Raw genomic sequence first — 57,671 nt, forward strand, 5'->3', positions numbered from 1 at the left:
ACATCCCGACCGTTGTTGTGACCGGGGGAGCAATGCTCTCCGGAAACATGGGGGGAAAGGATCTCTCGCTTATCGATGTGTTTGAAGGTGTCGGGAAGGTTGCGGCAGGAAACATGAGCAGCGAGGCATTAAAGGATCTCGAGTGCTGTGCCATGCCCGGCTGCGGGAGCTGCCAGGGGCTCTATACAGCAAACACGATGGCCTGCATGACCGAGACGATGGGAATGTCCCTCCCCGGCTGTGCTGCAATTCCGGCCGTTGACGCAGCAAAACTGCGGATTGCCAGGGAGAGCGGCGAGGCTGTGGTCTCGGTTGTAAACAAGAATGTCACCCCGCGCGATATCGTCACCAAAAAGAGCCTTGAAAATGCGATCCGTATGGACATGGCACTTGGCGGTTCGACGAACACGGTCCTTCACCTCATGGCGATTGCAACCGAGGCCGGTGTCCTGCTCACGCTCGCGGATTTTAACCGCATTGCCGAAGAGATCCCACATATCTGTTACATGCAGCCCTCCGGCCCCCATTCGATGCAGACCCTGTACCGGGCCGGGGGAATCCCGGCCGTAATGAAGCGCCTGGAAAAATACCTGGATAATGTCCCTACAGTTTCCGGTAAGACCATTCACCAGATCGCACATGAAGCCATGATAAAGAGCGAAGAGGTCATCAAAAGTCCTGATGCACCGGTGAGCCCGGCCGGAGGTCTTAAGATCCTCTTTGGGTCGCTAGCACCGGACGGCGCAGTTGTCAAATGTGCGGCCGTTCCAAAAGAGATGTGGAAGCACACCGGGCCGGCACGGGTTTTCGATGGCGAGGAGACGGCAATGGCTGCGATCCTCTCCCGCCAGATTAAAGAAGGCGATGTCGTGATCGTCAGGAACGAGGGACCCCGGGGGGCACCGGGCATGCCGGAGATGCTCTCTGCAACATCAGCCCTGATGGGCGTGGGCTACAAAAAAGTTGTCCTTATCACGGACGGGCGTTTCTCGGGAGGCACAAGGGGCCCCTGTATCGGGCACGTTGCCCCCGAGGCCGTGGTTGGCGGTCCGATCGCATTTGTGCGCGATGGTGACAGTATTGCCGTCGATCTTTTTGCAAAGAAGATCGATCTCATTGTCGACGCTAAAACACTTGCTGACCGGAAAGCCTCATGGAAACCGGTGACAAAACAGCTGACCGGTGTCCTTGCCCGGTATGCAAGGACCGTGGAGCAGGCAAACCTCGGTGCCGTGCAGAGATAATACGGGGAATTCTCCGGATACCCCCAGCATATGAGGGTCCCAATTCCCTTTTTAAAATTGCATTACCTCCTGATTTTCCGATGTCAGCGAAATATTTTTCTGAAATATTTCGCAATTAAATTTCCTTTTTATCAGAAAGTTCAGACATGAAACTAAACCGGATCCATGGGAAACTGAAATCGTGAGATGTTCCGGAAAACAAAATTATGCCAAAACCTCTTGTCGTTACGGCTGATAAAAAAATGGTGCAATGGAAAATGTCCGCTATTTTCAGGGCTGTGTCGCCGGAGCCTGAGCGGGTGCAGGTTCACCACGCTCGTAAACCAGCGCTGCATACCGGCTGACAAACAGGACAAACGGCGGGTACAGCACGATCGCAACAACCAGGAATATAATCCCGCCAATCACCGGGATGAGAGAGAATATCTGGAGAAGCAGCCAGAAAACAACACCGATAATCCCGATAATGATGAGGGCGGCAATATAGGTGAGCCATCCAATCCTGCTGATTTGGGCAAGGATCTCCTGGAAGTTGAAACCTTCACCAATCCGTCCGGTCCGGGCAAACCGGATCGATCCGATAAACGAGAATATCGTAACGATGATCGCAACAATCAGCGTCACGAGCAAAAGAACAATCATGAGGCCGGCTGCTGACAGGATCTCCGGATGGGTGGTCAGCCACTGATCTGCCTGCGCATCCGTCATGGTGGCAAAGTCAAGGGAGAGAGCTCCAGATGCGATAAATGCCGAGATCAAGGGAAGAAACGCCGCGATAGCGAGCAGGATAACCGGCAACGCGTAAATGATGTTGACAACCAGCAATTTGAGCCCGTCAATGAACATTGCCCACCATTCTTTGAGTTCAGGAGCCGGTTTTTCACCACGGTATATCCGGACAATATACCCTAAGATCAAAGGGAAGATAATCAGGCTCACTATCAGGAGCAGCCAGTGTTTCCATTTTCCCCATACTCCATCTTTTGCGTAAGAGAATGAGTCATCAAGCATTGTACCAAAACTCATAACCATCACCATGTATTCCTCTACCGTTGGAGGATCAATAATAAAAGAATATCTGCGAAAGGACAATTTTTAAAAAGCAGATCCTGCAAATCCCGGCAAAAAAGTAAAGATGAGATTATGCTGTACCGGCACTTTCATAGAGCTGGGTGAGGTACCGTGCATGAAACAGGCAGAGAACCGGGAGCAGAATGAAAAGCAGTACCCAGCCAATGTAGGGGATCATTATACAGATTGTTTCAATAACACCGATGATGATAGCGAGGATAATAAGAGCAATAACGTAGGATATAAAGCCGATTTTCCCGATATGGGCAAAGATCGCACTGAAATTGAACGCCTCACCAAAGCTGTTCGTGCGTGCAAAACGTACTATCGCTGTTGCAACAATAAGTCCGATAATGATCGCGACAATCGCCAGAATAATAACACCGAAAATGACTCCGCCAATAAGGGCCAGCATTCCGGCAGGATTCTCCTGTCCGGCAACGGTAGAGGCAGTCAGGGCTGTGATAAATGCACTTCCAAGGACTACAAATTCTATAATAATGATCGGGATTGCATAGATGATGCCAACAATAAACATCTTGATCCCATCAATGAACATACTTCCCCATTCTTTCAGTTCAGGAGCTTTGTCGGCACCCCGGAAAATGCGCATCATGTATCCCATGATGAGCGGGAAAATAATGCAACTGATAATCAGCAGTATCCAGTTTACCCACTTTCCTACGAGACCGTCTTTTGCATATCCAAAAGAGTCTCCGACCATTTTACCGAATTCCATTCCAGTCACTCCAAAGATGCAGTTTCTTATCATCCATGACTGTTAATAGCCACAAACGATTTATATCCGGTATGGATACTTCGCAGAATATATATTTATCTCAAAATCTGGCTTAAAACAGGAAAATACTAGGAAAAATCAGTGCCTGAAGTATCTCACACCCGTAAAGATCATGGCCATGTTTAACCGGTTTGCTGCTTCAATTACTTCTTTGTCCCGGATAGATCCGCCGGGCTGGACAAGTGCGGTGGCACCGGCCTTTGCCGCAACTTCAAGAGTATCCGGGAAGGGGAGGAAGGCATCGGAAGCAACGGCAGATCCTGCGAGAGGGGCACAGGCTTTCTCGATCGCGATCTTTGCCGAGTCGACGCGGCTCATCTGCCCGGCACCGATGCCAAGGGTGTGCTTCTGATCGGCAAAGATGATCGTGTTGCTTTTCGTGTGCTTGCAGACTTTCCAGGCAATCTTAAGCGCGGCCATCTCATCAGTTGTCGGATCGCGGTCGGTAATTACCTTCCAGTTTTCTTTATAGGCCGGAGTTCTCTGGACCAGGATACCTCCATCGATGGTACGCACTTCATCCGCATTCACGCGCTTGGAGAGGATGAGCACCCGCATGTTCTCTTTCTTTTTCATCGTTTCAAGGGCTTCTCTGGTAAACGACGGTGCAACAATAACTTCGACAAAGGTAGAGTCGATCGCTTCTGCAAGTTTTTTGTCCACTTCACGGTTGAACGACACGACCGAGCCATAGGCAGAGACCGGGTCTACCTCGCGGGCGGTCAGGTAGGCATCGAGGATATTTGTTCCGATCGAAACACCGCAGGGATTGTTGTGCTTGACGATTACAGCCGCAGGCTCCTCAAATTCCGCCAAAAGGGCTGTACCGGCATTGACATCGAGGTAATTGTTGTACGACATCTGCTTTCCCTGGAGGGGTTCGGCGCCGGCAATTCCGCTTGTCCCGTATACGGCTGCCTGCTGGTGCGGGTTCTCACCGTACCGGAGCATTCTCCCGTGGGTAAACTGGAGCGAGAGGGTGTGCGGGAATGCCATATCCATGTTGGACAGGTAATTGCTGATCGCGGCATCGTACGCGGCCGTCCGGGCAAACGCTTTTTTCGCAAACATCAACCGCTGATCAGGAGTAAAACCGTCACCGCTGATAGTTTCAATTACTGCAGGATAGTCGGTCGGATCAACAACAACTGCGACATCTTTGAAATTCTTTGCCGCAGCCCGGATCATTGCCGGTCCGCCCACATCGATATATTCGATCAGTTTATCAAGCGCCATCGACTGCCCGGACATCTTCTCGAACGGGTACAGGTTCACGACAAGCAGATCGATCCGGTTGATCCCGTACTTTGCCATTACCGCATCGTCAATCTGGCGCCGGCCGAGGAGACCCCCGTGAACCTTGGGGTGAAGCGTCTTGACCCGCCCATCCATCATCTCGGGAAATCCCGTGTAACTCGATACTTCGGTAAACGGGACACTGGCCTCTGCAAGTGCTTTGCCGGTCCCGCCCGAACTCAGGAGACTGTACTTGTTTTTGACCAGCACCTTCGCCAGTTCCACGATCCCGGATTTATCCCATACCGAAAGAAGCGCCCATTTCATAATATAGTATATGGAGATAAAGGCCAAAAAAGGTATGCAGAGCCCGAAGATTTCGCCTGAACGGGAAGGGGATATGACCGGCACGGGGATACCAATCTGGTTTGCAAAAAAAGTATCACGCTATTAAAAAACCAGTACTGGCATTTTCTTCCACAACAAAGACCAATTCATGAGCCGATTAAAAAAAATTCCCCGGTCTATGCCCCACTATTCTAAAAACCTTTGATTTCGGCAGATACCGTCCTTGGCATTTAACTAAATTTTATATAGAACCACAATGCAATAGATATTGGAACATCGAATGGGATGAACTATGGAAGATTACGATACCACTCCCGTACCTGAAAACAATGCAGCAGAGCCGGAAACACCGGTATCCCCACCGCTTCAGCCACGCGATGAACTTGCGGAGCAGAAGAAGCAGTATGAGGATTTAAATGACCGGTATCTCCGGCTTGCAGCGGATTTTGACAATTACCGGAAGCGGACCGCCCGTGACCACGAGGACATGGTACACCATGCAAATGAGCGTTTAGCTGTTGATATCCTGGAGGTTGCGGACAATTTAGAGCGGGCACTCAAAAGCGATGACATTCATCTCCGCACGGGGGTTGAACAGATCCATCAGTTGCTTTGCGGAATTCTCGCACGGCATGGTATCACACCCATAGATGCATTAAAAAAATCATTTGATCCTGGAGAGCATGATGCGGTCGCGCACATTCCGTCGAATGAAGCAGAAGGAACGGTGGTCGATGTCGTGTCTCCCGGATACCGGATGTACAAGAAAGTGATCCGTTACGCAAAAGTTGCAGTATCCAAAGGAAAAAACTCACACGATGAAGCGCCCGTTGAAAAATCTTGAAATCAAAAATAAAGGAGGACTGACATTATGGCAAACGAGAAGATATTAGGTATCGACCTTGGGACCACCTTCTCCTGCATGTCAATCATGGAGGCGGGTAAACCCATTGTCATCCCCAACAGTGAAGGAACACGAACAACCCCGTCCGTTGTCGCATTTACAAAAGAGGGCGAACGCCTGGTTGGGAGCCTTGCAAAACGGCAGGCTGTGGCCAACCCCCGGCATACGATCCAGTCCATCAAGCGTACGATGGGAACCTCGGAGAAAGTAAAGATCGACGATAAGGAATATACTCCACAGGAAATCTCCGCGATGATCCTCCAGAAGATGAAGGTTGACGCGGAGGCATATCTTGGGGAGAAGATTACAAAAGCGGTCATTACCGTTCCGGCATATTTTAACGATGCCCAGAGGCAGGCCACAAAGGATGCCGGAAAGATCGCCGGCCTTGAAGTCCTGCGTATTATCAACGAGCCGACCGCAAGCGCCCTCGCGTACGGTATTGATAAAGAAGCGGATGCCACGGTCCTTGTCTATGACCTTGGCGGCGGTACGTTTGATGTATCGATCCTCACGCTCGGGGATGGAGTTTTTGAGGTAAAATCCACCGCAGGTAACAACCATCTCGGCGGCGACGATTTCGATAAACTGATCACGGATTACCTTGTCGAGGAGTTCAAAAAGAAAGAGGGCATCGATCTCAAAAACGATATCTTCGCCATGCAGCGCCTGCGCGACGCTTCGGAGAACGCGAAGATCGAACTCTCCCAGCGCCAGACGACAACTATCAACCTGCCCTATATTACGACAGATGCTGCCGGCCCTAAGTTCCTCAACATCGATCTCTCCCGTTCAAAACTTGAACAGTTGATTGGCAATCTCGTGGAATCCACGGTCGGGCCGGTTAACCAGGCATTAAGCGATGCAAAACTGACCGCAAAAGACATCGATCATGTGCTCCTTGTCGGCGGTTCGACCCGTATCCCCCTCGTACAGGAGACGGTTAAAAAACTGCTGGGAAAAGAACCCGACAAAGGTCTCAATCCCGATGAATGCGTAGCGCTTGGCGCCGGCATCCAGGGTGCCGTGCTGACCGGTGAGACCAAAGACATCGTGCTCCTTGATGTGACGCCACTCACGCTCGGGATCGAGACGCTTGGAGGTATTGCAACCAAACTCATCGAGCGCAACACCACGATCCCCACGAGAAAAAGCCAGATCTTCTCGACTGCCGCAGACGGTCAGACCAGCGTCGAGATCCATGTCGTACAGGGCGAACGCGCTCTTGCAAAGGATAACTTCACGCTGGGCAAGTTCCAGCTGACCGGCATCCCGCCAGCCCCCCGGGGCATTCCGCAGATCGAGGTCACGTTCGATATCGATTCAAACGGTATCATCCACGTATCGGCAAAGGATCTCGGTTCCGGCAACGAGCAGGCAATCTCCATTAAAGGAGACAAAAAACTCTCGGACGAAGATATCAAGAAGATGATGACCGCGGCCAAGCAGTTCGAGGCCGACGACAAGAAAAAGCGGGAAGAGATTGAGGTAAGGAACCAGGCAGACACGGCGGTCTTTACTGCAGAAAAGATGCTCAAGGAGAGCGGCGACAAGGTTGATGCTGCCGACAAGCAGAAGGTAGAAGAAGGCGTTGCAGCCGTAAAGACCGCACTCTCTACAGACAACCCGGAAGAGATCAAGAAGGCCATGGAGACGCTCACCGAAGCCGTCTACGCCGCGACCACCAAGATCTACCAGAAGATGCAGGCTGAAAATGCTGCAAAGCAACAGGAGTCACAGCCTGATGGCAGTGCAGGCGCCGCCGGCGCAGATCCCACATCAGCCGAACCTGAAAAGAAACAGGACGATAACGTCGTCAACGCAGATTACAAAGTTAAAGACGAGTGAGCATCCATGGGCTCGGGCGATTATTATGACATCCTCGGCGTACCAAGGTCTGCCGATGAGAAAGAGATCCAGAAAGCGTACCGCAACCTCGCCCGGAAGTACCACCCGGATGTCTGCAAGGATCCAGGTGCCGAAGAGAAGTTTAAATCGATAAATGAGGCATACAGCGTACTTTCCGACGCCCAGAAACGGGCGCAGTACGACAATATGGGTCACGAGACCTACACAAATGCCTCGAAAGGATCCTATACCGGAGGGGGAGGCTACGGGAGCGGCGGTTTCTCTTCCGATTTCTCCGGTTTTGGGGATATCTTTGACTTCTTTGGCGGGAACCAGCGCAGGTCCGGCCCGCAACCCGGTCCCGACCTCTTAATGCGCATGCAGCTCACGCTTGAAGAAGCAGTGGCTGGCGCAGACAAGGAGATCGAAGTTCTGCACAGCGAGGCCTGTCCTGCATGTGCGGGATCAGGCAGCGAGACAAAAAAGACCAACGTATGCCCGCGATGCGGTGGCAGCGGACAGATGCGGCAGACCGCACAGTCAGTATTCGGCCAGTTTGTCCGGATGACTCCATGCACCATGTGCGGGGGCCGGGGCAAGATCCCGGAGAAGCAGTGCCACAGCTGCCACGGTACCGGGCATACCCGGGTAAAGCGGAAGGTCTCAGTCCATATCCCTGCCGGTGTGGACAGTGGGATGCGCCTTCGCATGGAAGGCTATGGTGAAGCAGGGGATTACGGTGCCCAAAACGGGGATCTCTTTATCGAGATGTATGTCCTGCCTCACAAACGCTTTGAGCGTACGGGTGACAACCTTGAGACCACCGTTGAGATAACACCTGCACTCGCGGTACTCGGGACGACAATTGAGATCGAAACCATCGACAAACGTCACCTTGACCTGAAGATACCGGCCGGTATCCAGTACAGTACCGCGCTCCGGATCGGCGGGGAGGGAGTAAAGCGGCGTGGAAAACCCGGTGATCTCCTCGTACGGGTGAAGATTGTCACCCCCAGGGGAATATCCGGTGAACAAAAAGAACTCTACCAGAAAATTGCCGATCTTGAAGGCCATGCCAGTAAAACCGGCGGTATCTTTTCAGGAATCATGGGAAAGAAAAAAGGAAAGAGATAATCTTTTTTGACGGTCAGACCCCTTGCAGGGTATAATTTTTCCCGGTAATTCACGCAGGTATTTGTGGGCAGGCGCCCCATTGCTAAAAAGATGAAGCTCCTTTTTGAGCTCTCGGGTGAGAACCCGACCCTGCCATGTGCGGAAATTGAATGCGTTGCATCGCTGCTTGATACACGGCCGCAGGTTGCCGTCGCGGAATGCCCGGTACCGGCCGCAGCCCGGCGCCTCGCAATGACCCATATCGTGCTTGAGTACCTGGGTGAATGTGCACCGGATATCACTTCGTTTAAGCACCTGCTTTCTGATCTCTCTTTAACTACCAATCAGCCGTTTGCCGGCCGGGTTAAACTTATCCATGACAGTTGCCAGGAAAAAAATCCCTGCTCCCAGCGGGAATTTGAACGGTTGATTGGTACAATGATTACCGGTCCGGTACAGCTGATTAATCCGGTTGTGGAGTACCGGGCAATTCTTTCAAAAGACCGGTGTTATTTCGGCAAAGTCCTGTACCATATTGATCGTGGGGCATACAACGAGCGCAACCCGGGTAAACGCGAATTTTTTCATCCCGGTGTTATGATGCCACGGATGGCACGGACTCTTGTTAATCTATCTCTTGCCAGGGCCGGGACGACCCTGCTTGACCCGTTCTGCGGAACCGGGGGGATCCTGATCGAAGCGGAGATGCTCGGGCTCCATGCGGTGGGAAGCGACTTTGATCCCATGATGATCCGGGGAAGTAAAGAGAATGTGAAGCAAAGTGCACTTCTCCTTGCCGACACCACCCGGCTTCCGATAAAGAACCAGGCAGTGGATGAAGTTGTGACCGATTTTCCCTACGGCCAGTCGGTCTGCATAAAAAAAGCTGACACTATGGAGCACCTGTATCATGATACTCTTGACGAGATCAACCGGGTCCTGATACCCGGCCACCGTGCGATCGTCGTCACTCACCGGGATATATCAGGGATTGCGGCACAGCACATGACCGTGCTCCAGCACCATACTCAGAGAGTGCACAAGAGCCTCACGCGCCATATCCTTGTACTCCGGAAATAGTGGTGCTGTTTTCGCAAGGTATGGGGTAATTGTTATGAGGAAACCATGCTCCATATAATTCGTACTATGAGATCCAGTGTCATTGTCCTCGCGATGCTCATGCTTGTGCTGAGTATCTTTGTTTTTACGCCAACTGCAGCTGTTTCTGGAGATGCAGCCGGATGGTATACAACCGCATCCACCTTAACCGGGCAGAAAAATTATACTGCAGCCTTGCAGGCGTATGACCTGGCAATATCACTTGATCCTGCCTATGCTGATGCATGGAACGGCAGGGCCGATATCCTCAACCGTGTACACCGGAATACCGCAGATCCTCTCGCCACCCTGAACCTGGCCCTCAATGCCTCCGACCGTGCGCTGGCGCTCAATGCCTCGTCTGCAAATGCCTGGATAAACCACGGCTTGATCCTCTATAATATCGGCTACTACTACCAGGACCAGCTCAACGATCAGACCACCGCAAACACATACTATTCTAAGCAACTGCAATCCTTTGAAAAAGCCATCAGCCTTGAACCGGATAATGCAGATGCATGGTTCAATGACGCATATGCGCTCTGCGGCATGGGCCGGTGCAACGAAGGTCTGACAGCATTTAAGAAAGTCCAGCAACTGGATCCGGATTATCCGTACCTTGAGGGCAACCTCGAAAATGCAGAAAAACTGGCTGAAACCCAGACGCCGTTTTACATAAAATATGCCGTTGAGATCGCAATGGGAGTTATCGTAATTATCTGTGCTGTGCTCTGGTTTGCTGCAGTCAGGAAGAAATACTAATAGGATTTTTAAAAACCCTCTTTTTTTTACGATCTGCGATTCATTTTTCCGGTGTAAAATATTACAGGGAATCCTGCATTTTTGCTTGTTAATCAAAATCCTCCCAAAGGTAGAAGTGCCGCCGATTGCCCGATATTGTTCCGTAGAATTCGGGCGTTTGAATTGCCATTGTCTGATACGATTAAACAACCCGTTGGGAATGTAAGTAAATGCTATTGACTGCACCGGGATCGGTAACCAACCGGGAAGAATGGATGCAGGAGAAGTGGCGGATTCATCGCGGTTGGATCAAAGTTCATGAGGGTATTGACAGGAAATCACAGAATATTCTTGCAATGGAAGTCACTGACGAGACTATGCAAGATAAAGCCGGTTGTATCCCCCTCATCGATTCCATGCAGGATTCGCTTCAGTCCGGAAATATCAGGAAAATCCCGGACGACGGTGCTTACGATCATCTGGCAATTTTTTAATGATCTCAGTACTTCTCTATTTTCAAGTTAAAAGAACAACCACTAAAAATTTGTATGAAACATATCTGGACGCGGAAATATCCTTTTTGACAGCCGCCACCCTCCATTTAGTGCAGGAAGGGGTACCCCCCCTTTTGTACAAAAGTGGCACCCCCCACTCCCAAGCCACAAGAGGGGGGTGGGGGGATCATGTGTTTAAAAAATTGGTCGGGGGTCTGGGTACCTCTCCTTTTTGGGAGCGGGGGGTACCCCCTTGCAGGAAAAGAGGCCCCTACCCCTCCGAGCCATCGGCCAGCAAAAATATCTTCAGGCGATAGCTCCACGCGAAGCACAGGTTTTGGAAATGCTGGAAAGTGGGGGTAGGCCCCCTCTTATGCCCGGACAGGGGGGTGGGGGGTAAAACTTTTAAAAAATCGGTCGGGGGGTCAGGGTACCTTCCGGTTTTGGGAGCGGGGGGTGCCACCCCGGGCTGGCAAGGAAGGGGGTACCCCCAATGGACCGGGAATCGCTTCGGCAAGTCCTGTTAAAAATTCTGATGTTTGCAAAGGAAAATTTAGAGAAGTACAGGATCTGGAAGAACGGCACATTTCATCATCTATCAAAAACTGATCCGCTTCACGCAGCGAGGGGTTGCCCTGCAGGGCAGAAATGTGTTCGCGAATACCTTGATGTCGGATAATCGTGTCTGGGCACATTCGCATGATTATGGGACACGATGGTCGGTCGAAGGTATTTTCTCTTCGATAAAACGGATCTTCAGAGAATCCGTTAAAGCCACTTCTATTCACGGGATGTTCCGTGAGCTGAGATTAAAATCTGGTCTCAATAATCTCATAATTAACTGTAATAATGCGGGATTTCCTAAATCAGACGAATTTTTTGGGATTTTTATAATACAACAACGGAGATAGAAAAACAAGAAAAATTTATAGTACCGGTTTTACCTTAAGTGCAGCAACAAGCAGGTTTACTCCGCCTTCGATATCCCGGATATCCATAACCTCAACCGGTGAATGGATGTACCGGGCCGGCGGGCTGATCGTGGTGCTCGGGATGCCGCCCCTGGTCAGGTGAATGGACGTTGCATCGGTCGTTCCCCCGGTACCGACTTCAACCTGGACCGGGATATCGTGGGACTCGGCAGCATCTTTCAACCACTGGACAACCTTGCGGTTTGCAATCAGGCCCCTTCCGCTGCTGTCGACAATCGTAATGACCGGCCCCTTTCCCATCTCGACTGCCGCATCTCTCATCTCAATGCCCGGGTGATCTCCGGGGATCGTGACATCGGTTGCAACAGCCCAGTCTGGATTAATGGTAAATGCACTGGTCTTTGCCCCCTTGAGGCCGACTTCTTCCTGAACCGTAAAGACCGCGTAGACCGTGAACGGCGACTTCATCTTCTGCATGGTCTTGATGAGCATCGCGACACCGGCCCGGTTATCGAATGCCTTCCCGGTCACCCGGTTGTTGGAAAGCTCGGCGAACTCCCGGTCGATGGTGATGGGCGTTCCGATCTCAATACCGATATCCGCGACCTCGTCCCTGTTCTGCGCCCCGACATCGATGAACATCTCATCGGGCTTGACACCCTTTTTACGTTCCTCGTCGTCCATCATATGCGGGGGCTTGCCTCCAATGACGCCGATCCGGTCGCCTTTTGTCCCGTGAATGATGACGCGCTGGTTATAGAGAGTCGGCGCATACCAGCCGCCGAGCGTGATAAACCGGAGAAAACCCTTGTCATCGACATACTTTACCATGAGCCCGATCTCATCCATGTGGGCGGCAAGCATCACTTTTGACTTATTCCCGTGCTTTACGGCAATGAGATTACCCATGGAATCCTCAGTGATCTCATCGACATATCCTTTGAGTTCTTTTTTTATTACGGCAAAAACACTGCCTTCGCTGCCCGATACCCCGTGGGCATTGGACAATTTTCGTAAAAGTTCTTTTACCATATTACTCACCTGTTGCTTTTTTGATCCTATCAAGAGATCTCTTGAGGTTGTCCCGGGACGAGGCATAACTCAAACGGGCGTAGTCCGGCGCATTTGCCCCGAATGCAGAACCGGGTGTAAGTATTACTCCCCGGTCGATAATTTTCTGGACAAGCGCAGGCTTCATCGGGACAAATGCATAGAACGCACCCTCGGGAACCGGAAGCGAAAAACCCAGCTCGGAAAGTCCCTTAACCAGCAGGTCCCGTCGTGCCTGGTATTCGGTGCGCATCTTTGCTACCGGAGACTGGTCCCCGGTATATGCAGCAAGCGCCGCGTACTGCGAGATCGATGTCGCGCAGGCCTGGCAGTACTGGTGGACCTTGAGGCACTGGCCGACAATTTCGGAAGATGCCGCGAGATACCCCAGGCGCCAGCCGGTCATCGCGTAAGTCTTGCTCGCCGCGTTTATCGTGATCACGTTGTCGCCAAACCGGGCTGCACTCCAGTGTTTCTTACCGTAGATGAAATGCTCGTACACTTCATCGCTGACAATGGTGACGCCGGCATCGTTCGCATATTCAACGAGAGCCTTGATCGATTCCCGGCTCTCCACGGCCCCGGTCGGGTTTGCCGGGGAGTTGAGGACAAAAAGGCGGGCCCCTTTCATGAGTTCCTGCGCCCTGTCAAGATTGATATGAAGAGTCTCATCCAGTGGGACGCCGACCGGCCGACCCCCGGCAAGTGTTGCGAGTGCAGCATACGAGACAAAACCCGGGTCGGCACAGAGAACCCGATCGCCTTCGCTCACGAGAGCCTGCATCACAATATGGAGCGCCTCGCTTGCACCGGCAGTGACTATGATCTGATCGGGAGCGTAGGAGATCTCGTTCTCTTTTTTGAATTTGGCACTGATCGCATCCCGGAGTTCGGGAATTCCCGTGTTGGCGGTGTAGCCGGTTTTCCCCGCACGGATGGCGGCAATGGCCGCATCCTTGATGTGCTGCGGCGTGTCAAAATCCGGCTGACCCAGACCGAGATTGATCGAATCCGGACCCGCCGCTTCAAAGATTTTTCGTATCCCCGAGATCTCGATTCCTTTTACCCGGGGCGAGAATCGTTCTGTCAATTTTTTCCTCCACACAGATACTACTCAATATTTGCATGCCGGTTCTTGAGCGCGGATTCGTCGGTTTTAGTTATCTCCATGAGTCGTGAGATCACGGCATCGCCGAAGATCATCGAGGTCGTTTCAAAGAGTGTCCCGAGCGGTGCAAACGACTTGTGATCCCCAAGCACCTGCCGGATCTCAAACTCTGCCGCATCGTCATCGACATCGTCGCGCTGGTGCTCGATAATCACTTTGCAGTCTGCAATCTTTCCAATCCGGGAGTCAGCATTTGAGGTGATCAGGCAGATATGCGCCCCGATCTCCTTACCGGTCTCGGCAATATCGGCAACAGTCTTCGTCCTGCCGGATCCCGAAAAGATCACGATAAGATCCCCTTTCTGGAGCGCCGGCGTGATCGTCTCACCGACAACGTACGACTGGAGACCGAGGTGCATCAGGCGCATGGCAAACCCCTTTGCGACAAGCCCGGACCGTCCTGCGCCCATCACATAAATGCGCCGGGCATGCAGGATCTCGGCAATGAACGCGTCTACATCCTTATCAGAGATCAACGTCGCGATCGCCCGGATCTTTGATGCCATCAACTGCATCATTTCCTGAACCCTGTGATTTTCCATCCTTCTCGTAAGAATGATGCCACCCCATAGTAGAAGAGAATTTCGTACCTGCCGGGTTACTATGAGCGGATATGGGTAAAAACGTGTGAATATTGTAGAAATTTTTCAGGACAACCGTATTTCAGGATAACCGTATTTTTTAAGGTTACGTGTCAGGAGTCTGACGCGCTGTAATGCATAATCTCTCCATAGGATACCAGTTTTCCGTTCTCCAGCACCGAGACTGCACCATGTCCGCAGCAGCACCGGCAGCGTTTCTGTTGCGGGGCAAGTTTCCGATCTGTTTCTGCCGCAAGTTCAAGAAGTGCCTTGCGCTCTTTGCGCGCGAGATCGCTGTCAACATTTACTGAAGTAACGAGAAAATCAGCAAGCGAACTATAGGATGCCCGTTCCTGGGTGAGGCTGGAAAAATTAATAACTGCATCAGCGGTAAAAAGCAGTCCTTCCGACTCTGAATACAGGTAGATTTGCCCATACGTGTGTCCGCCAAGTCCTTCGAGTACTTCAAGTTCCAGATCGCCGATTCTGATATTCCCAAGAACCGGAAAGATACTGCGTTTTACTGCGCCGGCCGGTGGAAGACAGGTAATCTCTTTTGAAGGCCTGAACTGCGAAAAAAGGTTGATCATCTTGGTATAGAACGCTTCCAGGACGGAATGCTCGTTTCGCGAACCGTATGCCCGGTTGTTTGTTTTTATGATATCCCTGGTTCCCGTATGCATGAGCGCTTCTGACGGGAAAAATCCCCCGGCGCCGCAGTGATCCGCATCCGCATGGGAGATTACCACCCGGCCAAACCGGCGTTCGTCGCCAAGCCCATAATGCGAAAACATTGCCATGACATCGTTGTGATAGATGCCATAACCGGTATCTACCATCAGTGCCTCATCCGGGGTGGTCAGGGTATAGATGCTCCCCCCACAGGGCATCTGGAAACAGAAAAGATCTACCTCGCGGGTTACGTGGATCTTCTGGACATCGGCATAAAAATTACTGCCTGTCGTGGCACGCATCGTCCGGCCGGTTAAAAGCACGCTGTCAAAAACCTGCTGTGGATTGTTCCCCCGGTTCATCAGTTCCTGTGCAATATGGTTGGTGTCGGCCAGAAACGAGAGTAAAAACGTATTCTCGGATTCTCCGATTAACTCCCGGATCTCCTGGGCAAACCGTACATAGAAGATCGTATCGTCGAGATGTTTTCCTGTGGTGTCATATTCGAGAATCTCAATCTGGTAGCGCGATTTCAGCTGATCGAGGAGTCGTTCAACTGCTGCCGGGTCTTCAAGATTCAGGCTGACCGTCACTCGATCCGGGTGTCGTCCGGTATCATCGAAATCGATAAACCCGATATTTGCACCGGAATCTGTGGTATATTTCAGGAACTGGCAGAGGGAACCGGCGGTATGGGGAAGGTGTACGGAAAACTTAAGAAAGCTCAGTGGTTTTAAGGATGTCTGGAGGTATCCGATGGCCGCAAGATCACTGGTGATTCGCGCATAGGATTCTTCGGATGCAGTAACCTCATAAAATACCGTGCAGGGATCGATCCTGCGATCATACTGGATACGATTGATATTGCCCTCATATTTCTTGATGATTCCGGCAGCCCGTTCGAGAGAACCGGGTTCATCCGGCATATGTGCGATAAAACCAAATTTCGTCACAATTGCTGACCCCGTTTGCAGGAATAAAATAGGTACTTGTTTTCATTATAGGTTACGGTAAAAAAATAAAAAATGATGCAGGTGCGGACACCTGCGAGATAACCCGGGAGGTTACCGGTTATTTTTTCCTCTACGCTCTGTTGCCCAGAAAATGGCCATTGCCCCGATAAAGCCGACAATTACCGTCAGCGGTGAAAGCGGGAGTCCGAAGGGAGTCTTCACCATTTCAGGAGAAATCACCGTTGGTTTACCTTCAGAAACGACCACATCGATCGAGCAGGACAGATATCCGGGTGATTTGATCTCTACCGTGTGTGACCCGGGCGAGACTGAATTAAGAGTCAGGGGTGTTTTTCCTACCATCACGGAATCAAGATATACTGTTGCGCCCGTCGGTTTCGATGAGATAGCAAGAGTGCCGGCATCTGGCGAAACTGCGGTTTGTGTTATTGTAGGGGATAATGGTGGGACGGTTGAAACTGCAGTCACATTGGTACTGGCCTCCGCAATCGGAGTCGTACGGGCAGTTACCGAAGTGGTCCCCGTTACTTTCGTTGCAGAAACAGTCAGTGTCTTGGTGAGACTGTTCAGCATGGACGGGCTGCTAATCGTGACGGTGTACTGGCCGGGAGGCATATCCACGTGGAAGCCGTAATTAAAGAACCCGTTGTCGCTTAATGGAGAGGTGAACGTGTGGACTTTGTTTCCAGAAGCATCCACCACATTAATCACGATAGAACTGGCCCCGTTTTCTGCTTCCCCTACTATCTGAACATACTCGTCAAGGCTTGCAGGGTTAGGAGTCATCGACACATAAAATTCCGGTTTCTTAAGCATGACTGATGTTGAAGTGGTAATTTCCGGGTGACTCTGATCAAATGCCGTAAAGGTGTACCGCGTGGTATACAGGTTGTTTATCCCTATTGCACGAGAGGAGTCCCAGTAAAACGCCCATGATCCCGATGGACCAGTTTCTGCCGTGTTACCTGTTCCCGGTACATCGGTCAGGTTATATGGCGGGACACCTTCAGCCGGGAGCCCGGGGCCGGTAATCTTTATCACCGTCATATTGCCAAGTGTGTTCTTCCCGTCAAATGCAATACTGTCGCCGACATAGTAACCACCGGCTCCCCGGTACGTGATGGATATAATTCCATCCCCTGCATATACCGGGATCATACACAATGACAGGACAATCAGAAGAAGAACCGCGGGAAAAATCCCCCTAATTTTACTGGAATGCATTTTTTACCCTCACCTTAAAGAGAATATCTCCGTGAGGGAATAAATATTGTTATTGCTATTAAAAATTTTTCAGGGGATATCCCGCGTACCCGGATTGGATCTGTTACAGGGAGGGGATTGCACCAATAACGAAACTATATGTATGGCTGCGCAGTAACCCATACTTGGAGGGGATCTTCCTGACCGACGTGACGCTGGCCAAAAAAACCGGAAACGAGCAACTGAAAAACAAAATAGCTACGATATCCCGTGAATTTTCCTACGAGGATACCGCATACCATCTTCCAATATCGTATGCCCTGACGGGGATCGCGGTGCATGACCGCAGCACGGCATCAGATGTTTTTACCAAAACGAGCAGCAATCCGCTCGTTGCAGCCGAGTGCCTGCTTGCGGAGGCGACTGCGCTTAATGGAAATGAACCTGCACCGTATACGGGATTTATCAGCGACACGGTGATCCGTAAACTCGGCTATTCACTTGTTGACGGGAGCATCCTTGGGCTTGCACTTCTTGTCGGCACCCCGAAAAGCGCAGAAAGCGCTGCTGCGATCTGCCGTGAACTCCAGGAAAAATACATGCTTACGTTCCTTTCCGGCGGTGTCATCCCATCCCTCTCTTCCGCCGGCGTAAAACTGGGCCTCGATTATCGTCTTATCCCCCTTGGTTCAAAACCCCTGCACAGCGTTCATTTTATTGATATCGTTGCACGGGTCGCGATGATGTTTGGCGGTGTCTCCCCGGGCGATATTAACCGGCTGCTCACCTATGCAGCAGAACGGGCCAAAGCCATCGTGATAGTATTTCCCGGACTCTCTGACGAGGATATTGCATTTGTTGACGGGATGCGCGTGCTGGGATTCCCGATCCTCTCGCTCGGCGGGTACGAAGGAGGGGACTGGACACCTGCTACACCGGATGATGTCGTACGCACCGGCATGGACCTGAAAGGGATCCGGGTTACCGTGACCGCTATCCCCATCCCCATGGCCTGCTCCCCTGCGTTTGAGGGAAAAAGCATCCGGAAAGAGGAGATGCAGGTCGAGTTTGGTGGAGGCCGCTCACCGGCATTTGAACTTTTGCGGATGCGAAATCCCGGTGAGATCGAGGACGGGAAGGTAACCGTGATCGGACCGGAGATCGATGCCATGAAGGAAGGCGCAGCCTACCCACTGGGTATCGTAATCGAGGTGGCCGGGAAAACGATGAAGAAAGATTACGAGCCGGTCCTCGAACGCCGGATCCACAATTTTGTTAATTACGGCGAGGGGTCGTGGCATGTCGCGCAACGGGATCTCATCTGGGTGCGGATATCAAAGGAAGCATTCACGAAAGGAGTAAAGATCGAACACCTGGGAAAACTCCTTGCCAGTAAATTCCGGATGGATTTCCCCCAGCTTCTCGATGCGGTTGCCGTGACCCTCATTACCGATCAGGACAAAGTGCTCGCGGGAAAAAAGGAGGCAGAGAAAATATACGAGGAACGCGATGCCCGTATCAAGGGGATGCGCGACAACGATGTCGATACCTATTATTCCTGCACGCTCTGCCAGACGTTTGCTCCCAACCATGTCTGCGTGATCACACCGGAGCGACCGGCTCTCTGCGGGGCGATCAGCTGGCTTGACGGGAAGATTGCCTACGAGATCTCGCCATCGGGTGCAAACCAGCCGGTTGAGAAAGGGGCACTGGTGAATGCCCAGAACGGCGAGTTCGAAGGTGTGAACCGGTTCGTGAAAAAAGCGAGCCACGGTGAGATCGAGCGCTGCTCGCTCTACAGCGTCATGGAGTTTCCCATGACCTGCTGCGGGTGTTTCGAGGCCATCGCCCTGATGCTCCCGGAGGCGAACGGGATCATGGTCGTGAACCGGGAATACAAGGGGATGACCCCCTCGGGCATGACCTTTTCAACCCTTGCCGGCACCATCGGAGGGGGTGCCCAGACCCCGGGGTTTGCCGGGATCTCGAAAAATTATATCCTCTCGGACCGGTTCCTTCAGGGAGAAGGAGGAATCGAGCGCCTTGTCTGGATGCCGGCACAGTTAAAAGAGGAACTCAAACCCCGGCTTGTACCGCTGTTTGCGGCAAAAGGACACCCTGATCTCTTCGAAAAAATTGCCGATGAGAATAGTGCAGCAACTATCGAGGATCTTACCACGTTCCTCTCAAAAGTCGGCCACCCGGCACTTACCATGAAACCCCTGATGTGAGGCGAGAGATGATACCTGACCTGAACTTTGGCTGGACAAGCACTGTTGGAGAAGTCGTTCTTGGCGCAACCCGCGCAGAGGGTGGCACCCGGTCACGCACGTACCGGATCGGCGGGGGAACAACCCTGCCTTTTATGGAAAAAGATACCGTATCCCCCTCGCCGCTCATCGCCTTTGAGATCTGCGACGACTCCAGGTCCTGGTCGCCGATTGTTAACGAGTTCTGCGGGGATCTCGTTCACGATCCCGGCGCGTGGGCAAAGGAAGCGGAAACAACCTATGGCGCAGATCTTGTCCGGCTCTGCCTCACGAGCACCCGGCAGCGGGATTTTTCCGATGTCCCGGGGCTCGGAAAAACAGTCGAAACCGTTCTTGCATCGACTACCCTGCCACTCATTATCGAAGGGAGCAACGAGCCAAAGATCGACAGCGAGGTATTCCAGAAGTGCGGGGAGACCGGGCAGGGCGAGCGCCTGCTGCTCGGAACCGCCGAGGCCGGCCGGTACCGGAGCATTGCTGCTGCTGCCCTCGCGTATAATCACTCGATCATCGCCCAGTCCCCCATCGACATCAACCTCGCAAAGCAGCTCAATATCCTCTTAAAAGAGATCGGCGTCCAGAAAGATCACATTGTCATCGATCCCTACACCGGTGCGCTCGGCTACGGGTTCGAGTACTCGTATTCAGCAATGGAACGGATCCGGTTCTCTGCGCTTAAAGGGGATACGGATCTCGCGATGCCGATGATCTGCGCCCCGTCGGATTCACTCACCATTAAAGAGGTGCGCGAAGCTGACCCCGAAGTCAGGAATGCTACGGCGGTTGAATGGGAATTTGCAACCAGCCTTGCCGCTGCCGTTGCCGGGGCGGAGATCGTCTGCGTCCGTCACCCGGACACGGTACAACGGCTGAAGGCGGCATTTACCGGGCTTGTCACCCGGTCGGGGGCTTGAACATGGCACTCAAAGCCCTTGATATCTACAAGCTCCTGCCAAAGAAGAACTGCAAGGAGTGCGGCGACCCGACCTGCCTGACCTTTGCGATGAAACTTGCCGCCGGAAAAGCCGATATCGAGCTCTGCCCGTACCTTGATGAGAACGCAAAATCGGTTCTCGGGGCAACAACCCGGCCACCGATAAAACAGGTAAAACTCGGGGTCGGCGAACGTTCGTTTGCCGTTGGCGAAGAATTTGTCCTGTACAGGCACGACAAGACTTTCTACCATCCCCCGGGTATCATGTTCAGGGTTCTGGATACAGAGAGCGAAGAAGAGATTATGGCAGTCACGGCCCGGGTGCGCGACGAGACTTTGACCCGGGTCGGGGCCGATTTAAAATTCAACGGGACTGCCATTGTCAACACGAGCGGCACGGTTGAAGCCTATGCAAAGGCCGTTGCTGCCGTAGAAAAAACCGCCGGTCTCCCCGAAGTCCTTGTATCGGATAACCCGGCGGCCCTTGCTGCGGCCCTTGTCCTGTGCGGGAGTTACCACCCGGTCATCTGTGCCGCAACCCCGGAAAACTACAAACAGATGTGCGCCCTTGCAAAACAGCACGGGTGCCGGCTCGTTATCCGGGCCCCTGCCCTTGATGCTCTTGCCCAACTGACAAAAGACTGCGTCGCGGAAGGCGTCACAACCCTCCTCATCGATCCTGCCCCAAAGACGCTGGGCGATTTCATTACCCGGTCGACCGCGATCCGGCAGCTTGCCATTACCCGGGCGGTCCCGGATCTCGGGTACCCGGTGTACCTGGATGCAACCGCTTTTGCCGATGAAGATGCTGCCATTGCCCTCGGGATTGTCAAGTATGCATCCGTTATCGTCACCTCCCCGCTCGCCCCGGCTTCTGCAAAGGCCGCGCTCACTCTCCGCCAGAATATCTACACCGACCCGCAGAAACCCATCCAGATGAACCCCGGGCTGTACCGGGTCGGCACGCCGGGCAAGAATGCACCGGTGCTCATGACGGTCAATTTCTCCCTTACGTATTTCACGCTCCAGGGATACCTTGAATCCAGCCGGGTCCCCTGCTTCATGCTGATCGTGGATACCGAAGGACTCTCGGTGCTCACCGCCGTTGCTGCCGGGAAGCTCAACGAGACGCTGGTGCGGGACGCGATCAAGAAATTCGGGGTCGAGAGCGAGGTCACGCACCGGAAACTGATCATCCCCGGGTACTCCGCTCCCCTCTCGGGACGGATAGAAGAGGCAACCGGCTGGAAAGTGCTTGTCGGGCCCCGGGACGCGGCGGAGATCGGCGAATTCCTCCACCAGGAATGGAAACCCTAAATGCGCACAGTTACCTTCCTCCCCGGGTATAACAAGATCGTCGCCCCCCGCGGGACGACCATCCTTGACGCGGCCCAGCGTGCCGGCATCAACATGAATGTCGTCTGCGGCGGCCAAGGTAAGTGCGGCAAATGCGTGGTCTATGTGCAGTCCGGCAAGGCCGAGTTCGACCGGCAGAAATACGGCCGGTTCTTTACTGAAGAGGAACTCAAAAAAGGCGCCTGTCTTGCCTGTGTGACTACCATCCAGGGCGATCTCGCGGTGGTAATTCCCGAAAGTACGCTCATCCAGGAACAGAAGATTCTCGTGAACGGTATTGATACCGAGATCGAGTTCCACCCGTCCGTGAAAAAATATTATGTCGAACTCCAGCCACCGACCCTTGCCGACCCGTCGCCGGATCTCTCACGGCTGCTCTGGGGGATCCAGAAACGGGGCGGCCCGGTCGCTGAGAAGATGTACGCACCGCTCGAAGTGATGCGCGAGATCCCTGCCCTGCTCCGGCACAGCGACTGGAAGGTGACCGGCACCATTGCTCTTGTGCCCGGGGGCTACCGGCTCATCGATCTCCAGGAAAACGACACCTCCCACCGGCTCTACGGGGCGGCAGTCGATCTTGGCTCCACCACGGTTGTCGCGTACCTCTGGGATCTTATCACGGGAAAAGTGGCCGCGGTCGCTTCCAACTATAACCGGCAGATCAGCTGCGGGGAGGACATCCTTGCCCGCGTCAATTATGCGCAGAAGAACGGGATCGACAAACTCCAGTCGCTTGCCGTTGAGAGTATCAACACCGCGCTGACCTCAGCGTCCAATACCGCCGGGATCGACCGGGAGGATATCTACGAGGTCGTTGTCGCGGGAAACACCGTCATGACCCACATGCTGCTCGGGATCGATCCGGCATACATCATCAAGGAACCCTATGTTCCGGTAGTCCAGCGGGCGCTCTCGGTTGCTGCCGCACGGATTGGATTAACCTGCAACAAGAACTGCGGGCTCTTTGCCTTCCCGGCCGTCAGCGACTTTATCGGGGGCGATATTATTGCCGACATCCTTGCCTGCGGCATGGGCGAGAACGAGGAGATCTCGCTTCTTGTCGATATCGGGACAAACTTCGAAGTCGTACTCGGCAACAAGGAATGGATGTTCTCCTGCGCAGGCGCCGCCGGGCCGGCGCTTGAAGGCGGCGAGGTGCTCTTTGGGATGCGGGCTAACCCCGGCGCCATCGAGAAGATCACGATCGATCCGGTCACCCTTGACCCCACCTTCTCCACGATCAACGGGACAAAACCCAAAGGTATCACCGGTTCCGGCCTCATCGATATCCTTGCCGAACTGCTCGTAGCAGGGGTCATCGACCGGACCGGGCGGATCAACATGGAGATCAAAAATCCCCGGATCCGCGCCGGCGCACACTTCCCGGAGTATGTGATCGCGTGGTCGCGCGAGACCGATATTGCAAAAGATATCGTGATCACGGAAAACGACATCAAGAACCTTATCATGAGCAAGGCATCCATCCATGCCGCCTGCGTGACCCTTATGAAAGAGGCCGGCGTGACCCGGCTCGATATCGCCACCATCTACTTTGCCGGTGCCTTCGGGAACTACATCAACAAGAAGAACGCGACAATCGCCGGCCTGATCCCGGAGATCGATCTCGAACGGATCAAAAACATCGGTAATGGCGCCGTGGCAGGAGCCAACCTCGCGCTCATCAACCGCAGGAAGCGGAAACTTCTCGACGGGATCGCGGGCCAGATCGCCTATATCGAGCTCAACGCAGAGCCGTCTTTCATGGACGAGTACACATCGAGCGCATTCCTCCCGCACACCGATCTCTCTCTCTTCCCCCGGGTCCAGGCACTCCTTGAATCCATCCGGGAGAAAAAAGAGGTGACCTGAATGTCACGGATGATACCGCCCCCGAATTCACGCGCAACCGGTGTCGGCGCCCTCCCGCATACCGACCCGGTGCTCGCGTGCAGTGACGTCCTTGACATCTTCCCTGAATTCCCCTATGCCCCCACGCTCCCGGACCGTGGCCTGCTTGAAAGTATTGTCTTTAACGACTCCGCCCAGCTCCCGGGCCAGCTCATCCGCGAGGACCGACTGCTGTACGACAGCACCCGGGACAACACGGCCGCGATGGAGCAGGTGTACCTGGACTTTGTCGAAGAAAATTTTTCACCATACGGCCTTGATCGTTCGCATGCATCTGCATTTACCGAGATGATGACCCGGCAGTTCCCGCAGGCGCAGGTACTCAAATGCCAGGTTACCGGGCCGGTCACCTTCGGGATGCAGGTGGTCGATGCAGACAAACGCCCGATCTATTACGATTCCCAGCTTGCCGATGTCCTCTCGAAAATGATCGCGCTCAAGGCACGCTGGTGCGAGAACGAGATGCAGGCCCGGACCGGTGTCAAGGAGACGCTCGTTGTCTTAAACGAACCGTACTTTGCCTCGCTTGGCTCATCGGTCGTGCCGCTCGACAAGGAATCCGTGCGCTCAGGCTGGCACGATATCGCGTCGCTTGTTAAAGGCGGTCTCGGCGTCCACTGCTGCTCGAACACGGACTGGGGTTTTATCATGGGCCTTGACCCCTCGGTGATCTCCCTTGACGCGTACGCGACCGCAAAAGAATTCCTCCTCTATTCCGATGCAATCCGGGAATACATGGAACGGGGCGGTGTTGTTGCATGGGGGATCGTCCCAGCCGAGTACAAACTCTTTGCCGGCGAGACGGTCGATTCATTGTACGAAAAATACTGCGCGATACGCACCCAGCTGACAAAGCAGGTGCCGGTAGAACTCTTTGACGCGCAATCGCTGATCACCCCGAGCTGCGGGATCCGGTTTGCGGACCGGAACGGTGCTCTTGCGATCCAGCGGGCCGCAGCCGAAATATCCCGGAGGATCCGGGCTGAAGCAAAGATTCCCTGATTTTTCTTATGAGGTCCTTACCATGACTACACGCCCGTTTACCATTGCACTCTCCGGAAAAGGCGGCACCGGCAAGACTACCCTCAGCTCACTCCTTGTCAGGGCATTCATCGCTGCCGGCGAGAGCCCGGTGCTTGCCGTGGATGCCGACCCGAACGCGAACTTCCACGAGGCCCTCGGGGTCGAGGTCAGAGAGACGCTGGGGAGCATGCGCGAAGAAGCCTTCACGAGGAATATTCCCCCGGGCATGAACCGGCACGATTACGTGCGGTTCCGGTTCCGGCAGGCGCTCGTGGAATCGAAGGGATTCGATCTCGTCGCAATGGGCCGGCCCGAGGGCACCGGCTGTTACTGTTTCGCAAACGATCTTCTCTCGGAGTGCATGCAGCAGCTCGAACGCGATTACCGGTTCCTCGTGATCGACACCGAGGCCGGCATGGAGCACATCAGCCGGGGCACGATCGGGAAGCCGGACGTGTTGTTAATCGTGAGCGATCCCGGGGCCCGGGGCCTGCGGACCATCGCACGGATACGGGAGATTGCCACCCAGCTCGGGCTTGAACAGTCACGGATCCACGTGGTCTTCAACCGGTACAAATCCGGTGCGGCACCCGTGGATATCGGTGAGGAAAAACCGATAGCCACAATCCCGGAAGACCCGTCGGTCGAAGCCGCCGATCTTGCAGCGACCCCGGTCTCCGGCATACCGGACAACAGCCCGGCATGGCAGGCGGTGCGCGGGCTCGCGGGAAAACTTATTGAAATGGCACATGCACGGCCGGAAGAATAAACGCGATTATTCCATGGAAGATGAACAAACACTAAAACAAAGAAAAATTAGTTGCATTTTCACACCGATTTTGGAAGCGATTTCATTTATTGATTCTCAAAATCGAGAATATTCATGCAATCGTAGTGAAATAGCATACCATGTATGCCAAAAAAATTAGCAAGAGAATGTTAATTTTGGGAGATATTTATGAGTTCTGACAAAATTTTCGATACTCTGGATAATTATTTTAAAAAACTTGATAGTGCTCCCGTTTCCTCAATTGCGATGTTTAAATCGGAACATGACAAAGAAAGTTATGAAACAATTTTTATGCACTCATTCCGGAAATATCGAGCGGCTTTTTATCATTATAATAATGTTAGAAGATTTCTCAATGAACATGAAGAATTTGCACAAACCCCTAATACGCAAGATATTGGGGATAATGGACCGTATAATGTCAAATTATCTTATTCTGCGGATCATTATATTTTTGAATTATCCGCTTTTCTTGAGGCTCTCAAAAGTTCGGTTGACTTTCTTGCTCTCGGTTGCTCGCTTCACTTTCCAGGGATAAACTGTAGTAGTATACGCACTTTAATGAGACTTGTAAATAATGGAAATAATCGAGGCCTGATATTTGATGAAGTCCGAGGAAATCTTGACTGGCTTGACAGGCTTCGTAAGTATAGACATCATTTTGTCCATTGTAGAATTATTTCCACATCATGTGGATACGAAAGGCGAGTTATCAATGGCGTTCAACAAATCATTATTTATCCTGTGATAATCCCGGAAATCCCTCCACCGTATATTCCAGATACTAGACAACGAAGAGCAATGGAAAAATCCCCATTTTTTAACGATTCTGGGAGTTATATCAGCATTACGAATACTATCGATGGTGAAAAAACTATTGATTGTACTTTGAAGTATCCCTCTCCACAGGGTTATATTGGGATAGAGGATTTTATGCTACAATATCTCAATTCGTATGAAAAATTCTTCACTGAAATAATTCGGGCTCTTTCAGATTTAGATTTTAAATATTCAAATCCAAGAAAATCCTAATAAAAACCAAACCCCCAACCCCAAATACCATCCCCTCCAAAATTATCCCGGATGTTCCTCTTCCTCGACACCGAGACCACCGGCCTCCCCAAACACTCCGCAACAAACGACCCCGTCGAAAAATGGCCCCGGGTCGTCCAGCTCGCATGGTCGTTATACTCCAGCAACGGAACGCGTGAAAGCCGGAACAGTTTTGTCATTTACTCGGACGGACTTTTCCATCCCGGCAGACTCTGGCCGGTTCCTAAAAAAACCCGCATGAAGACAAAGACTTCGCACCAAAGCAATGAAAATTTTGCACTCCAAACTCGAATTTCCTTTTGCCGGCTCCATCGTCTGAAGTTTTCAAAATTTTCATGACAAAATAATCCCGGAAAAAATAACCCCTGCATCGGAGTAATGGAGCACGGACGAAAAAAATTACGTCCGGGATCTCTTTTTCCGGTGTTCCATGATCCCGTTGACAACCGTATCAAAATCCTTTTCGAGCGAGTTCTTGCGCTCTTTTGTGTAATCCCCGCTCCCGTGGGTATAACTTTGGATAAACCGGATCGCATCCGCAGGCCCAAGGTTTTTCACCAGCACATCAAAACCCTGGATCCTGATCTCATTGAGCGTTTTTATATCACGGGACATTTGACAATACCGTTACGATTCCGGCGAGATCCGCTGGAGTGCATTCTTTAGATCGAGATACAGCGGGACGGTCTCCCCCGGAGATCTGATGGCTTGTTTAAAGGAAAATTTCTTGTAGAAATCGACCGCACTGTGCTTTGAATCGACCGTGATGATACGGCAGCCGATATAATGGGAGAGCGTAATCGAGACAGCGAAAATCTTCCGCAGCATACTCCGCCCGATGCCGAACCGTTCATAATCGCTGTGCGTTGCCAGCCGTGCAATCTTGATTGCCGGATATTTCCGGAAATGATAACTCTCCTCGCGGTCGCACTCTTCAACAGCCCTCACTTCAATGCTGTCATTAACGAGCGTAAAATATCCTACAACGACTCCCTTAAGAAGTACCAGCCGCGTCACGGAAATCAGGTTGTTCTGGTTAACGAGTGCGTCCTCTTTTAAAAAATCATCGAGTTCAGGCTCGGACGAGTGAAATCCGGATAGATCATGGCCGGCATTTAAAAGAACAAATTCAAGATCCTCAAAAGGGATGGGGGCGATCATTATGAGGCCGGCGTTTAGTCAAGCCCTGCGTGCTCGGCATCGCGTTTTGCCTCACGCATAAGATCGAGGCCGTCGCGGGTAAATGTCGGGTGCTCCAGGTACTTCTGGAACGCTCGTGCATCCTCACCTTCGAGCACAAGCCCGATCTCAATTGGTTTTGCCATAGATTCACCTTGGATATTTTGTTGTTTTAGTATATACACATAAAATTATATCTACTCTCTTGTTGAGGATGGTGCGGGGTCGGTCGGATTGAGATCGGTTGTGGTTTGACACGAACATCCCCCGCGAAACTCCTCCTGTCCCGGCGACTCATTACGTTTCCTAATCGTGATTAATACTACACATGATGAGGAATTCACCGGCCGTGAAGGGGATCCTTATTTTTTAAGCGCAACCTCCGGAGACATTTTTCGCAAACTTACAACTCATACATTCCCTCTTGCGCCGGCCGGGCCGGGAAATTCCCGTACTCGTACGACGCGTTTTCTCGCGTCAGGCATCGCTCTGGTTCAGCGGCTCACTAAAAAATTCCTGTGGGGAAATTTCTCTTTCCTTTCGAAGTTGTTTGTCTCTCCGGCTCTAGAGTGTAGCGGATCTTTTCCTGACTCCCGGCAAAAGCATTCTCGCGTCGAAGGAGTATGGTTGATTACCCTTATCCACCTGATCCGGGCTACACCAATCCGGGCCAGATTTGAGCCCGGATTCACCATTTCGGGATCCGATCGGAGCCCAATTTGGCCTCCGTTCCTAAATAACCCCAAATCAACCTTATTTTGGCAATCGGGTGAATTAAAACGTTTACATAGACGCGTTTTTCAGGCAGATCTCATACCCGGATGGGTTTTCTGTTGATGGTGAAAATGACCGCTGCCAGAACGCGAATATGAGGCGGCAAAGGGTATTATATAGGGCTCAATTTGGGCTTATTTTTGCAAATAACGCGATATTATCGCCCCGATCCACTTCCTGTGGAATCGGACGGTTTTACGGGCGTATTTTTTTGGAGAAAACTGTGAATATCATTCGCGATTCCTCCCCCCATCGCTGATGCCCGAAGTCGCCAGGGCACTTCATCGGGCCTCTCGCTCGGGCGCCGGTCGTCCGGATGATCCGCCGCGGGGGCGCCCCTTTTTGGTGCGGCGGCAATCCTCGTTCGTGGGGGTGTGGGGGCCGTCAGCCCCCACGACATCCCCTCCACACAACCCGGATCTTCCGGCCGGACCCGGAGATTTCCGGAAAAATCCGCATCACGAACCGGAGATTCCGGAAAATATCCGGATCAGCTGCACAAGATTCTCAGGAAAAGACCGGCTCGCGACCCGGCAATTTCCAAAAAAGATCGCCCCCACCCCCCGCCTCCAAAAAAATTGGTCACCCCCCCTCCCCCACTTCCCGCTCCGAAAAAAAATTGATCGGTCCGATCGATTTTAAAATCGGTCGGGGCGGCCTCTTTTATTCCAGTGCCACAACATTCGCTTCCACTGGAGTCTCTGACGAGACGGAATGGTCGGTCAGATCATTCTCAAAACCGATCGGTCCGGCCAATTTCAGAAATGGTCGGGCCGACATCCAGCACACGCGGATCAGGGGTAGCCCCCCTCCCCCTGCGTTGTGCTCCGCAAAAAAAATGATCGGACCGATCATCTCAGAATCGATCGCCCCGATCACCATTGTCCGCAAAAGGTGGGGGTACTTCCATGATCGTTTCCGGAAAAAACCTCAACTTATCCGCTTGAGGTTTTACAAAAAAACGATCGGGTCACGAACTTCCGAGGATTCCGGGAAATAACCGGCTCATCTGTAAGGATAAAAAAAGATGCGGGATAGGTTCCCAAAAGGGTAAAGATTACAGGAAAACCGCGACGGCAATCACGGTTGTCCACAACCCGTTCTTGTCACCCTGCGCAGACTGGCAGACGTGTTTTGTCCGGATAATCTTGCCGCTTGCCTTATAGGTCTGTTCCCGTTCCTGCCACGCGGCATTCGCATCAAACTCGATACCGAGTGTTGTCGCAAGCATCGTTGCCGCAAGATCCTCGGCATATTCCCCGGTCTTGTCCTGTATCTCACCATATGCGTGATGCTCGGAGAGGTACCCGTATTCCTCAACGTCTTTTGGGAGTGCAAGCCCGACTGCGGCAGAGACCAGCCGGTTTGGCTCGTTTGTCTCATTTCTTGCCATCACGCAATACGTGATGCCGCCGGACTGGAGTTCCCGAAGACCGGTGCGGGAGGGAATGTGTTTGCATTTCGGCGGAAAAATGCTCGACACATACACGAGGTTGCATTTTTCGATACCGGCTTTTCTGAGCGCCAGTTCGAACGACGCAAGACGATCTTTATGGATTCCTGCCCCCTTGGTAAAAAAGATCCTCGTTGGAACAAACATGTTTTTTTAATGGTACCTGTGGCTTTTTTAATTTTTTGTCGTAATTCCCTGCGAAAACCGTCACAATGCAGGATTTCCGGCGCACTCGTATAAATGGAGAGCGTGTGTTTACCCGGATTGCGATAACCATAAGCAGGATCCGGGTCAGGATACCGGCAAACCTTTTACAATTTCAAGGAGTTCATCCATGTGGTCGATGACAAAATCAGCACCCGAATAGTCCCGGGTCTTCGAGAACCGGTCCCCGTACCGGGCATACACTGTCCGGATCCCAAGTTTTTTGCAGGGTTCAATATCCCGTCGGGGGCTGTCACCGATGAAAATTGCTTCTTCCGGTAGTGCGCGGATCGTACCAAGCGCCGCTAGAAACGGGTCCGGGGCCGGCTTTTTTACCCTGACCATATCGAAAGTCACTATGCAGCCAAAGAATGGTGACAACCCGCATTTACCGAGCCTTGGGATAGCATCTGCTCTTTCCGCGTCAGTTACAATGCCCATAGCAAACCCCATCTCCCGGATTGCCCGCAAGGTCTTTGTTACACCGGGATACGGGGTAATGGACCGGAGTTTTTCTGTTGCATAGATATGGCAGACCTCGTCATATATCCCGTCTGTCGGGATATGGCGTTCCTGCATATACTGCCGGATATTTTCCGTGGACTCAAAACCGTGGGAGGTGTTGAGGAAATAGGAGAAAAGTTCGTCACCGTCACTGTGACCAAGGTGGCGCACCACGCAGTCGCATGCAGCAATCTGCGCCCCGACAAGGTCAAAGAGCGTATTGTCCATATCAAATAAAAGAGCACAGACAGGTTTCTGACAACTTTTTTCCGGCATTCTTGCTAGTATATTCTGGTCCTCAATCTCAATGAGCTTAGCCCTTAAGGCAACATTAAACCGGTATTTTTTTACGCTCCACTTGAATCAGCCCATCCGACAACGAATTGAGCACTTTAAAAGCGCCAGTGCACACATTTTCCGGCGCGAGATTATTGCCATAAAAAAAGGGAAGGGATCTAATCCTGAATTTTTATATTTTTAACCGACACGCGAATCTCTTATCCCAGTGGCGCGACTATCTTGCCATAGAGATCGTTAAGAACCGGTGCGAGGGCTGTGTAAATTGCAGCAAGGCCGCTGATTACTTCAAGATACCCGGCGATCACGGTGAACATACCGATGCCCGTAGCAGTGCCAGCGGCTTCGAGGAAGAACACGAGTGCAAGCGTCCCAAGGACAAACTGGAGTGCACGTGATATTTTCAGAGATCCTATAAACATAATCAGCGTGAAGAGACCCCAGAGAGCGAGATATGAAGCCATTGCACCCGCACCACCGGTATCTTTTGCGAGCCCGAGCACCGGCAGGAGGAGAAGTACTGCATATGAGAACCAGAACAGACCAAACGAGCAATAGGCCGCCATGCTATAGGTATCACCTTTCTTCCATGCCATCAGGCCTGCTGTGAACATGGCAAATCCGCCCATGAAGATGGCCATGGACAGGACCATCGATCCGGTCTGGATTATTCCGGCGTTCGCAAGTCCAGTGAGGACTCCTGGCATACCATATCCCAGAAGCCCGAGTGCCGCCACTCCTGCAGTGATGTCCTTAATCTCAACAATTGAATTCTTGTTACTGTTTGCTTCAGTCATCAGTAATCAAACCTGAATGGATGTTAGACTTTTTTTTATTGGTATATATGGAAACTGATTTCCACCTGCTCTCCGGAGCACCCTTTTAATCCCCTGCCGCAAACAAACCTGTACAAGCGGGCGATTATTTCATGGACGACACCTATCTTGTCGAGATCCGTCTTGCCCGGACCCGGTGGCGGATAAAGGAGATAACACGCGCCATCACGCAAAAGTCCGGGGCAGAACGCTACCGGGAACAGCACCCGCACGTGACCCTGTACGGCCCCTTCACGCTCGAAGATCCGGATACTGCACAGCACCTGATGGATACCGTCGGTTCGATTGCAGGAACGTTCGGTACGATCCCGTTTACGCTCGATGGATGGGAGCGGCGTGAGGGGATGCACGGAGGCGTTGTCGCATTTTCCGTCCGTCCCTCCCCCGCGCTTACCGGACTGACTGCGGCTCTTGCCCGGGCGCTTTCCCGTTTCACGGTCAGCCTGAATGTGTGGGACCTGCGGCCTGAAGAAAAATGGTTCCATGTCACCATCGCAAACCTTCTTCCCCCGGGTAAATCCGAAGAGATCGTATCCATGCTTGCCGCGCAGGAAACCGGTGCAGCCGGCTGTCCCGGGGATACCCCGGCTTCGTTTGGCCTGCGCACCCGTCTTCTCGCACTGGCACAAAGGATCGGATTCCGGCACCGGCACCACGCACTCCCGATCCGGCCTGTCCTGCTCGATGACGCCGGTCTCCGGATAACGGTCATGCACAACGATGAGATCCTCGGTGAGTACGATCTTCTCCGGCAGCGCTGGCTTTCACAGGAAGAGATCCACGATCCCCGATCATGGCAGGAAACCCTCGCGCTGTACCGAAGAAGCGCAGGGTTTGAACTCTCTGCCCCGGTCGTCCACGGGCCGGACGAGATTTTTCTTATCGCGGATCTCCATCTCGGTCATGCAAATATCATACGGTACTGCTCGCGCCCCTTTGACCCCTCGGATGTGGCAGAGATGGACCTGGTGCTCATCGACAACTGGAATTATCATATTGCACCATCAGACAGGGTTTTTTTCCTTGGCGACCTTCGGTACGGCAGGGAAGCACGCCCGGAAACGGAGTACCGGACACGCCTTAACGGGAATATCACGTTTGTTGCCGGGAACCACGACACCTCGTTCTCTGTTGGTACCGTGCCGATGGCGAACCTTACCTGTGACGGGATTTTGTTCCTTCTTGTCCATGACCCGGCCGACGCACCAAAAAATTTTGACGGCTGGATCATCCACGGCCATCACCACAACAATGACCTTCGCGCATTCCCGTTCATCGATGTTGCCAAAAAACGGGTCAACGTGAGCGCAGAGGTCCTCGGTTATTGTCCCGTGAGCCTGCAGGAGATCTGCCGGATCATCAGGGAACAGGCATCACGATCCGGGGAGCCCCTGCTCGTACGGTACCCGTACGTGCGGTAAGGCGGCGGGGTGTTTCCTATCCGCCTTCGCTGTGCCCTGATTTTTTTGACGGGCTTTTTGATTTGCGGATATACGACCCGGCACAAGACTTACTCTTAGCGGGAGTTCATGTAAGGGGATCTGAAATGCAATTGTTGCCGAAGGGTTGTGCCACGGCCACTTGTGCAATCTTCGCAGGCTGATTTACGAAGGTTTATTATCTTTCTGCCTGAATGCAGATTGGAGCGAATTAATGGACGTTGTAAAGATCCCCCGGATGGATAAACAGGAATATGACCGGTTGATCGAGAGAGGATATGTCTGCCGGATCGCATTTCAAGGAGAGAAATACCCCTACATCGCGCCGTTCCTGTACGTGTTTGATGGATCATTCATGTATTTCCTCTCCACCAAGTACGGCAAGAAACAGGAATATTTCAGGAAAAGTCCGCATGTGTCGGTGGAAATCGAGAAATATACCAAAGACCTCTCGTCCTATACGTTTGTCACGCTGCAGGGACTTCTTGACGAAGTAGAGGACTCGATAGAGAAGAAGATTATCCGGGAAAAATTTGTCAACCTGATCGTGGAACGCAAACTCTCCAGCAACATTCTTGCCGCGCTCGGGCATTCCCCGGCCGATCCCCCGGCAAGGATTGCTGAAGAGGAGCGGTCGCTTGTCTGGAAACTGGTGGGCGTCCGCGATCTTGTTGCCCTGAAAAACCTGTAATTTTTTATCTGTTTATTGCATTTTTTTTAAATTTTACACTACGTCATCCGCCGTTTTTTGTCCGCCAGGTATTCGTCCGCCATGACGTGACACCAGTGGCACGCCGGGTACCCAATCAAGAGAAAAACCGGTTTGCTGCCCCCAGTGGCGCGGGAGAACGCTTCATCGCCCCATGGGTACCAGTCAACCGGCTTTGTACGCATGCGGGATACGGCAGGGGCTCTTCTCGCGGATAAGCCGGTTTACCGGATGGTCTCCGGGATCAAAATGCGGTGCTGGCGGTTCCAGGGAGAGTCCGGGAGGCATTCCCGTGTCAAGGCTTTCCGGAGAGAGCCACCTTATCCACCGGGCATATCCCTGAACGGGACATGCACTTTTTTACCGATGCCATCGGACATACTGCATCATGGAGAGCTAAAGTGTCGCCGGCAATGGTTGCGTTTATAGTTATCATTTTTACCGGACTCGTCGTCATGGGACTCTCGCGCCTGCTCGATCACATCTGGGCGCGTGTACTCAGGCTCCCGTGGCTCTATTTTATCGTGAGCGCACCCGGTGTTGTCGTCCACGAGTGTGCTCATATCATCGGCTGCCTCGTGACCGGCGCGAAAATAAAAAAAGTTGTCCTGCTCTCAAAAGAGGGGGGAGTGGTCTCCTACACGCAGCCGGCGATTCCCGTTCTCGGGAACGTGATCATCAGTACGGCCCCACTCTTTTTCCTCCCGCTTGTACTTGCCGCACTTACGTGGGTGTTCGGGACATATGCCGGCTGCACATTTTTCTCTGCAATACCGGCGCTGGACTCATATGCCTCCGTGTACTCTCTGGTCGTTATGATCGGCCGGACCCTGTACCAGAATCTTTTTGTTGCGTTCAACGGCTGGTTCCTCCTCTATCTGTATCTCGTGACGAGCCTTGTTCTCTCATTTTCCCCGAGCACGCAGGACCTCAAAAACGCAGTCGTCGGGATCCTGATCCTCATCATCGCCGGTTTTTGTATCCTTGCCACGGGAATCCCGACGGTTAACGGCATCTTTTTTACGGTCATTAACCTGTTTGGCACCGGGCTTGCGATTGGTTTTGCCTTCGAAATCGTCGCACTTCTCGTGTCGCTGCCGGCCCTCGTGTTTTACCGGAACTCCCCGTAACAGGGACGCCCTCCATAATCACCGGTATACACAAAATAAGGGAGCGCCACTTTACCGGATCCACACGGTTTAATCTCCCGTATAGCAAAACAGTAATACAGATGAAAAATGAGCCTTGTTCTGACACCGGTGCGGCGGCCGATGATGACAGGAACCTCACCCCGGGGATGCGGCAGTACCGGGAGATCAAGGCACAGTACCCCGATGCGATCCTGTTCTTCCATATCGGGGATTTTTTTGAGACGCTTGAAGGAGACGCGGAGATCGTATCCCGCGAACTGGATCTCGTGCTCACCTCGCGGTCAAAGAACGGTGACCGGCGCATCCCGCTTGCCGGCGTTCCCCACCATGCGGGCGAGGGGTACATCGCGCGGCTCGTCGCAAAAGGCTACAAGGTTGCGATCTGTGAGCAGATCGAGGATCCGAAGACCGCAAAAGGGCTCGTGAAGCGCGAGGTGGTCCGGGTGATCACCCCCGGTACCGTGATCGACCCGGCGATGCTTCCCTCGTCTGCCGCTGCCTACCTTATGGCGGTAGCACCCGGAACAAAAGGCGGCGACTGGGGCGTGGCGCTCCTTGACATTTCGACCGGAGAATTTTTTGTATCGGCGCTCCCGTCCGAAGGCATTGTCGAGAATATCCGTTCCGAGATCGCCCGGTACCGGCCGGCCGAGTGCATTGTCCCGTCGACCGTTGGCGAAGACCTGCGAACCTCCCTTCAGCAGAACGGTGTCGTAGTGACGCCATACGCCGACGACCGGTTCCTCCCGGACCGGGCGGGACGCACCCTGCTCGACCATTTCGGGGCGACATCCCTTGCCGGCTACGGGTGCGACGCGATGCCGTCAGCAGTCGGGGCGGCGGGAGCCGCGCTCGCTTATGCAGAGGAGACCCAGAAGTCTGCACTCCCCCAGGTGAGCGGGCTTTCTGTGCGGACGTCTGCCCAGAGCATGATGCTTGACGCGGTCACGCTGCGCAATCTCGAAGTACACGAGAGTATCCGGGGCGGCACCCGGGGCGCGACGCTTTTCTCCGTGCTTGACCGGACAAAGACCCCGATGGGCAGCCGGCTTTTACGCAGGCAGCTCACCCGGCCGCTCACGGATGTCGCGCAGGTAAACGGCCGGCTCGACGCGGTTGAATATTTTGTGAAAAATACGGCCTTGCGCCTCTCGCTCTCCGGCCTGCTCTCGCACCACGCCGACATCGAACGGATCACGGCCCGGATCGCGTACGGGAATGCCGGCCCCCGCGATCTTGTGGCGCTTGCCGACTCGCTTGCGACAATCCCGGAGATGAAAAAATGCCTTGCAGCGCCACCATCACCCGGCCCTGCTGTCCCGGAGCGCGTGGCAGAATCCCGGGACATGCTCTCTCTCCTCCCGGATGTCATCGATCTTGTCAGGAAGGCCATCACCGATGACCCGCCGGCAATCGCAAAGAACGGTGGCGTGATCCGGCCCGGTTACTCGGCAGAACTTGACGAGATGACCGGCATCCTGCACTCCGGGAAGAACTGGATTGTCGAACTCCAGCAGCAGGAGCGGGAGAAGACCGGGATAAAATCGTTGAAGATCGGGTACAACCGGGTCTTTGGCTATTACATCGACGTGAGTAAGACCAACGTCTCTCTTGTCCCGGCCCGGTACGAGCGCCGCCAGACAACGGCAACCGGCGAGCGCTACACGATCCCCGAACTCCGGGAAAAAGAAGCACTGATCACGAACGCCGACGAGCGGGTGCTCGCGCTCGAACGCAAACTGTATGCCGGGCTCATCGATCAAATCCGGGCAAAGATTCCCGCCCTCCAGCAGATTGCAACCGGGATCGCAACGCTCGATGTCTTTGCCGCGCTCGCCGATGTCGCGCAGGCCGGCGATTACGTACGACCCCAACTGGATAACGGCGATGCAATCTCCTGCCGGGACGTGCGGCACCCGGTGGTCGAGCGGAGTCTTGCCGGCGGGTTCGTGCCAAACGATGCAGACCTTTCCGGGTCAAAAACCCAGATCATGATCATCACCGGCGCAAACATGGCCGGGAAATCCACCTACATGCGCTCGGTCGCGCTCTGCTGCATCATGGCGCAGGCCGGGAGTTTTGTTCCCGCCCGTTCGGCATGCATCGGGATCATCGACCGGATCTTTACCCGGGTCGGCGCGTTCGACGACCTTGCAAGCGGCCAGAGCACGTTCTTTGTCGAGATGCTTGAACTCGCAAATATCCTCAACAACATGACCCCGAAAAGTCTTGTCATCCTTGACGAGATCGGCCGGGGCACAAGCACGGTGGACGGGTGCTCTATTGCAAAGGCCGTGCTCGAATACCTGCACGGCAAATCTTCTGCCGGCCCAAAGACGCTCTTTGCCACGCACTTTCACGAGCTCATCGACATGGAAGGGGAGTTAAAACGGGTGAAAAATTATCATTTCGCAGTGCAGGAGACAAAGCAGGACGTTGTTTTCCTGAGGAAACTCATCCCCGGTGCGACCGACAAGAGTTACGGTATCCATGTGGCAAGGCTCGCCGGGATTCCAAAGAAAGTGACCGACCGTGCCGACATGATCCTCAACGAGTCCCTCAACCGGGCCGTTGCCCCGGGTGCAAAACCCCAGCGCTACACCCAGATCCTGCTCGTGGATGACAGTGCCCCGGTGCGTGCAGGGCCGGAAAAACCGGACCCGTTGGTCGCGGAACTGTCCCGGGTGAATCCAGACACGATGACACCGATGCAGGCCCTCGCCAAACTTGCCGAACTTAAAAGTCTTGTAAACAAGTCCGGTGAGACCGACCCGGAGGAGGCGGAACGGTGAAGGCGGACGAAAGCGGGCGGACGATCCGGGTTCTCGATCTGGCGACCATCAACCAGATCGCGGCTGGCGAGGTTGTGGAGCGCCCGGCCTCAGTCGTCAAGGAACTCGTGGAGAACGCGATCGATGCCGGGGCCCGCACCATCCGGATTGATATCACATCCGTGCAGGGCGGGATCTCATCCATCCGGGTGACCGATGACGGGTGCGGGATGTCGCCGGCCGATGCGGAACTGGCCTTTGCCCCGCACGCGACAAGCAAGATTACCGCAATTGATGACCTGTTTAAGATCCACACGCTTGGTTTCCGGGGCGAGGCGCTCGCGAGCATTGCCGCAGTCGCAAAAGTGACGCTCGTTACAAAACCCCGGGGCAGCACCACGGCTGGCGGGACAAAACTCGTGGTGCTCGGCGGCACTGTAAAGGAGCAGGGAACGACCGGGGCGCCTGAAGGGACAAGTATCCTTGTCGAGGAACTCTTCTTCAACACGCCGGCCCGGAAAAAATTCCAGAAGAACCTCAACACGGAACTTGCCCGCATCCACGGGATCCTCGAAGGGATCTTCCTTTCCTACCCGCAGGTCGCGTTTAAGTTCTCCCACAACAACCGCGAGCAGCTGGTCACGGACCGGACCACGCAGCCGCTCGATACGATCGCCCGGATCTTCGGGAACGACTGCGCCCGCGAACTGGTGCCGGTCTATTCCGACCTGCCGTTCATGCGCATCACGGGTTTTGTCTCCCGGCCGGGACTTTCGCGCAAGGACCACGACCGGATCCTCATCGCGATCAACGACCGGTACATCTCCTCGTCTCCGGTTACGGCTGCGGTCAAGGAGGGATACGGAACACTCCTTCCCCGGGACCGGTTCCCGGTCGCCTTCCTCTCGCTTGCCATCGACACCCGGCTCGTTGACGTGAACGTCCACCCGACAAAAAAGGAGGTCAGGCTCTCGAAGGAAAAAGAGATCGTGGATGCCGTGCGTGAAGCCGTGCATTCGGCGCTCATGAAGAACGACCTGATCCCAGATGTCGCCGTACCCCGTCCGGAGAACCGGGAACTTGAGGGGGCAGGGATCGCACCCGTCCGGACCGCTCCGGGAGTTGCAGAACCTTTGGAGCCGTACGGTGCCGGGGCCCGGGTACCACCGTTACCGGCCTCGCCCGACCCGGGCACCGCAATCCAGTCTGCGCTTACCGAAACGACCCACACCGGCACTGTCTCGACCGATCACCGGCTCCGGCAGACAGAACTTGCAAGCGGAGTGCCCCCGGTCACTGCTGCCGTGCCCGCGATGGAAGTGATCGGGCAGGTCGGCGGCATCTATATTCTTGCCGCCGCTCCCGATGGCGAACTTATGATCATCGACCAGCACGCTGCTCACGAGCGGATCTTCTACGAACAGGTAAGCCGGAGCATGGCGGCCCGGCACGCGCAGGAACTGCTCGTCCCTGCGATCATCCACCGACCGCCAAAGGACGCAGCGATCCTCCGCGAACTTACTCCCACGCTCGCACAGGAAGGTGTCGTGATCGAAGATTTCGGGGGCGGGTCGTTCCTTGTACGGTCAGTCCCGGCCATCATGGGAAAGATTGAGGGGACAGAACAGATTGACGATCTGGTAAGCGATCTGGTAAACAGCGATCCCACCCGGCCGGTCAGCGACCGGGAACGGATCACTAGGATCATTGCCTGCCGGAGCGCGATAAAAGCAGGCACGGTCTGCACGCTTGAGCAGTGCCAGCGGATCGTCAACCAGCTCCGGGCTACAGAGAGCCCGTTCACCTGCCCGCACGGCCGGCCGACCATGGTCCGGTTCTCCCGGGCAAAACTGGATGAGATGTTCAAGCGGACGTGAGAAAAATCCCGATACAGCTAACCATAACCATCACAGTAATTTAAATACGAACCTGTCGTTCTCCATGGGTAAGGGGAAGCATGTTCCAGAATTTCTGCACGAGGGTGGCACGGAAACTCCGCAGGCTCGGGTACGCAAAGAAAGCGGCAGCCCGGATCGCGAAGTTTTTCTATGTCTCCATGATCACCATGTGCGGACTGTTCGGGCTGTTTTTTGTTATCCCACAGGAATTGTTCGAGCCGATCGCCATTGCCGGGAAAATGCACGCGGACACCCGGTATGGTACTCTTCTGCCCGCTGTTTTTATCATACGTCGGTGACCGCCGGTCCGGGCGCTTGACGTGTATCGATCCTGCCTGATGCGGATGTTGGAGAGCCTGCCGTCCGCTTCATGACAGGATGGGAAATTTGCTGCATGAGATACATCTCTCCCCGGACTGGCGTTAAACGGGACAATCGCGGTACCGGGCAGCAGGTACCGGGTGCTAAAAAAAAGGGATGGAGGTTTCGAAGGAAAAGACCAGGGAAATGGTGATGGATAAATGGAAGTATCAGCAGCAAATCACGGGGCAGTGGCCCGGTCGGATGTAATCGCGTCCGGCGCGGCCGGGACAGGAGAGGAACTCGAACGGGCAGCGGCATCACTGCCGGTATGCAGCAGGGGGAAGAGCCCGAAGCGCCGCGATCGGATCGTGATCGGGCTTGGCGTGCTCAGCCCCGGGGCAGGAGCGGGGAGTGCGATGCCGGAAACCCCGGCGCAGGTTCCCGTGGCGCCGGCAGATGACGGGAGCCGGGTGGAAGAGGGGAGTATCGATCTGATCTTTGCGCTCTACGAGCGCGACGAGCGGATCGCAGAAAGGCTGGAGCGGAAAATTTCCCGGCTGGAAAAGAGAATGGATGCAATCGGGAAGCGGGGGCGGTCCTGATGCCCCGGAGACCGGCTGAAGTCATGGAAGATATCCCGCTCTTTCTGATCCCGCACGTGATCATGCAGAAGATCAGGACCTGTGGGGAAGACCTGGAAGGAGTCGCGGTAAAAAGAACACAGCGGCATTTCTACACGGTGAGTATCCGGACCCGGCCGGTAAACCGCGAGTACCAGTCAGAGCGGGCGGGCAGGAAACGCGGCGGTGAGAGCAGATGACCCGGGGCCGGCATCCCGAACTGGGGCGTAAGATTGCAGAGACGGTCGCGTGCCAGCGGGGCACGGTTCACCTGATCGATCAGGGAAAAGACCGGGCGCTTGACATCCTGATCACGACAAGCGGCCACGTGATCCTGGTGACCGTTCAGAGATCAGAACGGCTCGGGGAGCCGATCCAGAAAGTGGAGGAATTGTATCGTGAGCCGATCCACCGGATCCGGGAGATCCCGGATGGCGGGCCGGTCTGCCGGGAGCTCTGGCTCTATTCACGGTACGAGACTCTGCGGTTCTTTCGGATCGAAAATTCCGCAGTCATTGAGCTGGGCAGGGACGGGACACCCCTCCCCCGGGCCGGGACATGACGCGGGGGAACAGGTTTGGGCGGACAGAAGTGACGGCACGGGGAGAGAGTTCTCCCTGGCAGATCCCTTTTTTCCGGGATCTGTATGTTCGGGGTGACTGGTACGATCACCCTGAAAGCACCCGAGCTGACACCGGGTATTTCAGGCCCGTTTCGGGCTCCGATTACCTCATTTTTTCGTTTTGGCAACAGGAATTCCCGGAAAAACGACAGGAAATGATGACTTTTGAGCAGTTTTCACGCCGTAAAATGAGATAGCGAAATAGCACTAATCCGGGGGCAATCATTTTTCAGGACGGGTTGGTGGATGTGGGTCTGGCAGAACGAAGATATGGGGCTCCGAAGGCCATTGTGGAGACCTCACGTCGGAGAGTTCCTCGCGCGATCCTGGCAGGACCCGGTCTCATCCGGTCTCCGGGATCACGGTTGACTCACGGTGTCCGGCCAGGCATTTCCGGGAAACGAAGCCTGATGTTTGCCCCGGTCCCCCTTGTTTTCCGGCCCGGTGACAGGAATTCGCGGAAAACCGACAGGAAATGATGGTTTTTGAGGAATTTTAACGTCGTAAAATGAGATGGCGAAATAGCATCAATTGGGAGGCGGATCTTTTGCCGGATGGGCTGGTGGATGTTGGAAGGGTAGAATGCGGATAGGGGATCCGGGCCGGAATGCCCCGAACTTCACGGGCACGGGCGACGAACGGGCGACGAACACGAAGGACAGGAAGGGAGGTAACCGGCATGACTGCCCCACTTCACATGAATGACCGGGATACCTATGCACAACAGTTTCATTTGTGCGTCAAATATGCGTCATTTTCATCAGATATGCGTCATTTTCGCATCATGTGCTTGAGGTATGGACGGTGTTTTTAAGGACGTAATAAATTCCTTTCCGGACACCCTTCATCTCTAAAATATTCCTGCCAACAAGATTTTTGAGATCCCGCCGTGCTGTCGCTGCTGATACATCAGCGATCCGCTGATAATCCGCGTTGGTGATTTTTCCGTTCTCACGTGCATAGAGAACTGCGGATATCTGCCGCTCCGATAATCCTTCCCGCACGAGATAATCCCGGTTAAACATATCCTTCCGGAATATTACTGAAAAGCCCTGGTCTTCCTGGAACACCGGTTCGGGGATCCCCGCGTCCGCACTGGCGCTCTGCACACGATTCTTTCGGGTAATCTGGATTTTTCGCGTCCCGTTCGGTATTTCGGAATTTTTTTATTTGCTATTCGATATCCGCGTCAGTTAAAAAAACAGTGGATTATAGCCGGCCGTATCGCTTATGTGCCTCTTCTATTGACATGAAAAGATCGATGAAAACGTTATCTCCCTCGATATGGAAAAACGCTGTGTAGGTGTGGGAAATATGCATCCTCCAGTCATTTTCCAGAATGCGCTCGATATCTCTGGCGGTCTGCAGGTCTTCCAACTGCATGAGATGTTCGGCGATGATCCTTTGGGACTTCTCCGGAAGGCTTTCAATATACTTTCGGGCCTTAGGTTTAACCTTGACCTGCAAGTTCCCGCTCCTTTTTTATCGCCTGAACTGCGGTGAGGGATTCGAGCGGGATATAATCATCCTCGGCACGGGCTGCCAGCATATCCGCATGTAACTGCTTCTTCTTCCTCTCCTCAAGGATCCGGGTTACTGCATCATCGAAGGTTTCTCCGGCCTGTCTCAATCCATTAATCTCCCTCCAGTTTTCTGAGGACAGGTACGGTCTTACTTTTGTTACTTGCATGTGGGACAAATAGGATATGTATCCTAAAAAGACTTTCCCGCCGGGTGGACTCGGGCGGGCGAGACCCGGAAAAATATTCTGGAGCGGATGCGGCAGGTGAATGGTGTGGTGGGGAGAGTGGTGGGAGGAGTTACTGAATGCGTGATGAACGATAGCCTTCGGGATTCCCACGGTACGACCCGGCAGCACTTCAGGGGCGGCCTCGCAGGAGAACGTGCAGCCGTTGGAGTATCGCAATTTTATTTTATTTTTTTTAACCCGGAAAAAGGGATTATCTGATCGTACGGGGCCTGATGCTCTGCACACTTCTCCCGGGATGATCCGGTTTGCACCAGGCAAAATGGGGGCACCCGATACAGGAGGGTTGGATGGATCGTGGACAGTTGTCGGGGAAAGGGTCGGGGATCACGGTCGGATCGTACTGCTGGTTCTTTCTGCGTACAAAGGATCCATCCGGTTTTAACTCGTAATTATAACGGCTGCTGCACATGCCGTATTCCATGTTAAGCATGCAGTAACCTTCGACCGTGACGTAATTCCACGAATCAACTGAGGGATACTCATCTTTCTTCGCGGATACTTTCATAACGGATAGATTTTTTTTGTTGCTCCAAGGTGTTTGTGGTAGGTTACAACACACTTCTTTGCGTTTACACGAACATAAAAAAATCACGATCCATTCACCGACAGGATCGCCATTTTATCGTCAATTCCAGAAGGTTGCACCTGCCGGGTTGCCGGGGCAGTGTTACTCCCGGTCACTGAAAGAACTCCGGAACAGATCCTCCGGAACAACTCTTCCCTTCTCTGACCGGTCAAAATCCGGTAGTGACCTGCCCTCCAACTGAATAGGGTGTGACAAAAATTCTCCCCATGTCCACACATGATCTAAAATTTTCTCAATCATTGCCGGTGTCTTTTGTTTTTTTCAGATCAATCCTCGCGTTCCCCGGCATGCCAGTCGCACGGAGACACCGGAAATTTGTCCGGCAGGGAGATAAGGTCGTGGATGTCTGGGAGTGAAGATCAGAAATCATCTTCAGTCAAACCAGCGACCCTGATACATTCATGAACGATTCCCGCCGATAACTCCCGATGCTGGGGAATGCTGATTTCCTGCGTTTCGTCGGCGTTCTGCATGATGACGTGGCTCCCGGTCTGTCGGTAGGGTTTCCAGCCCTTGCGGTGCAGTACCTTTACCATCTCCCGTCCGGAGATTACCGGGAGTTTCATGCCTCGATCTCAATCTCCCGGGTATAGGGCACCAGTTTGTGGGGGGGGTTTTCCTGCCGTTTGTTCCTCAGTTCGACAAAGACGGGGATCACTTCTTTGATGTTCTGGATCGCCTCCTCCTCAGTCTCACCCTGGGACATGCAGCCGGGGAACTCAGGGGCGAATATTGAGAAGCCCCCCCTTTCCTCCGGGACCAACTTTACAAGAACCTTCATTACCCTTACCTATACCTTCCCGGTTTATCTCTTTTGCTCATTCCGGATTGGGTTCGTATCACAAATGGATGTAAAACCAAAAATAGTGTTGAGTGGATGAAACTTCATCAATCCAGGAATGATCTAAAAAAAATATTTGTATCGATAAGATACATCAGGCTCCCCGCCATTCCAGGGCCTTATGCTGGAGATCCACGGATGAGTACTTTGAACCGAGCTCTGCAAGAGTCCCTTCGGCAGCGCACCGGAACGATTTGGAGGATCTCATTTTTGAACGCTTCACGAGTTCATCGATGTAATGAATCGCTTCCGCCCGGAGATCCGGTGGCAGCGTCTGGATTTTTTCTTCGACTAAAACTGGAAGACGATGACATAATACTCACTTTTCTCTGGATTTTCAGGGATACAATCCTTTCGCATGAATTATCATTGTACTGGCCCGTATACGTTATGGAAACACACTTTTTCCCCGGACAGGACCCCGACGGCCTTCTGGTGGGAAAAGTTGGCGGGCATCCCGCTGCCTATTGCATCCGACCCGCAGCTCATGGCATATCTCAGGCCGGTACTCCAGAACGCCCGGGCCGAGGAACTGGCCTGGTCGCTCGCGTGGACCGTGGCGATGGACGATGACGGGAAAATGGTCGTGGACTTGAGAGGACTGCCTGTCGCTTCCGCACCCGGCTGTTGCACTGCTCCATCCCGAGGGAATCGTTCTTTGCGGTGGACGGGCGAGACCCGGAAAAATATTCTGGGGCGGATGCGGATGATGAATGGTGTGGAGGGGAGAGTGGTGGGAGGAGTCTGATGAGAAAAGATGAGCGGTCAGAAACGTATTCCGGGGAGTGGGATCCTGAGGAAAAACCCCCGTATCTCGCCGGTCATTCCAGATTTAAGATTCTGTTTTTGCATTCACCGGTATGCTTCAGGATCCGACATCACAAAATATTTCCGATAATTCCCGATCCGGATTGCACAAGCGTCGGCCCGGCCCCGGTCCAGAAAAAGAAGGCAAGAGCGAGGGTAAGTGCAAACAACAGGATATAGATCAGGAGGGTGGCAAGAAAATGAATGACATTCAGGTTTTTGGAGGTAAGCCGGTTCGTGAGCCCAAGCAGACCCTGGAAACTTTCGGATTCCTCGATCGATTTTGCATGCTCCACGGCCAGTAACAACATGTGATAATGGACAAGATCGAGCAGTGCCACCGGGAGGATATAACATGCGGCAAAAAGAAACGGGAGGGCGGCGCCATTGCAGGAAATAACAGGCACGACAACCCCTGTGAGCCGGTCGGCAATCGTAAGTCCTACGCCAATAATGACAAGGATAATCGGAATACCGGTGGTCCTGATCCGTACGACGGTCTGGTCAAACTGGTTGATCCGTTCTTTGGCCATCTTCCAGTCTTCAAGCTGCACCTTCCAGCGCTCACCTTCAGGAATAGTAACCGGTTCTATATCCGGGACAGTCATAATAAGAAGAAGATGGCGATGGAAGATAATAAAGAAGGATTATTCGCTTGCCGGGATATCAGGCGAAGGTCGAACGGAACTCACCGGTCACCTGGAAGAGCCGTTTCTTCCCGGGGCTGTCGAGCTGGAATGCAATTTTTCTCTCGATGAGTTTCTGGATGTATCCTGCAGCGGCAACCCGGCTGACAGAAAGCAGATCCGCAAGATCCTCGAAACTCACGGGACGGTTCTGTTCAATCATAATTTCGATTGTCCTTGTCTCGTTCTCATTGAGACCGGAAAGCCACGATCCGAGCACCGGAGAACCGGCAAGAAGCGAGCGGACAAATTCCGGTGTGATGGTACCGGTATCCCCGGTCAGCACTTCAAAAGAACTTTAGCCCCCACTCAAAACTATTGTAAACCAGGACAATAGATTAACTTAAAATAACAAATTCAGTGGCTGGATGAACGGTGATTTACGGGGGTTAATTATCATGGCCCGCCAGGCAGTTTCCGTCATAAAAATGAGTTACTATAAATATTATGATAAATGATAATGAAATATGATGCGGCGTATCTTATGGTTTCAACTAATAATCATTATTGTTGGAATAATTCTCTGCGTTTCACCGGTATCCGGTAAATACATCGACTATGGTTATTCACAAGCGTATGATGCAGCATCCCTCACAAATCCGCCGTTTGGAGAGGAAATCAACGTAAAATTCTGGATTGCTGCCGTAGATAATGATATTCAGGATATATCGTTGAAATTTTCTGAGTCTGAAGCATTTATTGACGAAGGATCATTTTCGTATACCCTTGATTCTCCCTATCAGCAGACAGTGCCCGCTGATATTCGAAAAATCGGGGACGGAAAAACATGGTCAATTGCAGAATTAAAACGTGGTGAAAAGGTTACAATTACATTTAATGCCTATCCCAAAACGATAAGAAACAAGGATCTGACAATTGGAACTGCGGACATAGAATTTGTGCCCATCCTCAATAATAACCAGAAAGGAAATAAAATAACCCAGGATAAGTTCACATTAACGGGAGATTTAAAAGATTCGGTATGGTTCAAATTCGACGAATTACAAACAGCATATAATGACGAACAGAAAAGCAAGGCAGCAGTTCCAGTCTGGAATTATACATTAACAGGAATAGCCGCAATTGCTGTAATCGTCGCTTTTATCCTGTTGATTATCCTGTTAAGAACAAAATCGCAGATGAAGCGGGAGATCCAACAGATCAGGAGAGAATGGAAGTCGGATCTCTTACAAATACGTGATAAACTTGTGGGAGCTGACGAATCGGATATTTCGGTTATTCGAGCATCCGTTGAAGAAATGCTGATATCTGATAAAATGTTGCCCCTGGAACCTTCAGAAAAGAAAGAGGATACTCATCAATCTGAAACACAAATTGAAAAGAAAGGAAACAACGGCGGGTTTTAATTATGACATTTGCACCAACACTTGTGATCGGTCTTGGCGGAGCAGGTATACGGGTTCTCAGAACATTCAAAGAGATGGTGGCAGAGTACGGCGAACCGGATAAACTGCGAAGTATCGGTCTTGATTCCAGTAAGGAAGATCTGAAAAAATACATTGAGATTGATCCATATACTACAAAAATTGAGTTGACAGAAACCGGCTATGCCATCGAGGATGACTTGATCCCTGCCTGCCCGTATCTCTATCCAGGAATCACTGCAAAGGGAGAGGGCGCAGTGCGGGATCGCGTTTACGGAAGATTTCTCTATGATATCCACAGGAACGAAGCGAACAAAACAATTACAAAATTTTTGACTGAACTCCGTAATGGATGGCAAAAAAAAGGTGGAAATGGTCAGACAGAAGGTCATCTCATTATCTGGGTTGTTCATGCAATTGGTGGGGGAACCGGAAGCGGATCCTTCCCATCCTTGATTGCCGATGTAAAAATGATCGTTAAGCAAGTAGTAGAAAACCGTGGCGCTATCAAACCCTATATTTATTGTATCGGGGTGCTTCCTTCGGCATCAAATATTTTTGACCTGTCAAATGCGGAGTTTAATCCCCGATATTTTGCAAATTCCTATGCCGCGCTCAAAGAAATAGATATTATGGCGACTCTTCCCCCCGACCTGAAGATCCAGCCGTTTCAATCAGACAAGCCTGTTGAAATAAAGGAAAAACCATTTTTACGATATTTCCTTCTCGGGATCAATGAGGAGATGGCAAACTCTACCCCCACTCAGGAACAAGCAATTGAGATGGAAGATTACCTGCAAAACAGTAACAGAATTATTGCCAACATGATGTTTACCTTCCCCCAGCAGGATGGATTTGAAAACCCCTGGGAAAATATCTCCAGTCCTTATGTGCCGTTTGGGGAAAGTGAACTTATTATTCCCATTAAAAAGATCATCAAAGTGGCAGAGGAAAATGACCGGTTAGGCCGGGTTCTCTCCAACGATATTAAAGATCAGCTGAAGAAGAAAGTCTTAACCATTCTTGAGCAGGACTTTGCGAATGTCAATTTCCCCTCACTTGAGAAACACTGCAAAGCAGTATATGACGAGCACAAATTGCGAGGTCTCAAGCACTTTGCGGGAATTCTTCAGAACGAATACAGGAAACGGGAAGGGGATGATAAATCCCAATATGAACAAATGATCACCGATCTCTGGAGGGATCTTGGCACATATGATTGGTCAAAGCCTCAAATCCAGAATCTTCTTACTTACAGCAATGATCAGAAATACCGCAAAATCCGGGAACTTTTTATTGCAAGGAAAGAAGAGAACCAGCAGAATCTTACTTCCCTTAAACGTATAGTGGTACACCCTCTACAAGGAGATACAATCAGAGCGGCCAATAAGAAGATTGAACAACTTTTAAGCGATCTTGACAGTAAAAAATCCCGGTGGGATAAATCGCAGTCATTGTATGAGTATATCAGTGTGAATTTATGCCGCGATTTGAAAATTCGTGAACTGCATGAAAAAACCGGGGTGCCTGCTTTACAGGAATGTGTTGAGGGACGTGAAAATGCCCTCAAACGACTTAAAGAGAAACTGATGAGTGCCGGCTGGGGTCGCCAAATCTCACTAACGATTAAGCAAGAGGATCTGGATAAACTATCCCTGTCCGATAAATCCCAGATAATGATAAATCCCGACAGTGATATTCCAGAACTCCTTAAAAAACTCAATTTCAGTAAGGAAGAACTAACGGGTATTATGCTTGGGAGGGTGAACCAGGCTGCCAAAGGGAGGGAGGTCAATATCCGTGCCCGGTCCCACACCACCGGGGATTCTGAACGAGAGGATGATTTATTTATTGTATGCAACAGCAGCAATTACCAGTTCATCGATGACTACCACAGTGTCTTCTTTACAACATCCCCCAAATATATCAAATCGGAGACCTATGATAAGGAAAAGATTATTTTCCTTCATTTCTCTCTCGGGATTCGTTTAGAGGATATCGATGAGTACCACACGAGGAAAGAGGAATATAACCAACAAAAACTTCAGAAATCTGCGAAACTCAGTGGGGATATTGGCAGGATTTTTGCCTATCCGGAATGGTTCCCGGATGATGATCTTGTACGTACAGCGTATCCGAAATTATACAAGAAATAATTCTTTCTTTTGGTGATTGCTTAATTTAAACCACTGCTATAAACTAACTAAAAGCAGCGCGCAGTGGATGAATCTCAGTGAGTTGGCACAATACATTGGATAAAAGAGAAAACTGAACGAGCGTTGCTCGAATCAGAGGATACTCAAGCGATACGCGGCATGTCCGCTCCGGATTGGGAGAGTACGAAGAACCAAGTACATTTGCTATCCATGTACCAAGGAGTGAGGAGTAGTACCCTGAAAGGTCTGAAGGTACTTTTGTATTCGTTGGATATAGTCTCGTGGCTTGTACTGAGGAATCACCTTGAATTATTATGTGGGGGCTGGTTTTTACTGCGGATTGTGGGATACATCGGCAAATTTCACATATTAACGAGTCAGTAGAAAAAATTGTTGGGATTTTGGGACCGCCTTGTCAAAAATATTATGTGTGATCAGGAGATCTGCGGAATGTGGGGTACATTAATCTCATATAATCCATTTACTTCAGAATCGGAAAAAGGATTATTATCAGGAAAAGTGCGGAACCGTGGTAATTTTTACTTCAAGGTTTTCGATTCCTGCAACCGGATTTTTCTTAAATGGTTCAAGTTCTTCTTTAAAATCGCAAATGATAAATTGAGCTTTTTCCTTATCAGATACAAAAAATTCAAAAACTATTTTGTTTTTCGTAATATTCATCCGTATTGATTCGATTGCCCGCTGCCCCTCCCAGTGCATTATGGAGACAATATTTTCATCGCGTAACAGTTTTTTCCTGATTTCGGAGTATAATTCTCTGGCATCATTTTCCCGTGCCCTGCTTTTTGTCTTGTCCAATGCGTCTGCTATACGAAGAAGGACACATAATTTCATCAGCCTTTGATTTTCCGGAAGCGCCTTTCTTTTCCGGTGTCTCAGACACAGATCAGATATATCCTTGAGATCTTCCGGAGTAATTATCCCTTCAAACAGTCCTTCCCCCTGCATCCCTTGCAGAATTTTAGCGGTATATTCTTCGTGTTTATCCCGGGCTTCCTGATGATCCCTGACATCAAGATTGTACCTCTCTTTGTATGACATTGCCGCATTCCCAAGATCATGGAATAATGCCGACCAGTTCAGGATGGCCTGATCTTTCTCTTCCAGATTGGTGAGATATCCTAGCAGGCGGGTATTTGCCAGAACGGTTTCCACATGGTTCCAGCCATGCTTTGTCAGATTGTATGCTATGGGAATATCCTTGAAAATCTGCGAGATGTATCCAATCGCATCGGCTTCGGGATTTGGCGTATTGGGCTTGATGATTTTTTGGGAATTTAATATTGCAATAATTTCTCTAAACCGATCTTGTATTTGTTCACACGTCGTGTCGTTAAACGCTATTACAATCCCCATATCATGACCAAATGCCTGTCGATACTGTGATAGTAGCAATGCTACAGGAATTGCGCTAGTCTTCCAGTAATTGATGACATGAATTGTAGTACATTTATCATTAATTCCGATACCATATGTTGTTCCTGTCTTTGAGCAGATATAATCCAGTTGTTTAAATCCGCCCAAATCCGTATCTGGCTCCGATTTCAATCGTTCGACTGCGGTCACGGATCCTTCCTGATAATGATTGAGATCCAATGAAGGTTTGGGGATTCTGGGAATAAACCGGTCGTCGTCAATAATTTTTTTCAGGAGTGATTGAACATTCTTTTTTTCCTTGTCCAGCCATTCGGCATCATGTTCTCTGCTTTCAAATGGACAAAATTCTTCTTTTTCAAGGGGAAGCTGAGAAGAATCGCGGTCACAGATTGCACCTCGCGATCCCCAGAATTGAGAATATTCATCCGGCTTTCCATAATGGCAGAACTGTTCACCACCGATAGAAAAGATAAGTTCAGCACCGGCATTAATCGCTTTACCGTAATGGGTGATAGCACGTTTATGGTGGTCAACAAGAACAACCCGGATTCCTTTCGAAGATAATTCCCCTATCTTTGTAATCGCTTCATCAGCAGCCGAATAATTCAGATTTACCTGAATTGGAAGGGGGATATCAACAATTACAACAAGTGCAAGATCTGGATCATCAAACGGGGTTTGTAAAAAGGTATGTCCCCAAAAGAATTCTGCGGACCCGGTGCCACATCCATTAGGGCACTCACGATCAATTCGTTCTTTTGAGACATTTTTATCCCCGCGAGGAAGCTTTTTTATATGCCTGCATATATCATCCAGTTTAAGGGCAATATCATAACCTTCACTGACGAGATTTCTGTAAGAGATCGCAGTCATCGTGATACCATGACCGTCAGTTCCTCCAAATAGGATTGCTTTCGTCTTTTTCTTTTCTTCAGATGTCATTTATCTCATCTCCTGCAATAGAAAAATTGGTAAATTCCTCTCCTCACATTTTTTTGGCATGATACTGTAGGGATCTCCCCTTTTATCCTCCCGGCATCTTCACCGGCACCATCTCGATCTTCTTTACTTCCATGAGCTTTGCCCCCGCCGCACCCATCTCCTCCGGTGTCATTTCCTGGTCCCGCTGTGCAAGTGAGACTTCCGGCATCACAAGCAGGTAGAACCGGCTTCCTGCGTCAAGAATCCGCTGGATCATTGGCAGAGGCAGTACACCGATGTAGATGTTCCCGGGAAGGATCGTGTCTCCCGTTAGGTGAGAAACGACCTCTCCGGAAAAGCCGTTTGCCATGAGCCATTCGATGGCGCCGGTATGCCGTGTCACAATCACTATCATAGATCAACCTTCCGATTCTTTTTATTTAAATGATATTTTTCCATCCGGGTGAAATCCGGTTACTGATGGAAAAAACCCGGATTGAGCCGATACCAGTGACTTCCCGTTCATGATCGGGAATACGAGTGCCGTAATCCTGCCAGAGCCGGATGCGGATACCGGCAGCATGATCATATCATTCCCTTTATGACCGGCATTTTGTTCGTTCGTGATATATGGATATACGATATAGATCATCACGAGTCCCAGCAGGATCAAAAGAATGACCAAAACTGTAATCAGTACAATATAGACATACGTCAACTCCCTTTTGTCAAGACACTGCATACGCAAACAAGCCTCATGGTGTTAAAAGTCCATACGTCGATCAAAATAATTACCGCGTTCCTTCAAAATCTGTTAAATTCCGCGGGACTATCTCATTGCTACCCGATTTTTACGAGAGTAAACCCATCGCAAAATAGTTTACCCGAAGAATCCGTTCTCAATGAAGACCCTGACGAAGATGTATCGCTGTCCAGACGGGTGACGAGCTGGTTGTTTCCTTTCAGCCGCCCCCATTTGCCCTTAACGATCGTTCCTGAATTGGTGAAGGTATACGTTCCGTCAGCATTGAATTCATATGTGATCATGTTCTTTCCGGTCCATTCCAGGGTCATTGAATCACCCCATTTCCCTACGATACCCAAATCGCTCCCGGAGGGCGTCAGGATCTTACGGTCATCCTGTAGGGCGGCTCTTTCCAAGTTATGAGTGGTTTGATTGATTAGGGGTACAACCACAAGTAGCAACACAAACCCCACGAGGACAACGGCAATGGTTATGGTCCCGATAATCATTATGGTCTTTTCATTTTTACTCCAGTCTGCCATAGTGAGAATCTCCTTTTTGGTTTTTCACAAGATTCCTGAATTGTTCATCCAGTGGTCGCAATGCGGTACTTTTCCGTGAGGAATTTTTTTAAAACGGGAACTGCAAGGGATTATTCCCGATACAGTTTGGCATTCCCGGGGATGGGATGAATTTCCCGACGGATTTTTGCAAGACCCGCGTGAGGTTTTCCCTTCAGAGCAAAGATCATGAGACGGATGGCGAGGTTTTGGTGAGTTGATCTCCTGCCTGAACAGACCGTAGTTACCCCGTCATAGCAAGAGGGTGTCGCGCCGCCATGCGGGGTGAAGACACCTTAAGAGAAAACGGATCACCGCGTATCCCGCCACTAGTTCACCAGGATAATATCACGGCGGGAAAAAGTATGAGTCCTCCGGCAAGTATACAGGCAGATTCATCAATGGCCCTGAAAAATCCCGGTTAATGAAGCAAGGAACCGGGGATCCGTAAGGGCCAGGTATACAATGAGGGTAATTATACCGATAATCATGGGTATCGCGACCGCCAGTATCGCACGGGTCGTTGTAAATTTCTGAAGTTCCCGGATACCCAGGATCTCAAGCACGAGTCCCCAGATCGTGCCGACGATTATTCCCATCGGCATTATCCATCCCAGGAGAAGTACCGGGGTCATGGAATTTCCAACTGCCCTGAAGGTATTTTTCAGTCCCTGGCGGCCGCCCAGCAGGTAGACCCAGAGATGGAGCCATGCCGTGCCTGCCAGGAACGAGATGATCATCTGCCCCAGCATCGTCAGGAGGACGACAACGATCTGGTTGTTCATCATCAGGAACATGCCGAACTGGGATAGCGTCAGGGAAAACAAGATCCCGTAGACTGCAAGCAGGATAAAGAAGTAAACGAAGGTAAACGAGATTTCATCGTTTGCCGCTGTTCTTAATGTCTCAACAGGTTTCAGGATCATTCCTTTTATTCGCTCAAAGATTTCTTCCAACATTTTTTCTACCTCATGTTTTTTTGATGGTTTTTCATAGTCCCGGTTTTTTAAACCGGGAAAACAGGTTCTGCATATACCGGAGTACCTGAACCGGACCCGGTGAATCCTGCACAACAAAACCCTGTGCATTCGGGATATCGAATCCGCAGGGTCAAAAAAATCCGCATGAAGTCAAAGACTTCGCACCAAAGCAATGAAAATTTTGCACTCCAAACTCGAATTTCCATTTGCCTGCTTTATTGTCTGAAGTTTTCAAAATTTTCATGCTAAAATTCTTGGTGTGCCTGCGGGGAACCTAAAATTCCGATCTTTTTACGGGGATGTAAAAGCGGGGTTGCCACGGTGAGATTTCAACCGATCGGAACTTTTAAAGACGGCTTTCACTTGACAACGGGCCGCCGGATCTCCGATACCAGCAGGCAGCCTGAAAGAAGTGCGCCGACGATCGCAAAGGCAGTGATAACGAGGGTAATTATCACCCTGTTGAAGATAATGTCCGGTGTTGTGGTAATCAGGGCGGGAATTGCCGTGAGCGGATCATGTCGCAGGAGAAACAGGTTTGTAAAACCGTCACTTATCAGGATCATAATGCCCGCCACATCGGCATTCCGGTACTGGTGTCCATCGACGAGAACCGGCTGCGCGTCGATTCTGGTTATCGTTCCATAGAGAGTGAATGTACCGAGGATCGCAATCGCGATACAGATGACAAACACCACACTCATAATCATCATTGTTTTGTGTGCGTTCATTTTTTTACTCCAGTGTAAATCTGCGCATTATTCCCGGGAATCGCGGGCGTGTGCAGTAAGACAATTCGTTTTCTCCGCATCGTTCGCGGGTTTGTAATTACAAAAGAGAACGGCATCTGCGTTATGCCGGACCGGTCCCCGAAACCGGGGATCGTGAAAAAACATTCCGTGGTGCTCAACCCGGTTTCCCGGGTATCATCACACGCGGGGATATGCGGGAGGGAATTTCAAATGCTGTCTCTTTAATTCACGATGAAAGACCGAAAGCAATGACTCGTCGCGTTTATGGGGAATTTGTCCCGGTTGATCACCGATAATAAAAAAATATTTTAGGTGATTCCTCAGTTTGAGCCACCGAAAAATGCGAATACGTTACAAAGGTTATGATAAAACACGTGTAATCTTCAATTTGAAGACGTTCCCGGGTGCTCCGCCCCCGCCAGGGCACCTCCCTGGTGCAATAACGCGGCATTACCCCATCTCATGAAATAATTCAAATTTTCTTGATCTGGCTCTGATTTCATGGGGAATCTCAAGTGCATAAAAATTTTGGTGGCGCCAAACGATGAATTACCAAATAAACCGGGCATCCCGCTGTAAACGTTAATTTATAAAACCGGACGGAAATGAAACGAGAATGATATCCCGGATTTACTGAGGTACCTTTTGTTCGGGACGAAAATATCCCTGATGATTGCTATTAACCCCCTTTCCGAACGAACGGATCTCGTCGGATGATTAATCGAAACCCGGGGGATAATAGATAATCTCCCCTGCGTATCAATACGTCACTTTCCAGTGCACATCAGTATTGTCTCCCGTACAGGTCTGAAATGCCGATGTTACATCCCAGGTAGCAGCAGGTGTTTCAGACTCTGATGGATCCAAACACAAAACACTACCCCTATAAGGGGTAAATTCGCACGTATCATACATTTTAAGTTCAGCGTGTTTTTGCAATCTTGTGAAAAATTCCTGGGACTGTGGATCGGAAAATACAAATTGATATTCAGTCGTACCGCTATCGCCGGGATAAAGAATGTGAGAAGTCGTTTTTTTATCTCCTGTACTGACGATTATAGAGTCCATGAAGCCAGACCGAGAAAGAGCCATCAAATCTCCCTCTGAATCTGATAAATACACCCTTCCTGCGGCCCCGGCTATGGCAGTATTAATGTCTTTCCAGACCTTATTATCGGGAGATTTTGTATTTTTTACGGTAGCGAAAAACTGAATATTTTTTGAATTCCATACTGTTTGCTTGCCAATTACCGGATCGGTATCTGTAAGAGTATTCGCACAATGGCCGGAAGTTAACGTAACCTCTTTATTGTTGGAAAGATGAGCGGTTTGTCCCAGGGAGAGTGTTCCCAATGGTCCCGTTCCGAGGTTAGACAGGGAATTTTTGAATGGATTATCGGTAAAACCGATGACAACTCCAATGACAATTACTGCAATTATCAGAATCAGGATACTGTACTGTGTCTGGTTTTTCATAACAAATCACCTTTGTTTTTTTTAATGCCGGGAGATCGTGCAGCTTGCACCCCCTCCCGCGTTCGCAATCATCAGGTCAGCAGCCGCATGGCGGCCGTTACAAAAAGTTCGGGTTTTGTCCAGGGGAGATATCCCAAAAAAGAGACGTTATGTCATACAAACCTCCGGATCTGGTACCAGGATATGCGGGGCATGCGGACAGCCCGGGCTCCTCGTGTTACGCCATTATTCCCGGAAACCTTCATTTGGAAGGGATCGGTGTGCACTGCATTTTGCAGCCCGCTGCAATCCAGGAACGCGGTACTCCGCCGCAGGATCCTTGAATCAAAAGTTCCCTTCCGGGAAATTCATGCAATACGGGCATTCTGCGGAGAAACTGTCATGAGTTCATCAGAATCCCGAAATGGTGATCGCGGTTTTCGTCCCGTCAGACCCGCTAACGAAATTGCAGCGGACGACGACCGGATATACATTTGGCTGTAAAGATTCTGTGAAGTTTTCAGAATTTTAAAAGCAGAGTTCAAAAGCCAAGGCTCTTGGATATTTCACACTTTGCACTCAAACAATATAAATGCTTTGTAGATTTTCTGATCCGTGATGCGATCTATCCAGGTCTGGCAGACATGATCGTCACCAAGGAATTTACATGCCGTAATATAACTTTGGCATTACTGCGGATTTATATGAAAAACAGGGATGGATTATTCAGAAAATTAATACTCAAAATTCTTCTTTTTTCCGATGGTGATAATCTCGATAAGAAGTATCTCGTGAAATATGAAGAACGTCGCCCGGTACTCCCCGATACGGATTCGGTATCGTGGTGCAACCTTTGGACTGTCCCTGACTTTTACCACATCGTGCTGCTGTCCCGGGTTGGCTGAAAACTTTTTCAACGCGAGTTCAATGTGGATCCGGTGTTCCGTTGGAATAGCCAGCAAATCTTTTTTCGCTCGTCGTGAAAATTTGAGTTGATACACGCGATCACAGTTTCCGCGCTTTGATTATTTTATCATCGCCGCATTCTTTCATAATCT

General features: G+C 51.6%; 60 protein-coding genes and 1 pseudogene (2 of these 61 cut by a window edge). 28 read left to right on the forward strand and 33 right to left on the reverse strand.

What is annotated here, in order from left to right; genetic code table 11:
- Window positions 1-1,244 carry the 3' portion of a dihydroxy-acid dehydratase gene (gene ilvD, locus WCX19_RS03615; protein ID WP_373005324.1) on the forward strand. The gene continues 400 nt to the left of window position 1, outside the view, so 1,244 of the gene's 1,644 nt are visible here — the last part of the coding sequence; its start codon lies beyond the left edge, outside the window; it ends in the stop codon at window positions 1,242-1,244.
- Window positions 1,245-1,514: 270 nt separating this feature from the next.
- Here ilvD and WCX19_RS03620 read toward each other — a convergent pair whose 3' ends face one another.
- From WCX19_RS03620 to purH, 3 genes are all read right to left on the reverse strand, one after another.
- The gene (locus tag WCX19_RS03620; protein WP_373005136.1) at window positions 1,515-2,270 is read right to left on the reverse strand and encodes a DUF4013 domain-containing protein; all 756 of its coding nucleotides are present in this window, start codon (window positions 2,268-2,270) and stop codon (window positions 1,515-1,517) included.
- Window positions 2,271-2,385: 115 nt separating this feature from the next.
- Window positions 2,386-3,054, reverse strand: a complete 669-nt coding sequence (locus tag WCX19_RS03625) for a DUF4013 domain-containing protein (RefSeq protein ID WP_373005139.1) — start codon at window positions 3,052-3,054, stop codon at window positions 2,386-2,388.
- A 138-nt stretch (window positions 3,055-3,192) separates the two neighbouring features.
- The gene (gene purH / locus WCX19_RS03630; RefSeq protein WP_373005142.1) at window positions 3,193-4,677 is read right to left on the reverse strand and encodes a bifunctional phosphoribosylaminoimidazolecarboxamide formyltransferase/IMP cyclohydrolase; all 1,485 of its coding nucleotides are present in this window, start codon (window positions 4,675-4,677) and stop codon (window positions 3,193-3,195) included.
- 313 nt (window positions 4,678-4,990) lie between these two features.
- Here purH and WCX19_RS03635 point away from each other — a divergent pair, with 313 nt between their 5' ends.
- The 7 genes from WCX19_RS03635 to WCX19_RS03665 all read left to right on the forward strand — a co-directional run bounded on the left by WCX19_RS03635 (window position 4,991) and on the right by WCX19_RS03665 (window position 11,575).
- Window positions 4,991-5,542: a nucleotide exchange factor GrpE gene (locus tag WCX19_RS03635; RefSeq protein ID WP_373005145.1), complete on the forward strand. Its 552-nt coding sequence runs from the start codon at window positions 4,991-4,993 to the stop codon at window positions 5,540-5,542.
- A gap of 27 nt (window positions 5,543-5,569) precedes the next feature.
- Window positions 5,570-7,450: a molecular chaperone DnaK gene (gene dnaK, locus WCX19_RS03640; RefSeq protein ID WP_373005148.1), complete on the forward strand. Its 1,881-nt coding sequence runs from the start codon at window positions 5,570-5,572 to the stop codon at window positions 7,448-7,450.
- A gap of 6 nt (window positions 7,451-7,456) precedes the next feature.
- Complete coding sequence (gene dnaJ, locus WCX19_RS03645; RefSeq protein WP_373005151.1) at window positions 7,457-8,584, forward strand: molecular chaperone DnaJ; 1,128 nt, start codon at window positions 7,457-7,459, stop codon at window positions 8,582-8,584.
- Between the two features lie 90 nt (window positions 8,585-8,674).
- On the forward strand, window positions 8,675-9,643 hold the full coding sequence (locus WCX19_RS03650) for a methyltransferase domain-containing protein (protein ID WP_373005154.1): 969 nt from the start codon (window positions 8,675-8,677) through the stop codon (window positions 9,641-9,643).
- A gap of 66 nt (window positions 9,644-9,709) precedes the next feature.
- On the forward strand, window positions 9,710-10,423 hold the full coding sequence (locus WCX19_RS03655; RefSeq protein WP_373005157.1) for a hypothetical protein: 714 nt from the start codon (window positions 9,710-9,712) through the stop codon (window positions 10,421-10,423).
- Between the two features lie 209 nt (window positions 10,424-10,632).
- Complete coding sequence (locus WCX19_RS03660) at window positions 10,633-10,896, forward strand: hypothetical protein (RefSeq protein WP_373005161.1); 264 nt, start codon at window positions 10,633-10,635, stop codon at window positions 10,894-10,896.
- 493 nt (window positions 10,897-11,389) lie between these two features.
- Window positions 11,390-11,575 (forward strand): hypothetical protein, encoded by a 186-nt coding sequence (locus WCX19_RS03665; protein WP_373005164.1) that lies wholly within the window; start codon window positions 11,390-11,392, stop codon window positions 11,573-11,575.
- Window positions 11,576-11,822: 247 nt separating this feature from the next.
- On the opposite strand, the gene WCX19_RS03670 is transcribed toward WCX19_RS03665, so the two are convergent.
- The 5 genes from WCX19_RS03670 to WCX19_RS03690 form a co-directional block, all read right to left on the reverse strand.
- Window positions 11,823-12,860, reverse strand: a complete 1,038-nt coding sequence (locus tag WCX19_RS03670; protein WP_373005168.1) for a M42 family metallopeptidase — start codon at window positions 12,858-12,860, stop codon at window positions 11,823-11,825.
- A gap of 1 nt (window position 12,861) precedes the next feature.
- On the reverse strand, window positions 12,862-13,968 hold the full coding sequence (locus WCX19_RS03675; protein WP_373005171.1) for a pyridoxal phosphate-dependent aminotransferase: 1,107 nt from the start codon (window positions 13,966-13,968) through the stop codon (window positions 12,862-12,864).
- A gap of 20 nt (window positions 13,969-13,988) precedes the next feature.
- A complete protein-coding gene (gene hxlB / locus WCX19_RS03680; RefSeq protein WP_373005173.1) occupies window positions 13,989-14,588 on the reverse strand; it encodes a 6-phospho-3-hexuloisomerase in 600 nt (199 codons plus the stop codon).
- 152 nt (window positions 14,589-14,740) lie between these two features.
- On the reverse strand, window positions 14,741-16,252 hold the full coding sequence (locus WCX19_RS03685; RefSeq protein ID WP_373005176.1) for an MBL fold metallo-hydrolase: 1,512 nt from the start codon (window positions 16,250-16,252) through the stop codon (window positions 14,741-14,743).
- A gap of 111 nt (window positions 16,253-16,363) precedes the next feature.
- Window positions 16,364-17,431, reverse strand: a complete 1,068-nt coding sequence (locus WCX19_RS03690) for a PEGA domain-containing protein (RefSeq protein WP_373005179.1) — start codon at window positions 17,429-17,431, stop codon at window positions 16,364-16,366.
- Window positions 17,432-17,661: 230 nt separating this feature from the next.
- Between WCX19_RS03690 and acsB the strand changes: the two genes are divergently transcribed.
- From acsB to WCX19_RS03725, 7 genes are all read left to right on the forward strand, one after another.
- Complete coding sequence (gene acsB, locus WCX19_RS03695; protein WP_373005181.1) at window positions 17,662-19,707, forward strand: acetyl-CoA decarbonylase/synthase complex subunit alpha/beta; 2,046 nt, start codon at window positions 17,662-17,664, stop codon at window positions 19,705-19,707.
- Window positions 19,708-19,715: 8 nt separating this feature from the next.
- Window positions 19,716-20,660 (forward strand): acetyl-CoA decarbonylase/synthase complex subunit delta, encoded by a 945-nt coding sequence (locus WCX19_RS03700; RefSeq protein ID WP_373005184.1) that lies wholly within the window; start codon window positions 19,716-19,718, stop codon window positions 20,658-20,660.
- 2 nt (window positions 20,661-20,662) lie between these two features.
- Complete coding sequence (acsC, locus tag WCX19_RS03705) at window positions 20,663-21,997, forward strand: acetyl-CoA decarbonylase/synthase complex subunit gamma (protein WP_373005187.1); 1,335 nt, start codon at window positions 20,663-20,665, stop codon at window positions 21,995-21,997.
- Window positions 21,998-23,905: an ASKHA domain-containing protein gene (locus tag WCX19_RS03710; RefSeq protein ID WP_373005190.1), complete on the forward strand. Its 1,908-nt coding sequence runs from the start codon at window positions 21,998-22,000 to the stop codon at window positions 23,903-23,905.
- Window positions 23,906-24,946 (forward strand): hypothetical protein, encoded by a 1,041-nt coding sequence (locus tag WCX19_RS03715; protein WP_373005193.1) that lies wholly within the window; start codon window positions 23,906-23,908, stop codon window positions 24,944-24,946.
- A gap of 22 nt (window positions 24,947-24,968) precedes the next feature.
- Window positions 24,969-25,736 (forward strand): AAA family ATPase, encoded by a 768-nt coding sequence (locus WCX19_RS03720; RefSeq protein WP_373005196.1) that lies wholly within the window; start codon window positions 24,969-24,971, stop codon window positions 25,734-25,736.
- A 189-nt stretch (window positions 25,737-25,925) separates the two neighbouring features.
- The gene (locus WCX19_RS03725; protein WP_373005200.1) at window positions 25,926-26,789 is read left to right on the forward strand and encodes a hypothetical protein; all 864 of its coding nucleotides are present in this window, start codon (window positions 25,926-25,928) and stop codon (window positions 26,787-26,789) included.
- 420 nt (window positions 26,790-27,209) lie between these two features.
- Here the strand turns inward: WCX19_RS03725 and WCX19_RS03730 are convergent, their stop codons facing one another.
- From WCX19_RS03730 to WCX19_RS03755, 6 genes are all read right to left on the reverse strand, one after another.
- Window positions 27,210-27,425, reverse strand: coding sequence for a hypothetical protein (locus WCX19_RS03730; protein WP_373005203.1), 216 nt, complete (start codon window positions 27,423-27,425; stop codon window positions 27,210-27,212).
- Between the two features lie 12 nt (window positions 27,426-27,437).
- A complete protein-coding gene (locus tag WCX19_RS03735; RefSeq protein ID WP_373005206.1) occupies window positions 27,438-27,971 on the reverse strand; it encodes a GNAT family N-acetyltransferase in 534 nt (177 codons plus the stop codon).
- Between the two features lie 14 nt (window positions 27,972-27,985).
- On the reverse strand, window positions 27,986-28,135 hold the full coding sequence (locus tag WCX19_RS03740) for a hypothetical protein (RefSeq protein WP_373005209.1): 150 nt from the start codon (window positions 28,133-28,135) through the stop codon (window positions 27,986-27,988).
- Window positions 28,136-29,820: 1,685 nt separating this feature from the next.
- Complete coding sequence (locus WCX19_RS03745) at window positions 29,821-30,363, reverse strand: pyruvoyl-dependent arginine decarboxylase (RefSeq protein ID WP_373005212.1); 543 nt, start codon at window positions 30,361-30,363, stop codon at window positions 29,821-29,823.
- Window positions 30,364-30,507: 144 nt separating this feature from the next.
- The gene (locus WCX19_RS03750) at window positions 30,508-31,200 is read right to left on the reverse strand and encodes an HAD family hydrolase (RefSeq protein WP_373005215.1); all 693 of its coding nucleotides are present in this window, start codon (window positions 31,198-31,200) and stop codon (window positions 30,508-30,510) included.
- A 221-nt stretch (window positions 31,201-31,421) separates the two neighbouring features.
- Complete coding sequence (locus WCX19_RS03755) at window positions 31,422-32,018, reverse strand: acetate uptake transporter (RefSeq protein WP_373005218.1); 597 nt, start codon at window positions 32,016-32,018, stop codon at window positions 31,422-31,424.
- A gap of 131 nt (window positions 32,019-32,149) precedes the next feature.
- On the opposite strand from WCX19_RS03755, the gene WCX19_RS03760 reads away from it, so the two are divergent.
- A complete protein-coding gene (locus WCX19_RS03760) occupies window positions 32,150-33,478 on the forward strand; it encodes a 2'-5' RNA ligase family protein (RefSeq protein WP_373005221.1) in 1,329 nt (442 codons plus the stop codon).
- A 232-nt stretch (window positions 33,479-33,710) separates the two neighbouring features.
- Window positions 33,711-34,187 carry a pyridoxamine 5'-phosphate oxidase family protein gene (locus tag WCX19_RS03765; protein ID WP_373005224.1) on the forward strand — a complete coding sequence of 159 codons (477 nt, stop codon included), beginning with the start codon at window positions 33,711-33,713 and terminating at the stop codon, window positions 34,185-34,187.
- 38 nt (window positions 34,188-34,225) lie between these two features.
- Here WCX19_RS03765 and WCX19_RS03770 read toward each other — a convergent pair.
- Window positions 34,226-34,411 (reverse strand): annotated as a pseudogene (locus tag WCX19_RS03770) (DUF255 domain-containing protein); the annotation flags it as partial.
- A 144-nt stretch (window positions 34,412-34,555) separates the two neighbouring features.
- Here WCX19_RS03770 and WCX19_RS03775 point away from each other — a divergent pair.
- The 8 genes from WCX19_RS03775 (at window position 34,556) to WCX19_RS03810 (ending at window position 42,275) form a co-directional block, all read left to right on the forward strand.
- Window positions 34,556-35,335, forward strand: a complete 780-nt coding sequence (locus tag WCX19_RS03775) for a metalloprotease family protein (protein WP_373005227.1) — start codon at window positions 34,556-34,558, stop codon at window positions 35,333-35,335.
- A gap of 101 nt (window positions 35,336-35,436) precedes the next feature.
- On the forward strand, window positions 35,437-38,148 hold the full coding sequence (mutS, locus tag WCX19_RS03780; RefSeq protein WP_373005230.1) for a DNA mismatch repair protein MutS: 2,712 nt from the start codon (window positions 35,437-35,439) through the stop codon (window positions 38,146-38,148).
- Window positions 38,145-40,004, forward strand: a complete 1,860-nt coding sequence (mutL, locus tag WCX19_RS03785) for a DNA mismatch repair endonuclease MutL (protein ID WP_373005233.1) — start codon at window positions 38,145-38,147, stop codon at window positions 40,002-40,004. Before mutS ends, mutL begins: the two co-directional genes overlap by 4 nt.
- 80 nt (window positions 40,005-40,084) lie before the next feature.
- On the forward strand, window positions 40,085-40,324 hold the full coding sequence (locus WCX19_RS03790) for a hypothetical protein (RefSeq protein ID WP_373005236.1): 240 nt from the start codon (window positions 40,085-40,087) through the stop codon (window positions 40,322-40,324).
- Between the two features lie 222 nt (window positions 40,325-40,546).
- Window positions 40,547-40,930 carry a hypothetical protein gene (locus tag WCX19_RS03795; protein ID WP_373005239.1) on the forward strand — a complete coding sequence of 128 codons (384 nt, stop codon included), beginning with the start codon at window positions 40,547-40,549 and terminating at the stop codon, window positions 40,928-40,930.
- A complete protein-coding gene (locus WCX19_RS03800) occupies window positions 40,930-41,148 on the forward strand; it encodes a hypothetical protein (RefSeq protein WP_373005242.1) in 219 nt (72 codons plus the stop codon). Before WCX19_RS03795 ends, WCX19_RS03800 begins: the two co-directional genes overlap by 1 nt.
- Window positions 41,145-41,510 (forward strand): hypothetical protein, encoded by a 366-nt coding sequence (locus tag WCX19_RS03805; RefSeq protein ID WP_373005245.1) that lies wholly within the window; start codon window positions 41,145-41,147, stop codon window positions 41,508-41,510. The genes WCX19_RS03800 and WCX19_RS03805 overlap by 4 nt, the downstream gene beginning before the upstream one ends.
- 642 nt (window positions 41,511-42,152) lie before the next feature.
- Window positions 42,153-42,275 carry a hypothetical protein gene (locus tag WCX19_RS03810; protein ID WP_373005248.1) on the forward strand — a complete coding sequence of 41 codons (123 nt, stop codon included), beginning with the start codon at window positions 42,153-42,155 and terminating at the stop codon, window positions 42,273-42,275.
- Between the two features lie 77 nt (window positions 42,276-42,352).
- Here WCX19_RS03810 and WCX19_RS03815 read toward each other — a convergent pair whose 3' ends face one another.
- From WCX19_RS03815 to WCX19_RS03845, 7 genes are all read right to left on the reverse strand, one after another.
- Window positions 42,353-42,679: a hypothetical protein gene (locus tag WCX19_RS03815; RefSeq protein ID WP_373005251.1), complete on the reverse strand. Its 327-nt coding sequence runs from the start codon at window positions 42,677-42,679 to the stop codon at window positions 42,353-42,355.
- Between the two features lie 100 nt (window positions 42,680-42,779).
- Complete coding sequence (locus tag WCX19_RS03820; RefSeq protein ID WP_373005254.1) at window positions 42,780-43,037, reverse strand: hypothetical protein; 258 nt, start codon at window positions 43,035-43,037, stop codon at window positions 42,780-42,782.
- Entirely contained in the window at window positions 43,021-43,497 is a 477-nt protein-coding gene (locus WCX19_RS03825) for a hypothetical protein (RefSeq protein WP_373005257.1), read from the reverse strand. The genes WCX19_RS03820 and WCX19_RS03825 overlap by 17 nt, the downstream gene beginning before the upstream one ends.
- 34 nt (window positions 43,498-43,531) lie before the next feature.
- On the reverse strand, window positions 43,532-43,846 hold the full coding sequence (locus tag WCX19_RS03830) for a hypothetical protein (protein WP_373005260.1): 315 nt from the start codon (window positions 43,844-43,846) through the stop codon (window positions 43,532-43,534).
- Window positions 43,847-44,286: 440 nt separating this feature from the next.
- Entirely contained in the window at window positions 44,287-44,493 is a 207-nt protein-coding gene (locus tag WCX19_RS03835) for a type II toxin-antitoxin system HicA family toxin (protein WP_373005263.1), read from the reverse strand.
- Window positions 44,490-44,708, reverse strand: a complete 219-nt coding sequence (locus WCX19_RS03840; RefSeq protein WP_373005266.1) for a type II toxin-antitoxin system HicB family antitoxin — start codon at window positions 44,706-44,708, stop codon at window positions 44,490-44,492. Before WCX19_RS03840 ends, WCX19_RS03835 begins: the two co-directional genes overlap by 4 nt.
- 154 nt (window positions 44,709-44,862) lie before the next feature.
- Window positions 44,863-45,048 (reverse strand): DUF2281 domain-containing protein, encoded by a 186-nt coding sequence (locus WCX19_RS03845; protein ID WP_373005327.1) that lies wholly within the window; start codon window positions 45,046-45,048, stop codon window positions 44,863-44,865.
- Window positions 45,049-45,213: 165 nt separating this feature from the next.
- Between WCX19_RS03845 and WCX19_RS03850 the strand changes: the two genes are divergently transcribed.
- Window positions 45,214-45,516 carry a hypothetical protein gene (locus tag WCX19_RS03850; protein WP_373005269.1) on the forward strand — a complete coding sequence of 101 codons (303 nt, stop codon included), beginning with the start codon at window positions 45,214-45,216 and terminating at the stop codon, window positions 45,514-45,516.
- Window positions 45,517-45,646: 130 nt separating this feature from the next.
- Here WCX19_RS03850 and WCX19_RS03855 read toward each other — a convergent pair whose 3' ends face one another.
- Together WCX19_RS03855 and WCX19_RS03860 are read right to left on the reverse strand one after the other, a co-directional pair.
- On the reverse strand, window positions 45,647-46,183 hold the full coding sequence (locus WCX19_RS03855; protein WP_373005273.1) for a hypothetical protein: 537 nt from the start codon (window positions 46,181-46,183) through the stop codon (window positions 45,647-45,649).
- Window positions 46,184-46,241: 58 nt separating this feature from the next.
- Entirely contained in the window at window positions 46,242-46,547 is a 306-nt protein-coding gene (locus WCX19_RS03860; protein WP_373005276.1) for a hypothetical protein, read from the reverse strand.
- 181 nt (window positions 46,548-46,728) lie between these two features.
- Here WCX19_RS03860 and WCX19_RS03865 point away from each other — a divergent pair, with 181 nt between their 5' ends.
- Entirely contained in the window at window positions 46,729-47,628 is a 900-nt protein-coding gene (locus WCX19_RS03865; RefSeq protein WP_373005279.1) for a hypothetical protein, read from the forward strand.
- A 2-nt stretch (window positions 47,629-47,630) separates the two neighbouring features.
- On the forward strand, window positions 47,631-49,802 hold the full coding sequence (locus tag WCX19_RS03870; RefSeq protein ID WP_373005282.1) for a tubulin-like doman-containing protein: 2,172 nt from the start codon (window positions 47,631-47,633) through the stop codon (window positions 49,800-49,802).
- A 510-nt stretch (window positions 49,803-50,312) separates the two neighbouring features.
- Here the strand turns inward: WCX19_RS03870 and WCX19_RS03875 are convergent.
- From WCX19_RS03875 to WCX19_RS03915, 9 genes are all read right to left on the reverse strand, one after another.
- Window positions 50,313-52,142: an HD domain-containing protein gene (locus WCX19_RS03875; protein WP_373005285.1), complete on the reverse strand. Its 1,830-nt coding sequence runs from the start codon at window positions 52,140-52,142 to the stop codon at window positions 50,313-50,315.
- An 82-nt stretch (window positions 52,143-52,224) separates the two neighbouring features.
- Entirely contained in the window at window positions 52,225-52,536 is a 312-nt protein-coding gene (locus WCX19_RS03880; RefSeq protein WP_373005288.1) for a CRISPR-associated protein Csx16, read from the reverse strand.
- 21 nt (window positions 52,537-52,557) lie between these two features.
- Entirely contained in the window at window positions 52,558-52,863 is a 306-nt protein-coding gene (locus tag WCX19_RS03885) for a hypothetical protein (RefSeq protein WP_373005290.1), read from the reverse strand.
- Between the two features lie 98 nt (window positions 52,864-52,961).
- The gene (locus WCX19_RS03890) at window positions 52,962-53,408 is read right to left on the reverse strand and encodes a hypothetical protein (RefSeq protein ID WP_373005293.1); all 447 of its coding nucleotides are present in this window, start codon (window positions 53,406-53,408) and stop codon (window positions 52,962-52,964) included.
- 416 nt (window positions 53,409-53,824) lie between these two features.
- The gene (locus WCX19_RS03895; RefSeq protein WP_373005296.1) at window positions 53,825-54,385 is read right to left on the reverse strand and encodes a YIP1 family protein; all 561 of its coding nucleotides are present in this window, start codon (window positions 54,383-54,385) and stop codon (window positions 53,825-53,827) included.
- 380 nt (window positions 54,386-54,765) lie between these two features.
- On the reverse strand, window positions 54,766-55,137 hold the full coding sequence (locus WCX19_RS03900) for a hypothetical protein (protein ID WP_373005299.1): 372 nt from the start codon (window positions 55,135-55,137) through the stop codon (window positions 54,766-54,768).
- 780 nt (window positions 55,138-55,917) lie between these two features.
- The gene (locus WCX19_RS03905; RefSeq protein WP_373005302.1) at window positions 55,918-56,634 is read right to left on the reverse strand and encodes a hypothetical protein; all 717 of its coding nucleotides are present in this window, start codon (window positions 56,632-56,634) and stop codon (window positions 55,918-55,920) included.
- Window positions 56,635-57,347: 713 nt separating this feature from the next.
- Window positions 57,348-57,575: a hypothetical protein gene (locus tag WCX19_RS03910; protein ID WP_373005305.1), complete on the reverse strand. Its 228-nt coding sequence runs from the start codon at window positions 57,573-57,575 to the stop codon at window positions 57,348-57,350.
- 43 nt (window positions 57,576-57,618) lie between these two features.
- On the reverse strand, window positions 57,619-57,671 hold the 3' end of the coding sequence (locus tag WCX19_RS03915) for a hypothetical protein (RefSeq protein ID WP_373005308.1). The gene runs 208 nt beyond the window's last position; only the last 53 of its 261 coding nucleotides appear in the window; the start codon falls outside the window, past its right edge — the gene reads right to left on this strand; the stop codon is at window positions 57,619-57,621.

The sequence above is a fragment of the Methanoregula sp. genome (assembly GCF_041663825.1).
GTDB lineage: Archaea > Halobacteriota > Methanomicrobia > Methanomicrobiales > Methanospirillaceae > Methanoregula.

Excerpts from the sequence above, each read along its gene's own strand:
- WCX19_RS03625 (WP_373005139.1), bottom strand. The coding sequence starts at position 3,054 with ATGGAATTCGGTAAAATGGTCGGAGACTCTTTTGGATATGCAAAAGAC.
- WCX19_RS03795 (WP_373005239.1), top strand. The coding sequence starts at position 40,547 with ATGGAAGTATCAGCAGCAAATCACGGGGCAGTGGCCCGGTCGGATGTA.
- WCX19_RS03775 (WP_373005227.1), top strand. The coding sequence starts at position 34,556 with ATGCACTTTTTTACCGATGCCATCGGACATACTGCATCATGGAGAGCT.
- WCX19_RS03665 (WP_373005164.1), top strand. The coding sequence starts at position 11,390 with ATGGACCGGGAATCGCTTCGGCAAGTCCTGTTAAAAATTCTGATGTTT.
- acsC (WP_373005187.1), top strand. The coding sequence starts at position 20,663 with ATGGCACTCAAAGCCCTTGATATCTACAAGCTCCTGCCAAAGAAGAAC.
- WCX19_RS03765 (WP_373005224.1), top strand. The coding sequence starts at position 33,711 with ATGGACGTTGTAAAGATCCCCCGGATGGATAAACAGGAATATGACCGG.
- hxlB (WP_373005173.1), bottom strand. The coding sequence starts at position 14,588 with ATGGAAAATCACAGGGTTCAGGAAATGATGCAGTTGATGGCATCAAAG.
- WCX19_RS03740 (WP_373005209.1), bottom strand. The coding sequence starts at position 28,135 with ATGGCAAAACCAATTGAGATCGGGCTTGTGCTCGAAGGTGAGGATGCA.
- WCX19_RS03650 (WP_373005154.1), top strand. The coding sequence starts at position 8,675 with ATGAAGCTCCTTTTTGAGCTCTCGGGTGAGAACCCGACCCTGCCATGT.
- dnaJ (WP_373005151.1), top strand. The coding sequence starts at position 7,457 with ATGGGCTCGGGCGATTATTATGACATCCTCGGCGTACCAAGGTCTGCC.
- WCX19_RS03635 (WP_373005145.1), top strand. The coding sequence starts at position 4,991 with ATGGAAGATTACGATACCACTCCCGTACCTGAAAACAATGCAGCAGAG.
- WCX19_RS03855 (WP_373005273.1), bottom strand. The coding sequence starts at position 46,183 with ATGACTGTCCCGGATATAGAACCGGTTACTATTCCTGAAGGTGAGCGC.
- WCX19_RS03900 (WP_373005299.1), bottom strand. The coding sequence starts at position 55,137 with ATGAACGCACACAAAACAATGATGATTATGAGTGTGGTGTTTGTCATC.
- WCX19_RS03895 (WP_373005296.1), bottom strand. The coding sequence starts at position 54,385 with ATGTTGGAAGAAATCTTTGAGCGAATAAAAGGAATGATCCTGAAACCT.
- mutS (WP_373005230.1), top strand. The coding sequence starts at position 35,437 with ATGAAAAATGAGCCTTGTTCTGACACCGGTGCGGCGGCCGATGATGAC.
- WCX19_RS03755 (WP_373005218.1), bottom strand. The coding sequence starts at position 32,018 with ATGACTGAAGCAAACAGTAACAAGAATTCAATTGTTGAGATTAAGGAC.
- WCX19_RS03865 (WP_373005279.1), top strand. The coding sequence starts at position 46,729 with ATGATGCGGCGTATCTTATGGTTTCAACTAATAATCATTATTGTTGGA.
- WCX19_RS03790 (WP_373005236.1), top strand. The coding sequence starts at position 40,085 with ATGTTCCAGAATTTCTGCACGAGGGTGGCACGGAAACTCCGCAGGCTC.
- WCX19_RS03760 (WP_373005221.1), top strand. The coding sequence starts at position 32,150 with ATGGACGACACCTATCTTGTCGAGATCCGTCTTGCCCGGACCCGGTGG.
- WCX19_RS03720 (WP_373005196.1), top strand. The coding sequence starts at position 24,969 with ATGACTACACGCCCGTTTACCATTGCACTCTCCGGAAAAGGCGGCACC.
- WCX19_RS03800 (WP_373005242.1), top strand. The coding sequence starts at position 40,930 with ATGCCCCGGAGACCGGCTGAAGTCATGGAAGATATCCCGCTCTTTCTG.
- WCX19_RS03730 (WP_373005203.1), bottom strand. The coding sequence starts at position 27,425 with ATGTCCCGTGATATAAAAACGCTCAATGAGATCAGGATCCAGGGTTTT.
- WCX19_RS03715 (WP_373005193.1), top strand. The coding sequence starts at position 23,906 with ATGTCACGGATGATACCGCCCCCGAATTCACGCGCAACCGGTGTCGGC.
- WCX19_RS03700 (WP_373005184.1), top strand. The coding sequence starts at position 19,716 with ATGATACCTGACCTGAACTTTGGCTGGACAAGCACTGTTGGAGAAGTC.
- WCX19_RS03835 (WP_373005263.1), bottom strand. The coding sequence starts at position 44,493 with ATGAAACTCCCGGTAATCTCCGGACGGGAGATGGTAAAGGTACTGCAC.
- dnaK (WP_373005148.1), top strand. The coding sequence starts at position 5,570 with ATGGCAAACGAGAAGATATTAGGTATCGACCTTGGGACCACCTTCTCC.
- WCX19_RS03905 (WP_373005302.1), bottom strand. The coding sequence starts at position 56,634 with ATGAAAAACCAGACACAGTACAGTATCCTGATTCTGATAATTGCAGTA.
- WCX19_RS03885 (WP_373005290.1), bottom strand. The coding sequence starts at position 52,863 with ATGCAGTGTCTTGACAAAAGGGAGTTGACGTATGTCTATATTGTACTG.
- WCX19_RS03735 (WP_373005206.1), bottom strand. The coding sequence starts at position 27,971 with ATGATCGCCCCCATCCCTTTTGAGGATCTTGAATTTGTTCTTTTAAAT.
- WCX19_RS03620 (WP_373005136.1), bottom strand. The coding sequence starts at position 2,270 with ATGAGTTTTGGTACAATGCTTGATGACTCATTCTCTTACGCAAAAGAT.
- WCX19_RS03670 (WP_373005168.1), bottom strand. The coding sequence starts at position 12,860 with ATGGTAAAAGAACTTTTACGAAAATTGTCCAATGCCCACGGGGTATCG.
- WCX19_RS03805 (WP_373005245.1), top strand. The coding sequence starts at position 41,145 with ATGACCCGGGGCCGGCATCCCGAACTGGGGCGTAAGATTGCAGAGACG.
- purH (WP_373005142.1), bottom strand. The coding sequence starts at position 4,677 with ATGAAATGGGCGCTTCTTTCGGTATGGGATAAATCCGGGATCGTGGAA.
- WCX19_RS03870 (WP_373005282.1), top strand. The coding sequence starts at position 47,631 with ATGACATTTGCACCAACACTTGTGATCGGTCTTGGCGGAGCAGGTATA.
- WCX19_RS03725 (WP_373005200.1), top strand. The coding sequence starts at position 25,926 with ATGAGTTCTGACAAAATTTTCGATACTCTGGATAATTATTTTAAAAAA.
- WCX19_RS03690 (WP_373005179.1), bottom strand. The coding sequence starts at position 17,431 with ATGATCCCGGTATATGCAGGGGATGGAATTATATCCATCACGTACCGG.
- WCX19_RS03660 (WP_373005161.1), top strand. The coding sequence starts at position 10,633 with ATGCTATTGACTGCACCGGGATCGGTAACCAACCGGGAAGAATGGATG.
- WCX19_RS03745 (WP_373005212.1), bottom strand. The coding sequence starts at position 30,363 with ATGTTTGTTCCAACGAGGATCTTTTTTACCAAGGGGGCAGGAATCCAT.
- WCX19_RS03880 (WP_373005288.1), bottom strand. The coding sequence starts at position 52,536 with ATGATAGTGATTGTGACACGGCATACCGGCGCCATCGAATGGCTCATG.
- WCX19_RS03875 (WP_373005285.1), bottom strand. The coding sequence starts at position 52,142 with ATGACATCTGAAGAAAAGAAAAAGACGAAAGCAATCCTATTTGGAGGA.
- WCX19_RS03750 (WP_373005215.1), bottom strand. The coding sequence starts at position 31,200 with ATGCCGGAAAAAAGTTGTCAGAAACCTGTCTGTGCTCTTTTATTTGAT.
- WCX19_RS03655 (WP_373005157.1), top strand. The coding sequence starts at position 9,710 with ATGAGATCCAGTGTCATTGTCCTCGCGATGCTCATGCTTGTGCTGAGT.
- WCX19_RS03710 (WP_373005190.1), top strand. The coding sequence starts at position 21,998 with ATGCGCACAGTTACCTTCCTCCCCGGGTATAACAAGATCGTCGCCCCC.
- WCX19_RS03890 (WP_373005293.1), bottom strand. The coding sequence starts at position 53,408 with ATGGCAGACTGGAGTAAAAATGAAAAGACCATAATGATTATCGGGACC.
- WCX19_RS03840 (WP_373005266.1), bottom strand. The coding sequence starts at position 44,708 with ATGAAGGTTCTTGTAAAGTTGGTCCCGGAGGAAAGGGGGGGCTTCTCA.
- WCX19_RS03830 (WP_373005260.1), bottom strand. The coding sequence starts at position 43,846 with ATGAAAGTATCCGCGAAGAAAGATGAGTATCCCTCAGTTGATTCGTGG.
- WCX19_RS03810 (WP_373005248.1), top strand. The coding sequence starts at position 42,153 with ATGCGGATAGGGGATCCGGGCCGGAATGCCCCGAACTTCACGGGCACG.